Source organism: Streptomyces ureilyticus (assembly GCF_011045025.1).
Classification (GTDB): Bacteria; Actinomycetota; Actinomycetes; order Streptomycetales; family Streptomycetaceae; genus Streptomyces; species Streptomyces ureilyticus.
Window position 1 is genome coordinate 1 of record NZ_JAAKZX010000057.1, and the last position, 48,547, is coordinate 48,547.

The following is a 48,547-nucleotide window of genomic DNA, read 5'->3' on the forward strand; positions in this document are numbered from 1 at the left end:
AGCTTGCCGAACTGACGAGGGCTCAGCCCGGTGAACGGGGCTATCCAGGACGGCTCCGACGCCGTGATCACACCAGACACGACAAGATCATCTCACCCGTGACCAGCACTTACGGGACAGCCCTTAGCTTCCGGGTTCGGTATGTAACCCGGCGTTCCCCTCACGTTATGACCATCGTGCGGATGTTGAGAGTTTCATAGTGATTCATCGCTGCCATGACGAGCCTGGCAGCGGGGCAAGCGCATCGGCCGAAACGGGATCGTTCGCAATCCGCTGCGCGGGGTACGTGCCATGATGCCGCGATCATCGCGTGCCACGAATGCGATTTCAAAGGCGCCGTCACGTCATGATCGCATCGACAAGACAGGAGCAAGCATTGATCGACCAAGAAGTGCGCTTACTGGTCGTCGCGGATTGCGAAGCCGTGGAGGCGATGATCAAGGACCTTGAACGCCACGGTTTCGGGACCGAAGCGGCTGCGACGGGTGCAGAAGCAATGGTCGCCGTACACGACGTCGACGTAGTGCTCATAGATCTTGACCTCAAGGTCTTTGACGGACTCACGCTGTGCAAGAGAATCCGCGAGGCCAGTCACGTCCCGATGATCGCTTTCTCTTCCAAGGGCGAGTCCGACCGGGTGCTGGCCCTGGAAATAGGGTGTGACGACTGCATCGTGAAGCCTTATCCCAGTCGCGAGCTCATGGCGCGTCTTGAAGCGCTGCTGCGGAGGGTACGGGCCAAACCCCAACCGTTACTGGTCGCTGACCAACTGGAGATCGATCCCAATCTGCGAGAGGTCCGGGTCGGTGGCGAAATCATCGGACTGACCCGCACGGAGTTCGAGATCCTCCACCTGCTCGCGGGCGAGCCGGGGAAGATCTTCTCCCGGTCCGAGCTGCTGCGGCGCGTGTGGGCCTACGACAACACGGACCCGGAAGTGACGTCGCTGGCCAGCCGGACGATCGACACGCACCTGAGCAGCATCCGCAAGAAGCTCGGTTCCCCGCAGTGGATCGTCACGGTGCGCGGGATCGGCTTCAGGTTCGGCAATGAGACGGTATCGGGAGAGTTGAGGACGGGAGAGTTGAGGACGGGTGAGTTGGACGGGTGAGTAGAAGACCCTTTCTGCGGGCCGTGCAGTGGTCCCGGGCGGTGCCATGGCGACGGGATCAGACGGTTTCGTGCAGCGCCTCGGCGGTGGCCGTGGAAGTGATGCCGGCGACGGGCCCCTGATAGAGGATCTGCCCGCCGTGCTTTCCGGGTCCGGGGCCGAGGTCGATGATCCAGTCGGCCTGTCGGATAACGTCGAGGTTGTGCTCGATCAGCACGACGGTGTGACCGTGGTCCACCAGGCTGTCGAGGTGGCTCAGCAGGGTGTCGATGTCGCGTAGGTGCAGGCCTGTAGTGGGCTCGTCGAGGATGTAGAGGGTCGGGTCGATGGAGTCCCGGAGCTCCTTGGCGATCTTCACGCGCTGGCATTCACCTCCGGAGAGCGACGTGAGGGGCTGGCCGAGTCGGAGGTAGCCCAGGCCGACCTCGTCGAGGTGGCGCAGCGCCTTGGTGACCGTGCGATCGGAGAGCCGGTCGATGGCGTCGGTGACCGTGAGGTCGTCGATGTCGGCGATGGACAGCCCGTCGACCCGGTACTCCAGGACCTCGGGCGTGAACCGGCGCCCCTGGCAGGCCTCGCAGACCGTTTCCTGATCCTCCATGAACGCCAGGTCGGTGGCGACGGTCCCGAGGCCCTTGCATTGGGGGCAGGCGCCCTCGGAGTTGGCGCTGAACAGGCCGGCTGGGACCTGGTTGTGGCGTGCGAAAACCTTACGGATGGGGGTCGCTATCCCGGTGTAGGTGATGGGGGTCGAGCGGCGGTTGGTGCTGACCTGTTTCTGGTCGATCACGACCGCGTCGTGCTGGGCGACGAGTTCGCTCGCGAGACTGGATTTCCCGGAGCCGGCCACGCCGGTGAGCACGGTTGTCACGCCCGTCGGAATGTCCACGGTCACGTTCTTGAGGTTGTTGCGCGTGGCGTCGGCCACGGTGATGTGTCCTCGCGGCGTCCGCGGATCGTCCTTGATGGGCCGACGCTGTGACAGCGCCGCCGTCGTGGCGGTGCCGGCCGTGCCGAGGCCACGGAAGCTGCCCTGGTAGACGAGTGTTCCGCCGTGCGCGCCCGCGAGGGGCCCGACCTCGATGATCTGGTCGGCGATGGCCATGACGGCGGGGTCGTGCTCGACCACGAGGACGCTGTTGCCCTTGTCCCGGAGCTGCTTGAGCAGCTCGGTCATGGAGGAGATGTCGTGGGGGTGCAGTCCGACGGTGGGTTCGTCGAATACGTAGAGCATCTCGGTGAGGCTGCTGCCCAGGTGCTTGACGGTCTTGATCCGCTGGGACTCGCCGCCCGAGAGCGTCGTGGTGGCGCGGCCGAGGTGGAGGTAGCCGAGCCCGATGGTGATCATCGCCTGGAGTCGTTCTGTAAGCGCGGCCACCACCGGTGCCACGGTTGCGTCACTCACGCCCGTCACCAGCTCCGCGAGCTCATCGACCTCCATCCGCGCCATCTCGCCGATGGTGTGGCCGAGCACCGTGGCCGCCCGACTCGCCTTGTTGAGACGGTCCCCGCAGCAGTCCGGGCACACCTTGGAACGGGTGAACTTGGCGAGGGTTTCCTTCTTGCGGTCGTTCATGTCGTCGGAGGTGCGCAGGTAGATGCGCTCGAACCGCTCGACGACACCCTGGTAGCCCTTGGGAAGCCGGTCCGCCAGCGACCCGGCGGACCCGATGCCGTACAGCAGCGCGTCCCGCTCGGTCCGGCTCCAGTGGCGCAGCGGCTTGTCGACGTCGAAGACGCCGATGTCGGCGAAGTTCGTGTACCAGTAACCGCTGACGGCGAACCCGGGCAGCAGGACGGCGCCCTCGCGCAGCGACCTGTCCAGGTCGATGAAACGGTCGACGGCGCTGGCCATGACCTCGCCGATGCCGGAGCAGGTGGGGCACATGCCGGCCGGGTCGTTGAAGGAGAAGTGGCTGGACTCGCCGACGTGCGGTGTGCTCACCCGGGAGAACAGCAGCCTGAGATAGGTCCAGGTGTCCGTGATCGTGCCGACCGTGGAGCGGGCGTTCCCGCCCAGGCGCCGCTGGTCGATCACCACCACCGGGGAGAGCCCCCCGATCTCGCCGACCTCGGGGCGCGTCCACTTCGGCAGCCGATTGCGGAGGTAGGGCGGGAACGTCTCGTGCAGCTGGTAGCTCGCCTCCGCAGCGATTGTGTCGAACACCAGCGACGACTTGCCCGAGCCCGACACGCCGACGAAGACCACGACTTGTGAGCGGGGCACGTCCACGTCGAGGTCTTGCAGGTTGTGGGTACGGGCTCGCCTGATCCGGATCCTTCGGTTGGACATGTTCAGGACCGTACCGCCAGATGTGGACGGTAAGTGGCCGCGACTGTCTGCGACGATGCGGTCATGGCCGACGTCAGGCATCGCCTCCTCGCTCCGCTAGTCGTGCTGGAGTCGGGCAAGACGTTCACGGGTGAGGAGCCGGCGGCCCGGCTGGACGTCGCCCACGCACCCTGCGGCGCGACATCAACCGGCTCTGCGGCTAGGGATATTCGGTCAAGACGCAGCCGGGCCCGGGCGGCTACTACCGGCTCACGGCCGAACGGACCATGCCCCCGCTGCTGCTCGACGACGACGCCATCGCGACCCTGCTGGGCCTGGCCGCCTTCGGCGCGACCGGCAACGCGCGCGAGGGCAGCGTCGACGACGCGGCGATCCGCGCCTACGGCAAGGTCGATCAGTACCTGCCCAAACGGCTGCGCCCCCGCTTGACCGCGCTGCGCACTGGACTGGAGACCACGCCGACGCCGGGCATCAGCGCCCAGACGATGAGCACGCTCGCCGAAGCGATCACGCACGAGCGCGTCGTGACGTTCCACTACGTCGGCGCGAACGGGACGGCCACCTCGCGCAGGGTCGAGACCTATCGCCAGATCCACCTGCTCCTGAAGTGGTACCTGCTGGGACGGGACACCGGCAAGGAGGACTGGCGCGTGTTCCGCATCGACCGCGTCAGTGAACTCCAGGCGCAGAGCAGGATGTTCGCACCGCGCGCGCTGCCGACGGGGACCGGAGTCGACTGCCTCCGCCAGGGCGTCAACAGAAACCGGCAGCGTGTGGTGGTGACGATCGACGCCCCGATGACGCAGGTGGCGGACGCGTTCGGGCATGAGGACATCGACCTCACGGTGGCCGCCGAAGGCGGGATGCACGCCGTCCTCATGCTCGACTTCTGGCAGTGGCTCCGGCCGCGTCTGGCCTTCCTCGACGCCGACTTCTGCGTCGAGGAGTCCGCGGAGTTCCGCGAGGTGTTGCGGCGGTTCGGTGCCCACCTGGGCCGTCAGTGACCGGCCCGCCGTCCCGACGGCACGCGACATCACGAGCCCGACAGTTCGAGGAGAACCCGGACGGCGGACTCCAGCGCGTAGTTCATGGACCCTCCATTGGGCTCGTAGGAGGTGTGCTCGCCGGCGAAGTGGATCCGTCCCTCCGGGCGCCGTGCGGGTTCCATCAACGCGTGGTGGCCCAGCTCCGGGAGCACGTACGCGCCCCCTATATGCCGCTCGTTGTCCCAGGAGAAGGACGTGCCGAGCTCGAAGTTCGCGCGCGTGCCGGGCAGAAGCGGCTCGACCTCGTCGAGCGCGAAATCGACGCGCTCCTCCGGGCCCATGCTTGCCACCGCCTGAGCGGACCAACCACTGAACCAGCACTCGAGAATCTTCCGCCCCGCCGGCCGCAGCGGCATGGCGTCACGCACGGCGCGGACCGGGCCGTCGGTGGACAGCATCAGCTGCTTCTCCGGCCAGAACTGCCTGCGCATCTGGAGGAAGACGCGAGTGGCCGACGTGTACCGCATCCGGCGCATGGTCGCGTGCTTCTCCGGGGACAGCCGGGCCATCCCCAGGTTGATGTGCCGCATGCCCACGAAGGGCGCGGTGACGATGACGCGGTCCGCGGTGAGCGTCTGGAGCCGGTTGCGGTCCAGGAAGGTCACCCGCACCTCGTGGTCGTCCTGCGTGATCCGCACCACGGGCGCCCGGTAGAGGACATGATCCGCGACCTTGTCGGCCAGGGCCCGGGCCAGCATGTCCGTACCGCCCTTGATCTTGCGCCACTCGGCACCCGCCGCTGACAGGGACCACGGGCCCGACTCGTAGCGTGCCCACGCCATGGCCGACGCGGTTCCCAGCTCGTTCCCGCGCATCTCCAGGAAGTACGGCTCGATCAGGCTGATCGCGGCGGCGGAGGCGCCCCGGGCCTCAAGCACCTCGCGCACCGAGAGTTGGTCGAGCTCCAGCAGCCGCGGCGACGGGCCCCAGAGCGGCGCCAGGATCTCCGGGCCGATGTCCTTGTTCGGCTTCGTGACGTACCTGGCCACCATCTCCTCGATGGTCAGGTCCCGCTCGTCCGGGTGCAGGCCCAGGAGGTCGGCGTGGTCCGCTGTCTGGTCCGGCCGGATGCGCGTGCCCTCGCGGCAGTACGAGAAGTCCGTGCCGACGAGGTCGCTCGGTTCGGTCTCGACCCCCATCTCGCGCAGATAGTGCACGGTGTAGTCGTCGCACTGGGTCGACACCGTCAGTGCGCCGGCCTCGGCTTGGAGACCGTCGGCGAACGGGGCGCGCAGGGTCCTGGTCCGGCCACCCGGATGGCCGGACGCCTCCAGCACCGTGACGCGCGTGCCCCGCTTGGTCAGCTCGTACGCGGCGCAGAGGCCAGCCAGACCCGCACCCACGATGACGACGTGACCGATGCCGCTGTGGGGCGGCGGGAGGCCGTTGTCGAGGGCGGTCCGTGTGTCTTGCTGAGTCGGCCAGGACACTGTTCTCCCTTTCGTCGGGGTCACCGGGGCATGGGGGTGGACGGCATGCGGCTCATGGCGTCACGCGGACTTCCTGGCGTCCTTCGTGGCGAGCCCCGGTGCGCTTTCGGAAATCGGGGGTGAGGGTGAGCAGCCCGAGGAAGGCCATGACCGCGCCGCTCCACAGCGGCGCGGACAGACCGTGCCCGGCGCTGATCCCGAGGCCGCCGAGCCAGGGGCCGATGGCCACACCGACGTTGATCGCGGACCCGTTGAGGGAGTTCACCAGAGTGCCGTTGTTGGACAATGCCATGACGCGGGTGGCCATCGCCGGGTTGAGCGGCAGCCCGATCAGGCCGAGAAGGACGGTGGCGACGATCACCGGCACCTGGTGGGTGAGCGTCAGCGCGAAGCCGGCCAGCACGAGGGTCAGCGCGGTGAGCCCGCCGACGAGTATCGGCTTGGTGTAGCGGTCCGCGTACCGCCCCACGACGGCGTTGCCCACCACGGTCGCCAGGCCGTACACGGCGAACAGCACGGGAACGGTCGACCGCGAGAAGCCGCCGGCATCGGTGAAGATCGGCGACAGGTAGGTGAAGCCGGTCACGGCCGCCCCGATGACGAGGGCGTTGGTCGCATACGCGCCCCACAGCCGTCCGCTGCGCAGAGCCGGGATCTCCGTGGGCAGGTCGAGCGTCTGGGTCTCTCCGCGGGCCGGGACCTTCAGCACGACCGCGACGATGCACACGAGGGCCAGGGCGCCGACGATCCAGAAGCTCGCCCGCCACCCGAGGTGCTGCTCGATGAGCGACGCGGCGGGCAGGCTGACGACCTGGGCGATGGTGAGGCCGCCGTAGAGGACCGACATCGCCCGGCCGCGGTGCTCGGCGCCGACGAGCTGCACGCAGACCGCGGCGGCCACGCCGAAGAACGCGGACGCGGCCAGCGCCGTTACCACGCGTGCCACCGCGAGCACCCAGTAGCTCGGGGCGAGTGCGGCGATCATCTGGCCGATGACGAAGACGACGAGCAGCCAGATCAGTGACCGCTTCGGTGGAAGCTCGCGCATCGCGATGGTCAGGGACGGGCCGCCGACGACCATCCCCACGGCGAAGATCGAGATCAGGTACCCGACCGCGGCGACGGAGACGCCGAACTCGGACGCGATCCCGGGGATCAGCCCGGCCACCATGATCTCGGTGGTGTTGAGTGTGAAGATCGCGACACCCAGCACGTACACGGCAAAAGGCATGACTATGTCTCTTCCACGAACCGGCTTCACTCGGCCGACGGCAGGGCGAACGTGCTCCACCGGTTGCCGAAGGGATCGAGGAACTGTCCGACCACCACTCCGTTCGCATCCGAGACGGGACCCATCACCCGGCGTCCTCCAGCCGCCTCGGCGCGCTCCAGCACAGCCGGGACGTCGGCGACGCGCACCCCGGGGATCGCGTAGTCGGCCATGCCGTCGAGAACGCCGCCGATCTCACTGGACGCCCCGGGCGGCACAACGCCGTAGTACGCCACGCTTTCGACCGCCTTGTCGCGTTCGGTGGTCCAGCCGAACGCCTTCTTGTAGAACTCCTGCGTCGTGACGAGGTCGGTGGTCCCGATCTCGAAGAACCCCATGGCGTTCAGCACGGGGGCGGCGTCGCGAGCAGCGGCCGGATCCCGCCGCGCGGCGGGCTCGAACAGCCCGAGCCGGTTGCCCCGCACGTCGATGACCACCGCGTGGATGTCGCCCGCGGGCGTGCGCTCGGGCTGCTCGGCGAGCGCCGCGCCGAGCGGCTCCAGGCGGCGGACCTCCGCCGCCGCGTCGGAGCAGATGACGCTGATGCACAGGGTGTCCCGGCCGCCGCCGCGCAGCGCCCCCATGCTCGTTGCGGCACCGGGTGCGGTGATCGTGCGGTACGTGTCGTCGCTGCCGAACGAGTTGAAACTCCAGCCGAAGAGCTCCTGGTAGAACTGCCGGCTGCGGGACGGGTCGGTGGCGGTGATCTCGAACCAGCCCACCATGGCCGGGTGGGAGTCCGACGTGCTCATCAGCACTCCTTGCTTGTCGGATGATGCTTGCCGGATGGCGTTTCGGGCGCGGGGGGAACCCGTGGCCCGGGGGCTCAGCCCGTCAGGTCGAGGCTCACGTCGCAGGACTGAAGCCAGAAGTTGAGCCGCACGGGGGTTTCGTCCTGGAGCGCGCGCTTGGCCATCGACGACGGCGCGTCGGGCGATGCGTCGAGCGCCTCGTGCATCGCGTCCCGGTCCAACAGCGGCAGCGCCGGGGAGTTCGGTTCCGCGACGATGCTCTTCAGTTCTTGGAGTATCGCGCGGTCGTAGCCTGCGTCCAGGGTGGACGGATACGGGGCCTTGCGGCGCTCCACGATCGAGCGGGGGAGGAGATCCCTGGTCGCCGCGCGCAGCAGGCTCTTCTCGCGGCCGTCGAAGGTCTTGAGCGACCAGGGCACGTTGAAGACGTACTCGACCAGGCGGTGGTCGAGGAACGGGAGGCGCTCCTCGACGCCGTTGGCCATGCTGAGCCGGTCCTTGCGGTCCAGGCAGATGGGCATGAACCGGGTCAGGTTCAGATAGGTCGCGGTCCTCATCCGCCGCTCCATGCCAGTCTCGCCCGGCAGATGCGGAACCTCGGCGAGGGCCGTCCGGTACTGATCGGCGATGTACTCCGAAAGCCTCAGCTCCTTGACCAGATCGCGGTCGAGGAACGCGGTGGACTGCTCCTCGACCGTCTTCTCTTGGAGCCCGTGCCACGGGAAGGTGTCCGCGTGCACCGCCCGCTGGTCGTGGAACCACAACAGTCCGCCGAAGGACTCGTCGGCGCCCTCGCCGGACAGGACGACGGAGCACTCGTCGCGGATCGCCCGGAACAGCAGGTAGATCGAGGGGCCGTGGTCCCCGATGCCGTAGGGCAAGTCCAGGGCCTTCCACGTCGCGCTCAGGACGTGCGGGGCGGCGAGGTCGGGGGTGTCCAGGACGATGTCCCGGTGGTCGGTCCCGGCGTGCCGTGCCAGCTCCGCCACGAAGGGCGCGTCCGGGGCCGCGCGTTGCGGCTCCGGCTTGAAGTTCTCGACCTGGCCGACGAAGTCCACGGAGAAGCTCCGGAGGCGTTGCTTCCGGGTGGGGTCGAGGATGCTCTGTCCAAGGGCGGTCAGCGCGCTGGAGTCCAGCCCTCCGGAGAGCAGGGTGCACAGCGGGACGTCCGCCACCATCTGCCGGGCGACGATGTCTTCCAGCAGGTCACGTACCGTCCGGATGGTCGTCGGCTGGTCGTCGGTGTGCTCCCGGGACTGCAGTTCCCAGTACTTCTCCTCGGAGCGGTGTCCCTTGCGGACCCGGAGAAGATGGCCGGGCCGTACCTCGTGCATGCCCTTCAGGGGTGTCTGGGCCGGAACGCGGAGGAAGGAGAGGAGATCTCGCAGCCCGTCCAGCGACAGCACGGCCTTGCTCTCCGGGTGGGCGAGGATCGCCTTGGGCTCGGATCCGAACAGCAAGCCGTTGCCGGTCGGGTAGTAGAAGAGCGGTTTCATGCCCAGGCGGTCCCGGTACAGCAGCGCCTCGTCGGTACGAGCGTCGAAGATCGCGAAGGCGAACATTCCGTTCAGCCGCTGCACGAAGTCCGGTCCCCACTCAAGGTAGGCCCGGAGCACCACCTCGGTGTCGCACCGGGTCCGGAACGGGTGACCGAGCGCCTTGAGTTCCTCGCGGAGGTCGAGGAAGTTGAACACCTCGCCTGTGTAGCTGATCGCGGCCAGCGGCCTTCCGTCGGGTGTCGTCTCCGGCGTGACCATGGGTTGAGCGCCGTTGCCGGGATCCATCACCCCCTTGCGCCGGTGGCCCAGGGCCACGTGGGGGCTCAGCCATATGCCCTCGCCGTCCGGCCCGCGCGGGGCCAGGGTGTCCACCATCTTCTGGAGGACCTGGCCCTCGGTGGTGAGATCGCGGTAGTAGTCGATCCAGCCGGTGGTTCCGCACATCGCGTTCTCCTTTGACGTACGCGCAATGAACTCGGAGATATTCGGTCGCCGACGGACGCCCGTCGGACATCGCAGGCGTCAGGTGACGCGGATCGGCAGGCGCTCCAGGCCCCGAATGATGTTGTTCGGGGCGCGGACGGGCTCACCGGCGAGGTCGATCTTCTCGACCCGTGAGGCGAGCGCGTTGAAGAGGGCGTGCGCTTCCATCGTGGCCAGCACCCGCCCGGGGCAGTTGTGGACGCCGAAGCCGAAGGCAACGCTGTCCGAAGGGTTCCGGCTCACGCGGAAGCGGTCGGGGTCGGGGTAGTGGCGCTCGTCCCGGTTGGCCGAGCCGTAGGAGAGCACCACCCTGGACCCCGCGGGGATCGTCACGCCGTCGAGGTCCACGTTGCACGTGGTCACACGCGTGAAGGACTGTATCGGCGCCTCCATGCGCAGGCCTTCGAGAAAGGCGCCGGGGACGGTCGTGGGGTCCTGGCGGACTTTGGCCCACTCGTCCGGGTTCCGCGCCAGCAGCCACAGAGTGCTGGAGATACCCGCGATGGTCGTGTCCACCCCGGCGCATGCGTAGGCGCTCATCGTCATCAACGCCTCGTTCTCGGTGATATCGCCGCGGCCGACCGCTTCCCAGACGATCTGGCCGAAGCTGTCGGGGAGCAGTTTCTCGGGCGTCGCCTTGGTGGTGAGGTACTGCGCGAGCGCCTGTACGTCGGGCAGCGATGAGGCCTGGTGGTCGCTGTAAGGGCCCATGTAGTTGAACGCGCCGAGGGCCCAGTCGAGGATCTCCTCGCGTTGTTCGTCGCGGGGGAACCCGATGAGGTCGAGCACGATGCCCACCGGCAGCGTGCGCGCGAAGTCCGTGACACCGTCGAACTCCCCCCGCTGTACGAGGTCGTCGACGAGCTGACCGGCGAGTTGCTCAAGGCCGTCGGCGACCTTGCGCACGTACTTCGGTCGGAGGGCGTCGGTGAAGACCGTGCGGACCTCGCGCTGCCGCGGCGGGTCCATGCCCAGGAGCGACCCTTCCATGGCTTCGTTCGTGGTCGGGTTCATCGCGATGCCCTCGGCTGAGCTGAACCGCTCCCAGTCGACGAGCGCCGGGCGGACGTGTTCGTAGCGGAAGAGACCGTAGATGTCGTACTCGCTCAGATAGACGGCGGGACCGAGGCCGCGCAATGCCGCGTAGTGGGGGTAGGGGTCCATCAGCGCCGTGGTGGAGAAGAGTTCTACGTCGCTCTCGGGTATCGAGCTCGACGTCTTTGCTGTGGTCACGTCTGGATCCCTCCAGAGGGTGTGAGTGTTGATCCGGGGTCGTGCGCGCAGGGGGCAGGGCAGGACCACCGCCGCGGCCGTGTCGCCCCGTCTCGCCGACTGCCGCGGCGGTTGCGTGCGGCGTCGGCCTCAGCTCGGTGGCGCCACGAGGTCGTAGAAGCAGATCCGGGGGCCGGCGCCCGGCCGTGTGTAGACCTGGCGGCACTCAAGGCGGGACTTCTCGAAGACGTCGAACCAGGCGGACCGGTCGCGGGGGAGCCCCTGTCCGCTCAGCACGTGGATCAGGAAGAAGTCGTCGTCGTTCTCCCGGCCGTCGAAGCGCAGCTCCGGCTCCCCGACCAGGAGGATCTTCAGATGGGGGAACCTCGCCGAGATCTCGTCCAGCAGGTCCACGACGGCCTGCTCGCCGTGCCGGAAGTGCTCGTGGAGCGCGCTCATCATGCACAGGCCGTCAGCCTCGGCGCAGACGGCCGGCCAGGTCTCGGGCGCGAAGGCGTCCCCGACGACGAACTCGACCCGGTCGGCCACCCCGGACCGCCTGGCCAGGTCATTCGCCCAGGCGATGGCGTCGGGGGAGTTGTCGATGCCGATGCCGGTCAGCGACGGGTCGCGCAGGCAGGCGTCCACGATCAGTTGCCCGCCGCCGCAGCCGACGTCGAGCACGCGCCGGACCTCGCGTCCCCGCATGGCCCGCAGCACGGCCGGGGTGTGGAAGAAGGAGAACAGTGTGGCGCAGTGCGCTCCGAGCGCTGCGCCGTCGCGGACGACGTCCTTGCCGTAGATGGCCTCACCGGTGAGCAACTCTCCGATCCGGCTGGTGACTTGGCCGTAGGCCTCGACGTAGACCCCGAGCCGGGCCAGTGAGACATCGGTCGTGAGGCACTCCCCGAGCTGGGTCAGGAAGTACTCCTCACCACGGGTTTCGAGGATGCCCCGGCCAGTTAGGTAGCGCAGGAAGCCGGTTCCGATGTCCGGGTCGAGCCCGGCCAGCAGGCCGTTTCCGGGCTGCCGCGGTCCGCTGCGCAACCGCTCCAGCAGAGGGGTGGCGGACAGCGCGTGCACCGCATGGCAGACGTGCATGGCGCTGATCATCTCCGGCAGGTCGGACAGCGTGAACTTCTGCCATTCCCGCCGCTGTTCCGCGTCCTGCAGTTCGACGATCGGCGGCGTGCTGTTGGTGAGCGTCACGGGCCCTCGTCCTCTCACGGGTCGGTCGGTGTCGGTTGCTAGGTGCACACGGCGTAGGCGTGCCTGCCGCGGGGGCTGGCGGCCGCACGGACGAACTCCCCGTCCGGGGTGAACCCGGCCGTGCAGATCCGTCCGAGCGAGTAGGCCGGCACGAGTTCCACTTCGTGGCCGCGCCTGCGGAGCGCCTCGACCGTTTCCGGATCGCAGGTCTCCTCGGCGACCAGCACCCCGGGGCGGTACGCGTGCGGGGTGAACGACGCGGGGACCTGGTCGGTGTGGAAGACGGTGGTCTCGGTCGACTGCTGGAGATCGAGCCCGAATTCGACCGCGTTGAGGAAGAACTGCAGCGTCCATTGGTCCTGCCGGTCGCCACCCGGTGTGCCGAAGGCGAGGAACGGACGTCCCTCCCGGAGCACGAGGGTGGGACTGAGGGTCGTTCGCGGCCGTTTGCCGGGCTCCAGCGAATTCGGGTGACCCTCCACGAGGTACATGGACTGACCGCGGGTGCCGAGCGGGAAACCGAGACTGCCGATGGCCGGCGAGCTCTTCATCCATCCGCCGCTGGGCGTCGCCGCCACCATGTTGCCGTGCCGGTCGGCCACGGTGACCGTGCACGTGTCGGCCTTCGCGGTCGTGGCCCGGAGAATCGTCGGAAGCCCGTTGCGCAGTTGGGACATCAGCTCCGAGTCGGGCTCGGCGTCGTCCTGTGTGGGCAGGGGCGGGATGAACGGTGTGCGGCCGTCGGGGGCCCCCGGCCGGAGGGCCAGTGCGGCTGAGTCCCCGACCATGGCGCGTCGCCGCAGGGTGTAGTCCTCGCCGAGCAGGGTGTCCAGCGGTACGTCGGTGAAGGCGGGGTCGCCGTACCATGCCTCCCGATCGGACATCGCGAGCTTCGTGCACTCCACCATGGTGTGGAGGTAGTCGGCACTGCCCTGCCCCATCTCCCGCAGGTCGAATCCCTCCAGCAGCGCGAGTTGCTGGAGGAACACCGGACCCTGTGACCAGGGGCCGGGCTTGAAGACCCGGTACGGGCCGTACGCACGGCTCGGCGCGGTCGCCACGGTCGGCTCCCAGCGGGCGAGGTCCTCGCCCGTCAGCAGCCCACTGTTCCGCCGGCCGGTCGCGTCGAGCATGGGCCCGGACGCGAGGAAGTCGGAGATCTCCTGCGCCACGAAGCCCTGGTAGAAGGTGTGATGGGCGGCCTCGATCTGGGCTTCGCGGTCTGAGGAGGCGGACTCGGCGGTCTTGAGCAGGCGTTGGTAGGTCTGGGCGAGCGTGGGGTTGCGGAATCGGCTGCCGGCGGCGGGGGAGGGGCCGCTGGTCAGGTAGGTTTCGCCGGATCCGGGCCACTCGTCGCGGAACAGCGGGGCGAGTGTGGAGATGGCCAGCGCGGTCTCGGGAAGCAGGGGGAAGCCCTTCTCCGCGTAGCCGATCGCTGGTGCGAGGACGTCGGCGAGACGCATGGTCCCGAACTCGCGGAGCAGCCGCATCCATCCACCGAACGCGCCCGGCACGCAGGCGGGCAGGAGCCCGGAGCCCGGGATGCTGCTCAAGCCGAGCCGGCCGAACGCGTCGATGCTCGCGGCCTGGGGCATCGGGCCCTGGCCGCAGATCTCCTGGACGTCGTCGCGTCCGGCCCGGTGCGCCACGAGGGACACGTCCCCGCCGGGGCCGTTGAAGTGCGGTTCCACCACCTGAAGGACGAATCCGGCGGCGACAGCGGCGTCGAAGGCGTTGCCGCCGCTGGTGAGGATGCGCATGGCCGCGGAGGACGCGAGCCAATGGGTGCTGGCGACGGCACCGACGGAACCGTGGAGTTCCGGCTTGGACGGCAGCATGCGGCTACTCCCAACTGCTTCGATATTGACGTGGAGGCCGCGAAGCAACGGCCTCGGCCGGGTTCAGCTCTTTTCGGGCAAGTCCCTGGGGAAGATGCCCGGCCCTGTTCCGAGGAGGGCATCGGGGTCGTAGCGGTCCTTCGCCGCGTGGAAGGCGGGCCACGTGTCACCGAAGTGCGTGCGCCAGTCCTGCGCTGTGAACCGCACCGAGCCGATCGGGTAGAGCACCGCGCCGTAGTGGTCGCGTGCCCGGGCGAACCAACGGTCGTTGCGGTCGAGCATCTCCTCGACGAATCCCGGATCGGTCTCAGGGGAATCGGCGGTGGTGTTGACGTCGACGACGTACACCCACGGCGAGTCGTCCGGCTCCGGCCGCGGTGGGTGCGGCCTCGTCAGGTGCGAGCGCCGCTGCGGGTAGATGAGGCTGATTCCGTACGGCCCGATGTCGCGCTCGGTGAGTGTCGGGTGCACCTCGGCGACGTAGTTCTCCACAGCGTTGCCGGGCAGCCACACGTCGTACCACGGCTTGGTCAGCCGGTCCCAGCCGACGGTGTCCCGCCACTGGTCGACCATGCGGTCGATCGTGAAGACGTAGTCGAGGTAGGAGCTGTCGTCGATACTCGGCGTAGAGGTCAGCCCTGTGAGGGCCTCCTCGTCGCGGGGCGGGTCGGCGGGGTCGTAGAGGATGGTCGCGTACAGCTGGTGGGTCGGCTCGGCTCCCGGCGGCTGGAGCGTCGCGTAGACGTGGTCGATGCACGGCCGTTCGATGAGTGTGCGCATGTCGCTGAAGAACGCGGCGTTGTCGGTGTAGCCCAACAGGTAGGTCCGGGCACGCTCCTTCGCCGGCACGAGTTCGACGACGGCCTTGGTGATCACGCCGCACTGGCCGAGGCCCCCGAGGACCGCGTCGAACAGATCGGCCTTGTGGTCGGCGGAACAGCGCTCGATGTCGCCGGTCCCGGTCACGACCTCGAGCTCGCGCACGTGGTCGCCCTGGAGTCCGGTGCGCAGCGCGCCGACGAGCCCGCCGAGCCCGCCGACCGAGAGCGTGCCTCCCACGCTCAGCGAGGTGTATGCGGTGATCACCGGCGGCGTCCGTCGCGGGGTGCTCTCGAACGCGGCGTTGACCAGGTCCTTCCAGGCCACGCCCGCGTCGACCTCGGCGATGTCGGGACCGATCGAGTGGATCCGGTCCAGGGAGCGGGTGTCGATGAGCAGGCCGTCGGAGAGGGTCTGACCGAGGGTCGTGCTCGCGCGCCCCCGGACGGAGACCGTGATCCCGTGCGCACGGCAGAAGCGGATCATCGTGGCGACATCCCGTGCCGAGCGCGGCCGGAGCACCGCACAGGGTGTGCTCGTGGTGATGTTGCCCAGGTCGGTGGCGCAGGCCTGCCGGGACGCCCCGTCGGTCAAGAGCTCGCCGTCCAGCGCGGGGACGGTCTCGAACGAGGGGTCCGTCCCGCTCGTCGTGCTGTCCTGGGCGGTGCCCCAAAGCCGCTCGGCCGGGTCGTATCCCATGATTGCGGCGTTCCCGGGGGAATCCGAGCGGGTCATTGCCTCATCTCCTGACGTGCGATATCGGTTCGGTTCCTGAGCATTTCCAGTGATGAATAGGGCGTCATATCCGCCTCGGAATTATCATCAGGAACGTCAACTTCCCCGGTAACTGCCTCGGTGGAATTCGTTCCTTGTCCGCCGTAGTAGCGTAGCGTGGCTTGCCGCTGGAGATCAGAAGGAATTTCTAAAGTTGCTGTCAGAGCTTTCTTAAGTTGCATATCGGCCGCGTGTGGCGCCTCATTTCCGGTGGTCAGCGCGATCGGCCCCGGGTGCCCAGTGCCAGGGCGGCGTCGTTCAGGGGTATGGCCGGGTTGATCATGCGATGCCAAGGGAGATGAGCGGGCGGTTGGTGTCGCGGGCGTGGTGGCGGAGTCCGGCAGCGATGTTGGTGTGGTCGGCGAGTCGGAGTGCGCCGATGGCCAGGTTGCGCAGGGATGCCATGGCGCGTGGTGCGGTGCCGGTGCGCACACGGGAGGCATCCTCGGCGTATGTGGTGTCCCTGGCGTGGTGGGTCTTGTTCTCGATGCCCCAGTGGTCGCGGACGCGCTGCGCGACCTCGGTCGCGTCGGCCTGTTCCGCCGTCAGGTCGGTGACGCCGTAGACGCGTTCCAGGGTGACCTTGCCGGTCGTGATGATCCGGCGGCGGCGCACGATCTGCACGGCCTGCTCTGCGTGTGGGAACGAGATCCCGGTGACGGCGGCGGCCTTGAACCGACGGATCTCGTCGCGGCCGTGCGCGGTGGCCCGGGTCTTGTCCAGGAGCGGCACCTCCCGCCACGGCAGGGCCTTCAGCCACCGGTGCGGGGTGGGCTGGTTGCCCTTGATCAGCGCGATGTAGTGGGCGTGCTTGTCCTCGACGACGTAGCGTGCGTGCCCGGTCTGCGAGTGGAGCGCGTCGAACGTGACCACCGTGCCGTGCAGGTCGAGCGGCGCGAGCAGGGCCGGAAGACGGTGATCTCGTTGGTCTTGCCGTCCACCTCGCGCTGTGCGGTGACCAGGCCGGTCCTGGTCATCGCGGCGAGCAGGTGGACCTGGGTGCCGTCGGCGCGGCGGGCACCGCGCACGGTCTTGCCGTCCACCGCCAGGCAGTGCGGGGGCCCCTCTCCGTCTGCCGCCTCCTTGGCGGCGGTGCGCTCGCGCCGGGCGAGCCAGCTGCCGACGGCCGTATCCAGCGCGTCGCCGTCGATGCGCTGGAGGACGCGGCGCACGGTGGCCACGGCCGGGGTGACGGGGCCGCGGTCAGGTTCCCGGCACGGGCCACCGAGCCGGGCCGGGACGGCGGGCGGGGCGTCGGCGGCCCACTCCGCGATCGCGGCCAGGGACTTCGCTCCGGCCAGGACCGCGCAGGCGGCCCGGGACAGGACGAAGGCGAGCGGGTGGCGCCGGCCCTGACATCGGCGGGGGGCGGGCACCTGAGCCAGGCGGGTCAGCAGGCTGGGAAGGTCATTGGGCGCGGCCGGTGCGGCGTCGGTGTGTTGGCCCAGAGGGCCCGGGATGGGCGAGGATGAGCGGGCAGGCACGGTCTTCCGTCGTGGTGATCAGGGACTCGACACCTCATGATCACCGGGAGCCGTGCCTGCCTCCGCATCGGCCCCAGGCGACCATCCCGCAGCCCTCCCCCGACTCCTGAAGCCTCATCAACCCGGCCACACCACCTGAACGACGCCGCCCAGTGCTCAGTGCCCGTGTGCAGAACCAGTCAGCTTGCCCTGCCTCCCGGACGACGGCCGCCTGGTGGTTCCGTGCAGATCAGCAAGACATTCGCTCGAAACATCGTGGGGCAATGGTCACCCGACAGCGACTTAAAACTCTTAAGACTGTCTTGAGAATCCTCTGATTGCCCTGGCGCCGTCAGTTGTGGAGACTTTCTAGTGCTGGCTGGTCGTCCCCGTCCAATTGGGGATCGGACACACTGACTCGCTTAGTGGCGGGAGCGATACGCCGGTCGAAATCTTCGTGACGATGACGACGTCGCGTCGAGCGATGTCGCAGCCGATGCCGCCGCTGTCAGGGTGAGGGCAGCCAACCGCAGGCCACATCCCGCCTGATGCGCGCGGCCGCCTCGTTGGGGCTGTGTGAGCCCCGAGAGCGAGCGACGCTTCTCTCTCACCGGCCGAGGCCGACTGCTGCGCTCGGATGTGCCCGGCTCAATCTTGCAGGGCGAACTGTGGACCATGGGAGGGTATGAATGACTATCACGGATCAGCCGTCAACCTCGCGACTCGAGGCCGACCTCTTCCTATTGCATGCGCCCAGCGTCTACGACTTCCGCGAGCGCGACGACATGTTGTTCGCCTATCTGAGCGACAGCGACAGCGTCAATGTCACCTCGGTCTACGAGATTTACCCAATCGGCTGGTTCTCGATAAAACAGCGGCTGGCCGACTCCGGGTTCGACACGAAGATCGTGAATGTCGCCTCGTTAATGCTCATGCATCCTGAAATGGATGTCAAACAACTGATCTCCCGCTTCGAGGCACCGATCTTCGGGTTCGACCTGCATTGGATGGCGCACTGTCACGGCTCGGTCGAACTCGCGGCCCTCGTGAAAGAAGTGCACCCCGAAGCTCTCACCATCTTCGGCGGCATCTCGGCGACCTACTACGCCAAAGAACTGATCGAGTACCCGAGCGTCGACGTGGTCGTTCAGGGTTACGACACCCTCGACCCGGTCACTGAGCTGGTCACCAGGGTCCGGCAGGGCAACAGGGACTTTCGCTCCATTCCGAACCTGCTGTACAAGGTCGACGGCGAAGTCCAATCCACCGGCTTCTCGCACACGCCGGACAGCAACTACAACAACGTGCGCAACGACTGGTCTTATTACCGCGAGGCGGCCGACGGAGGGCCGTCAGCGTCCAAGCTCATCATGACCTTACCCAACACCGGCTGCGCGCACGACTGCGGCTGGTGCGGCGGGTCACGGTTCGCCTACCGCAACATCATGGGCGTTAAAAGGACTCTGGTGCAGAAGGACAACGACCTCGTCGTCGAAGAGCTCCGCACCATGCGAGAGGCGGCGAAGAACACCTCGATATACGCGCTCCAGTGTTATTCCGAGAACCGAACGCGGATGCACCAGTATCTGGACGCCGTGAAAGAACTCGGATACAAGAGCGTCCACTTCGAGCAGTTCAGCCTGACGCCACCCGATGTTCTCAAAAAGATGGGCGAGTCCACAGATTCCTATATCATGCTCTCCCCGGAGTCCCACGACCTGAAGATCAGCAAGGCGGCCGGTCGCGGGAACTACACCATGAAGCAGATGGAGGAATGGATTCCCCGCGCCCTGGATGCCGGCGTGAAAGGCATCATGATCTGGTTCTTCATCGGCATGCCATACCAGGACCGACAGTCGGTGATGGACACGATCGCGTACTCCGAGCGACTCATCCGCAAGTTCGGAGGGTGGGGCGCCCTTCCGCTCATTTGCCCGATGGTGCCGTTCCTGGACCCGGGGTCCCAGTTCTTCGAAGAACCGGAAAAGCACGGTTACCGTATCCACCACCGCACACTCGAAGAACACCGCCAGGCCATGGTCGAGCCACTGTGGCATCGGCGACTGAACTACGATACGAACTGGCTTGACAGGCGCCAGCTTCAGGACGTCTCCTACGAGGCGATCACCCGCCTGGTGGAGATCAAGGGTGAGTACGGGGTGCTCCCGTCCGGTTTCTGCAACGCCGTTCTCGGGACTATTGAGGAGACCCGGGAGCTGCTCGGGGAAATGGAACGAGCACTGCTGCTCGACAAGAAGCTGCCGGCCGAACTCCGGGACGAGATTCGTAACTACAACCGCAAGGTCCTGGCCTATACGAACGACCAGATCATGCCGGTTCCCCGGCCGCTCGGCGGCCGGTGGTTCGATGATGCCACCGTCCCGCCACAGATGATCGAGGACATTCTGACATCGTCGGCTGCCTCGTCTCCGGTCCGCGGAGCATAAATGAACTCACCGCCGCATATCCAGGGCGAATCAGCTGACCGTCTCCGGCCATTCCTTGAGCATTGGCCGGGCGGACAGCGCAGGTACGGTGATGCCGGCCAGGAGCTGAGCCGGCCGTCGTGTCCGCGCCCAGACTGTCGCCACCACACTCCGATGGCAAATCGGTGAAGCAGAGGAGGATGTCGTGTTAACCGACCGGGATGTGCAGGAGCTGGTGGCAAGGGTCCTGGAGATCGACGTTGCCGATGTCGGGATCGATAAATCATTTTATGTGGATCTCGAGATGGACTCGCTCCACAAAGCGGAATTCATCGTGGCGCTGGAGCGTGCCTGCGGCGCGGAGTTCACCCCGGCGGATGCCGCAGAGATGGACAGTGTCGGTGACGTGATGCGGCTGCTTCGCGACCAGCAGCGGGTGCCATGAAGGCCACCACCGGAATTGCGAACCCGGTCGAGTTGCTGCTACTCGGCCATGCCGGCGACCGGCGCTGCGGCGTGGACCGCCGGGTCGGTGAGGTCACCTACGCCGACATGCGGGGTGCCGTGACGCAATACGCCGGGCGCCTGCGGGCTGCGGGGGTGCGGCCGGGCTGCCGTGCGGTCGTCGTCTCCGACGACTGCATCGCAGCGATCACCTCCGTACTCGCCTTGTGGTGGCACGGGTGCGTACCCATCGTGCTGCACCCGACGCTCCGGCCTGCGGAGATCGGCTTCATCGTGCGGGACAGCGAGGCGGAGTTCGCCGAGCTGAACGTCACCCCCGAGCACGAGGCGGCCCTGCGGGCCGAGCTGGGCGAGATCGACACGGAAAGGCGGGCGGCCGGGCGCGTCGGGTTGCTCACCGAACTCGGCCCCAACAGCGTGGACCAGTCCACGCTCCCGCCGGCCGCCTTCCGCGAAACCGATGAGCTGCTGGTTCAGTACACCTCCGGCAGCACCGGCAGGCCCCGGGGCGTACGGCACTGCCTGCGGGCGGTGAACGCGATTCTGCGCGGCGTCGGCAGCATGCTGGAGCTCACTCCGGACGACGTCGTGCTGTCCACGGCAAAACTGTCGTTCGGATACGGATTCGGGAACTCGCTGCTGTACCCGTACGCCGCGGGCGCGAGCTCGGTGCTGCTCGACGGTCAGGCGGACCCCTACAACGTGGCGGCGGCGCTCGACGAATACCGGCCGACCGTGCTGTTCGCCGTGCCTCGGCTCTACGACGGCCTGCTCCATCTCTCGGAACAGGGCAAGGCGATCGAGACCGGTTCGCTGCGACTGGCTGTGGCCGCCGGGGAGCATCTGCCAGGTCAACTGGCCACCCGTATCACCGAAGCGTTCAACGTGCCCCTGATCAATGGGTTCGGCGCGACCGAGGTCCTGCACATGGTCGTGGCGGCTGCCGTGGGGCAGGGCCGGGCCCCCGGTCCCGGATCGATCGGTTTCCCGGTTCCCGAGGTGACCGCGACCATTCGCGACGACGCGGGCCGGCCGCTCGGCGACGAGATCCCCGGCCGGCTTCACATCACTACGGAGTCGGCCGCGCTCGGCTACCTCAACCGGCCCGAGGACACCGCCCGCGTGTTCGCCGATGGCGGCGTCTACACAGGTGACATCGCGTTCCGCGCGACCAGCGGCGACATCTGCCACGTCGGCCGCGCCGACGACATGCTCCTGCTCGGCGGACACAAGATCGCGCCTGCCGAGATCGAGCGCGTGGTCCGAGGAATCGCCGAGGTCGCTGATTGCGCGGTCGTGGGCAGCACGGATCCCAACGGGCTCGAACAAGCCACGGTGTATGTCGTGGCGCGGGACCCGGCCCACCCGGACAAGGTCCGTAAGGCGGTCAGATCGGCACTGCGCACCAGCCTGGCACCGTACAAGAGGCCGTCCCGGGTCGAGATCATCGACGAACTCCCTGTCACCGCCAACGGCAAGCTGGCCCGCTTCCGCCTCCGCCGCCAGCTTGGCGGCCCCGTCGACAGTCCGGAGGGCAGGACATGAGCTGGGAGATCATCGGGATGAGCGCGGTATGCGCTCTGGGGGGACACTGTCGCCGGTATCCACGGCGCATTGTGTTCCGGACAGTCCGGCCTGGTACCGATCTCGACGTTCGACGCGTCCCGGTACCGCGCGGAGGCGGCGTATGAAGTGCCGGACCGGGTGCGCCCTGGTGTGGATGAACCGCTCCGGGCCACACGCTGGCTCGTCCGCGTGGTCCGGGAGGCCCTGACCGACGCGGGCCTGCCAGAACCAGAGCCCGGGCTGCCGGTACTGGTCGGGACCACGCACCGGGAGATGCGGACCGCCGAACTCTGGTGGCAGCACGACGGCCCCCTCATTGCGCAACTTCTGATAGCCGGAACTACCAGCATCTTCGGGCTTCATCGCGCTGTGCCTCCGGTCTGCGTCGGCCAGGTGAAGTCGGAGGACGGCGGGACAGGAGGGACCACGGTGTTCCTTACGGTCTTGGGGAGTTGGCTCAAGCAGGGCAAGCGGGAGGTGCCTGGGCCAGGCGGTCGGAAGTACGGGCGGTGGGCCGCCCACGGATGGGGCGGCACCCATGGGTCATCGATCCTGGGACAGTGCGAGCAGCCGGGCGAAGGTGCCGTTGGCGGCGGCGAGGTCCTCGTAGCGGCCCTGTTCGGTGATCCGGCCCTCCTCCATCACGATGATCGAGTCGGCAACACGCGTGTTCTCCAGCCGGTGCGTCACAACGACCGTGATGCGGTCCGCGGCCATCGCCTTGAGCGTTTCGAACGCCCGGTGCTCGCCTTCCGGATCGACCTGCGAGGTGGGCTCGTCCATGATCAACAGATCCGGGAGCCGGTACAGGCCACGGGGAAGTCGTGCGCAAACAACCTTACGATTCCGCATAGGTATTCGATTCCTCCCTGGCTTCGACATAGCGGAGAACTTCTTCCGCGCTGTGAAACCGTTGCGCCCTGTGAACGGGGGTTGGGTTGTACCCGTCCTCTTTGAGGAGTGGGCGCAGTTCCACGAGTGCGTTGCCGATGGTTCGAGGGCTCACTTTTGAAGAGGTCAGCGATTACCGGCCGGGTGGTGACCTGGCGCATGGCGAGAATCGCGGCAAGAACGCGGCCCTCGTCGGTGATCTTCCTGTAGATGACTGCGCCCGGGTCCTTCTTCAGCTCTGCTCCGCGTCGGTTGTGTCGCATCTCTTGGAGCCGGGCCTGGTATCGAGTAGCCAAGCGCGTGGTGATGGCATCAAGTTCGGCATGGGTCATACCCGTGATGGCAGGATGCCGCAGTGCTTCTTGAGGATCGATTTCCTGGAGGGAGCCGGCAGAGGCGACAAAGTCCCGAACAGCTTGCGTGGTGGTAAGCCTGAGATCGATGGCGCGCACTGTGTGGTTGTGTTCTGCCAGGAGGGCTCGGGTCTCACGCATGGGTTTCTGGGGGCCGCTTCGAGTTACTCCGAGGAGGTCTTGGAGAACGGGCATCGTGCAGATCCCACGGAGATGGACGAGCGTGGCCACAATCCGGGCTGTTGGCGTGATCACTGTCATCCCGCCCGCCCCTTTCGCACGTCGTCGTTTCCCGCCTCGTCGGTTGTAGTTGCGCTGCTCGGTCTTGGCCTCCTGGGCTGGCGCCAGAAGCGCGACAAGCTCGGCCAGTTCATCCCGAGTCGTCCCGATCATCACTGGGTGGGAGAGCATCTCCAGTACCTCCGACTGGATGAACCTGGGGCCGCCAGCTCCGCACACGCCGCGGCGAACAGACCCGCCGAGACGGCGAAGGCGTCCTCACACGCCGCGAGCGCACCCTGGGCCGGCCCGACCACGCTCACCACCCCTGCTTCCTGCCGTCGACCTTGAACAGCCCGGACGAAGGCTCGGCCAGGATCCCGCGCTCCACGAGCCTCTTCAGCTTCGAGCGCATCGCCTCGACATGCCGCGGCTCGGTCCCCAGACCCAGGTGCTGGCAGACCTCTTTGCAGCGCATCGCCGCCCCCGAGGTCGCGAACAAAGCGATGATCTCCCGGTACTCCGGCGACATCACCGTCACGTCCAGCTCTGCCTCGGCCTTCACCAGCGCCACAGCGACCCCGCCGACACCCCCACCCGCGGCATCCGCGTCCGGCACCGGCGAAGACGGCGCGGCCAGCACCTCCTCCACCGCCTCGCGCGATCTGCAACCGCGCCAGCCGCTCCTCAGCCCGAGACAACTCTTCGGACAGACCAGCGATCTGCTCACGCAGCCGCTCGGCCTGGCCCAGCACCTCAGCCCGCCTGGCCTCCAACGCCTCCAACAACGGCGGCACACCACACCCACCCTCGCTCAGCACCCGCACGCCTCACGGCGGGCTCGACCCCGGCGACGGTAGAAGTCGGCAAGACCAGCTACCTCCCGAACCTCTGCGAATCACCCCAACGAGGCACCCCCAGAAGATCTGCATCCAAGCCTCATCAACCCGGCCACACCACCTGAACGACGCCGCCCTGTGCCCAGTGCTCAGTGCCCGTGTGCAGAACCAGCCAGCTTGCCTTGCCTCCCGGACGACGGCCGCCTGGTGGTTCCGTGCAGATCGGCAAGACATTCGCTCGAAACATCGTGGGGCAATGGTCACCCGACAGCGACTTAAAACTCTTAAGACTGTCTTGAGAATCCTCTGATTTCCCTGACGCCGTCAGTTGTGGAGACTTTCTAGTGCTGGCTGGTCGTCCCCGTCCAATGGGGGATCGGACACACTGACTCGCTTAGTGACGGGAGCGATACGCCGGTCGAATCTCCGTGACGAAAGGGCTCCGATGAACGCGCTTGCCATCACGCCGAGAATTCACCATGTCGCCATTCAGACCGATGATGTGGAGTCCACGACCAGGTGGTATGAGGAGTTCCTGGAGGCGACGGTGGAGTGGTCGCTCAGCACGTTTTCGCCGCTCACTCACTCGCGTCTCCCGGGGATCGAGAAGCTGGTCGAGCTGAAGGTGGGGGACCTGCGGCTGCACGTCTTCGACCGGGCTGGGCACACCCAGGACGGGCCCGACCAGCTCGGCTATCAGTTCCAGCACATCGGGATCACCGTGGACCGCCACGAGGGCCTCGTCGAGCTTCGGAAGCGCTGGTGGCAGGTCCGGGAGCGGCACGGCATCCAGTGGAGGCGGGACGAGCCGCCGTCGGACATCGTGACCGACGACGACGGGATGCAGAGTCTCTACGTCCTGGATCCCAACGGCCTTGAGCTGGAGTTCATCTACTTTTCGGGTGCAGCGACATGAACGACGAACACGGGCGGCTGATAGGACCGGGCCAGATCGACTCTCCCGCGTTGCAGTTGCGCCCCTTACTCTTGCCGGCACCAGGTCAGGAGTTCGAGCCGTCGAGCGAGGAGATCCTCGACGACGACACCGTGGAGCCGGGCATTTCGGAATACGGCATCTTCGGTGTGCACCCGGTCGACCCGGAGCGGGTCTTCTGGTACCGGTGGATCACGGGACATCAGGTCTCGTTCGCTTTATGGCGTGCGATGTACGACATCATCGGGTACCGCCGCGACAACATGCCGAGCGCTCCGGAGCTGAATACCCTGGCCGTCTGCGTGGATGCGTACAGTGCGATGCTGCTCTACTCGTCAACGGTGCCGCGAGCTCATTACCACAGCCATATCCGGCACCGTATGTCGCTGCAGCACCCGGCCTTCAGCGGCACCTGGGCGCCGGATTACCGGCCGGTCCGCCATATCTTCCGGGGCAAGTTGCCCTGGCGGGACAACCCGTTGTGCGCATCCCTCGCCGAGGCCGTGGCGAGGAACGCCGCCACCCACGACTACATCGCCGCCCATCTCGTGCCGAACGGGCGCTCACTGCTTCAGCAATCCGCGCAGACGGTGAGTGCGACCGTGTCCCGCGAGAAAGAGGAGCTGTACGACAGCTTCTTCCTCACGGTGCGTCGCCCGATCAGCCGCGCCCAGTTCATCCGTCCTCTCCGCGTGCGCGTCGCGGAGGTGGGCGCGGACCTGGCACACAACGGCCTGTACCCGAACGTCGACGGCCACCATCATCCCGTCGTCACCGGGCCGTCCGGCGGAAGCACGATGACGCTGGTTCCCCGCGTGCTCAGCACTCTCGACGAGGCGACCCGACTGGTCGCCGGACAGCAGCTCCAGGGGGTGGGCGCATGAGGCACGGCATCGTGCTGCTTCCCGAGCACGAATGGAAGGTGGCGGCCGAGCGGTGGCGGGGCGTGGAGCAGCTCGGATACGACCACGCCTGGACCTATGACCACCTGATGTGGCGCTGGCTGGCTGATCGCCGGTGGTACGGCGCGATTCCGACGCTCACCGCCGCGGCGACGGTCACCCGCTCCATCGGACTCGGCGTCTTGGTGGCCACCCCGAACTTCCGGCACCCCGTGGTGCTCGCGAAGGACCTCGTGAGCGTCGATGACGTCGGCGAGGGACGTCTGATCTGCGGGCTGGGTGCCGGCGCGCCCGGGTACGACGCGAGCATTCTCGGAAGGGCGGCACTCCGCCCGCAGGAGAGCGCCGACCGGTTCGACGCGTTCATCCGCATGCTCGACTCCCTGCTGGTCCGCGGCACTGCGCACGAGGCAGCGGCCTGGTACACGGCGTCCGGGGCGAACTTCCGCCCACGGGCCGAGGACGGGCGGCGGCTGCCCTTCGCGGTGGCGGCGACCGGGCCGAGGGGCATCGCGCTGGCCGCGCGCTTCGGGCAGTACTGGGTCACCTCAGGCCCGCCCTCCGACTTCAGCATGAGGCCGCTGCGTGAGGTCATGCCGGTCCTGCGGGAGCAGATGAGCGGCGTCGACGCGGCGTGCGAGCGTGAGGGACGAGACCCCGCCACGCTGAGCCGGTTGTTCGTGGCCGACGCGTCAGTGGGCGGTATCACCGGGTCCGTGGCCGCCTACGAGGACGCCGCCGGCGAGTTGGAGGAGGCCGGCTTCACCGACCTCGTCGTGCACTGGCCCCGCCCCGAACCGCCGTACCAGGGCGACGAGCAGGTCATCGTCGATTTCGCCGCCAAGCAGTCACTGGGTGAACGATGCACGTGACAAGGGTGGACATGTTCGGCACGGCCTCCGGTCGCGGCAGCGCGCTCGACGTGCTCGTCCCGGACGGACCGTGTGACGCCGACGCGGTCGCGCACGCCGCCGCGCACGCGCGCACGACCGACGACTCGTGCGAGAGCGCGCTGGTCAGCGCGTGCTCCCGGACGGAGCGGACCTTCGCGACGCGCATTTTCAACACCGGTGGGGAGACGCCGTTCGGCACGCACTCGCTGGCCGGTGTGGCCGTCCTCCTGGTCAGCAGGGGGTATCTCGACCCGGGTGAGGTCGGCCGGACCGACGAGGCCGGGTGCCAGTGGCTGAGGACCGACGGCCGAGAGGTCGAAGTGCCGTTCACCGGGCCGGTCGTGGACCACGAAATCCCGGCCGATCCCACCGTGTTCCGCGCCTACGAGGGCACGCCGCGCGCCAGCGGGGTCGGCAGGGGGTTCACCCTGCTGCGCGTCTCCGACGATCCGCGGGCGCTGCCCGCTCCGGACACCGCGCGGATGGCGGACCTGGGCCTCACCGATCTCACGCTCTTCCGATGGGACCCGGACCGCAGGGAGGTGCTGGCACGCGTCTTCGCCCCTGGGTTCGGCCTCCCCGAGGACCCCGGTTGCCTCCCGGCGGCCTCCGCTCTGGGCCTCACGGCGCTGCGCCTGGACTCCGGCGACCGTGGTGCACCGGTGACGGTCCGCCAAGTGACGCGGCACGGTACCGAGGCGGTTCTGCGCTGCACCAGCTCGGTGCGCAACGGCGTGGCGCAGGTGCGGGTCACGGCGCGGGTCCGGGTCGACGGCGAGCGGAAAGCGGGTGTGGCATGACGGCACATGCCGAGCCCGGGACGGCCATGCCGCTTGCGCGCGGGTGCCTCCAGCGGGACGCGGCGTACCTCGATGCCCTCGGAGTCCCTGTGACCGCGCGGTCGATGGCCGACCGGGACCACTTCGACCTGCCGCTGAACCTGGCTGACCCGGCGACGCCGTTCGGCCGCGTCAGCCTGGTCCACCTGGGTCTGCAGGAATCCCCCGAGAATCGGAAGGGTGACTTCACGCGATGACACACCCAGTGAGTGCCACGCCGCTCCGAACCGCGGCGACGGTCGCCGCCGGCACGGTCGAGGCCACCACCGAGACGATCATCGACGCCTTCGAACGGACAGCGCGGGAGCACGCCGCGCGCGAGGCGATCTCCGACCGCGGTACGACACTGACGTACGCCGAACTGGACACCCACAGCAATCGGATAGCGCGCGTGCTGCGCGACCACGGTCTCTCCCCGGGCGAGCGGGTCGGGGTGCACTTCGACCGCAGCCTTGCGACATTCCAGGTCTTCCTCGGTGTCCTCAAGGCCGGCCTCGTGGTGCTCCCGTTCAACCCCCGCCACCCCGCCGACCACAAGGCACGGATGTGCCGCATCGCCGAGCCGTCCCTGACCGTGACGGGGTCCGAGGCGGCCGACGGCATCCGCGGGGCCTGCATCCCGATCGACGACCTGCTCTCCTCGGCCAAGGCGGCGTCCGGCGAACCCGTGCGGTGCGGGGTGAACGCGGACGCGCCCGCGTTCGTCCTGTTCTCCTCGGGCTCGACCGGCGAGCCCGAGGGCGTCGTCATCGCCCATCGGGGCATCGCACGGCTCTCCCGACACCTCGCCGGCTTCACGCCGGGACCGGAGGACCGGTTCCTGCAGCTCGCGCAGCCGACCTTCGCCGCCTCGACCACCGACATCTGGATCTGCCTGCTGCGAGGCGGCCGGCTCACCGTCACCCCGCAGGACGTGCCCCATCTCGGCGCTCTCGCGCGGCTGGTGGAACGCGAACGGATCTCGGTGCTCAACCTCTCCATGGATCTGCTCAACCTGCTCGTCGAGCACCATCCGGAGGTCGTCGCCCGGGTCCGATCGGTGATCGTCAGCGGTGACTTCCCCTGCACGCGATACGTCGAGCGTGCGCTCGGCGTCATGGCCGGTGACCTGTTCAACGCCTACGGGTGCACGGAGAGCTCCGCTATCGCCACGCTGCACCGGGTCACTCCGGAGGATCTCTCCACCGCCGAGATCCCGATCGGGCGCCCCCTGCCCGCCGTCGAGATATCGGTGCGGACGGAGTCGCTCGAGGAATGCCCGCCCGGCGAGATAGGCGAGCTGTGCATCGCGGGCGACGGCCTCGCGCTGGGATATCTCGGTGACCCCGAGTCCACGGAGCGCAAGTTCGTCCGCCACGAGGGCCGACGGCTGCTGCGCACCGGTGACCTGGCCAACCTGACCGGGGACGGCGAGCTGGTGCTGGCCGGCCGCACGGACCAGATGGTGAAGGTCCGTGGGTTCCGCGTCGAGCCGCGGCACGTGGAGTTGGCCGCCGAGACGGTGCGCGGCGTCGAGCGGGCGGTGGCGCAGGCCATGCCCAGCGACGGGGCGGCGGACCGGCTCGCGCTGTGGTGCGTGCCCGAGCCCGACCATGACCTGGTGGAGCGGGACCTGCTGAAGGACCTGCGGGGGCGCCTGCCCGACTACATGGTCCCGTCGGAGGTGCTCGTCCTCGACGCCCTCCCCCTCAACGCGAACGGCAAGATCGACCGCAAAGAGCTCGCGTCGTGGCTCGCGGCCCGCGCCACCGGCCGGTCCCGGGGCGAGGAGACGCAGGACCGGCTCGCCGCCGTCGTGGCCTCCACACTGCGCGACGTCCGCGACCGCGAGGAGATCGGCTTGGACGTCGGCCTGCTCGAAAGCGGGGTCACATCGCTGCATCTGATCGACCTCGGCGCCCGGCTCAAGGACGTGGTGGGAGTCGCCCTGGCACCCGACGAGATCGTCGAGGCCGGCACCGTGCGCGGGGTCGCCGACCTGATCCGCACCAAGCGAGGCCGGGACTGACATGACCGCTCCGACCAAGCAGCCGGCGACCGGGGCAGGGCGCTTCCCCGCCTCGCCCGCCCAGCCCGGCATGTGGTTCGCGAGCGTCCACGGCGCGGATCCCACGGCGTACAACCAGCCCCTGCTGCTGCGCCTGCAGACGTCGTTGGACCATGCCCTGCTCATCGAGGCGCTACGAGCCGTGCACCGGGCCCACTCCGCGCTGCGCACCACATTCGAGATGAACGCCGACGGTGATCTGAGCCAGATCGTGCACGAGGCGCTCGAACCGCTCGTCGACGTGCGCGACCACGCCGGTCCCGCCCCCGACGACTGGGTGGCCGAGCAGGTGGCGGAGGTCGCCGGGACCACCTTCGACCTGTCCGCCGGGCCTCTCGCCCGGGTGCGGCACCTCCGCCTCGCCGCCCAGGGCCGCAGTGTGCTGGTGTTCAACATCCACCACACTGTTTTCGACGGCATGTCCTTCAAGCCCTACCTCCGCCAGCTCGAAGCCGCCTACACCGCGCTGGCAGGGGGGCACGAGCCGGTCGTGCCGGCGAGGCGCCAGGCCGTCGAGTCCTACGCACGCTGGTCCGAGCGGTTGACGAACGAGGGGATGGACTACTGGCGGAACAAGTTGGCGAACGCGCCGGCCCCGCCGCCGATCGGCCTGCCGGGTGAGGGCCCTCCGCGCCACGTGACCCGGCAGCTCGTCCTCGATGAAGAGCTGTCGGCGCGGGTGGGCGAATTTTGCCGCGCCGAGTCCCTCACCACCACCATGTTCTTCGTCGCCCTCGTCTTCATGCTGCTGCACCGGCAGACTAGCCAGGACGACGTCCTCCTCGGTGTCCCGTTCACCTTGCGGGACAGCGAAGAAGCCGAGGTCCTCGGGCACATCACCAACACCTTGGTGCTCCGGCACCGGCTGAGTGCCGGCATGACCGCGCGCGAGGTGCTCTGCGACGTGAACAAGGAGATCCTCTACGCCCTCCGCCACCGGCACACCCCACTGGAGGCGGTGGTGGGCGGCCTGCGTGCGTCCGGCGCCGATTTGGGCGGTACCGGTGACCCCTTCAGCGCCATGATCACCGTGATGCCGTCCGGGTCCCGCAGGCTGGACCTGCGCGAGTGGGGCGCGGATACCTGGGAGCACGTGCCAGGAGGAGCGAAATACGATCTGGCGATCTGGGTGGACGAGACGCCGGACCACTACACGCTGAACGTCGAGCACACGACGGCCGCGGACGACGGCGAGCGCTTCACCGAGTATCTGGCCCAGCGTCTGGGGACGCTGGTCGAGAGCGTGCTGAACGACGCGGATACGCGGGTCCACGACCTGCGCTGGACCGGTGAGGAGGAGGAACGGGCGATCGCCCGGTTCTGCGCCCGTCGGGCCGACGCGCCGGAGCTGGGCACCGAGCTGACGGCGGAGCTGTTCACCGCGAGCGCCGAGGCGACACCGGATGATCCGGCGGTCGTGACGGACGGCGTGGAGACGGACTACGCCGAGCTGGCACGGCGGGCCGAGGCGGTGGCGGCGGGACTCACGGACCGGGGAGTGCGCGACGGTGCCCCCGTCGCGGTGCTGATGCGTCCGGGTGCCGACCTCGTGGTGTCGATCCTCGGCATCCTCCGTGCCGGCGGCAGCTACGTCGTGCTCGACGCCGACCATCCGCCGGAGCGGCTGAGGTTCGCCCTGCGCGACTGCGGCGCGAAGATCCTGGTGCGTGCGGCCGGGACCGACATGGCGGGTGTGGAGCTGCCTGAGGGCCTTGAGGTCGTCGAGATGTCCGGGGCTGGACGGGACAAAACGGTTCCCGGTGGCCGGCGCAAGACGCCGGAGGACGCGGCGTACATCGTCTACACCTCCGGGTCGACGGGACGCCCCAAGGGCGTCACGCTGCCGGAGATCACGCTGGCCAATCTGGTCCGCAACCAGGAGATCCTCTCCTCGGGCCGCCGGATGAGGACCCTGCAGTACATGCCGCCGGCGTTCGACGTGTTCACTCTGGAGGTCTTCGGGACCCTGTGCACCGGAGGCACACTCGTCATCCCACCGGCCGGTGCGCGCACCGACTTCGAGCAACTGGCCGCGTTCATGGCCGGGCAGCGCGTCGAGCGGGCGTATTTCCCTTACGTCGCTCTCCGCGAGCTCGCCGCCGTCTTGAGGTCGTCCGCGAGGCGCCTGCCGGACCTGCGCGAGGTGTACGTCACCGGCGAGCGGCTGGTGGTCACCGACGACCTGCGCGAGATGTTCCGGCGGAACCCGCAGGCCCGGTTGATCAACGCGTACGGCCCGTCCGAGGCGCACCTGTGCAGCGAGGACCGCCTCCCGGCGGACCCCGGCACGTGGCCCACTCTCCCGTCGGTCGGCCGGGTGGTCGCGGGTGTCGACGCGTACGTACTCAGCGACGCCGACGCGGCCCAGCGTGCCCCTTTCGGAGCCGAGGGGGAACTGTGCGTGGCGGGACCGGTCGTCTCGCCCGGCTACATCGGCCTGCCCGAGAAGACGAGCCGGGCCATGGTCCCCGATCCGTTCGTCCCAGGGCAGAGGATGTACCGCACCGGGGACGTTGTCGTGCTGGCGGCGGACGGGCGTCTGCACTTCCATGGGCGGGCGGACGATCAGGTCAAGATCCGCGGGTACCGCGTCGAGCCGGGTGAGGTCGAGGCCGCGCTGGAGCGGGAACTGGACGTGAACGCGGCGGCGGTGATCGTCGTTCCCGCGGGTGGTGACCGTGTCCTGCACGCGTTCGCGCAGAGCGACGCGCCGCTCCAGCCGGACTGGCGGGAGCGCCTCGGTGCCGTCCTGCCCGGCTACATGATCCCCCGGACGGTCACACGCATCGAAGCCTTCCCGCTGACGCCGAACGGGAAGACCGACCGTCGGGCGCTGGAGGCGTTGCTGAAGGCCGACGCTCCGCCGGATTCCCGCGACGAGGGTGCGGTGGGGCCGGGTGCGGTCCTCAGCGATGCCGAGGAAGCGATGACCGAGCTGTGGGCCCAAGTGCTCGGGCACCGGCCCGCCGCACCGGACCTCGACTTCTTCGAGCAGGGCGGGCACTCCTTGCTCGCCGCTCGGCTGCACCGGCTGACCAAGGAGCGTTTCGGCACCGACGTCGCGCTCTCGGTGCTCCTGAGTACGCCGACGGTGCGCGGCATGGTGCGGAGCCTCGGCGACGGCCGGTCCAATGACCTTCCGGACCTGCGCGACGAGGCCCGCCTGCGGGACCTCGTCGTGGGGGAGCGGCACCGGCCGGTGGACGGCACGGTGCTGCTCACCGGGGCGACCGGGTTCCTCGGCAGCCATCTCCTCGATGAGCTGCAGCGCACTGGCCACCGCGTTGCCTGTCTGATCCGCGCTCCCAGCGAGGAGGAGGGGCGCGAGCGTCTCCGCGCAACGTTCCGGAAGTTTGCGCTCGACACCTCCAGGATCGACGAGGTGGACATCTGTCCCGGCGATCTGTCCCGGCCCCGGTTCGGCCTCGGGGAGGAGTACGAGGCATGGGCGCGCAGGGTGAGCGAGGTCTATCACGCGGCCGCCCACATCAACTTCGTCGTCCCGTACCGCACCGTGAAACACACGAACGTCGACGGCATGCGACGGCTGCTCGAATTCTGCGGGGTCAACCGCACGCCCCTGCGAGTGGTCTCGACGCTCGGTGTCTTCCCGCCGGACTCCACGGCGGGCCTGGTCGAGGAGCATGCGGTGCCGGGCGACCCCGCATCGCTGGGGATCGGATACTCGCAGAGCAAGTGGGTCGCCGAGCATCTGGCGCTGCGGGCACGGGAGTTCGGCCTGCCGGTCACGGTGCACCGCGTCGGTCGCGTCGGCGGGCACAGCCGTACCGGAGCCTGCCGGCACGACGACTTCTTCTGGCTCCAGATGCGGGGATTCGCGGTCCTCGGCTGCTACCCGGAGGACATTGCCGGGATGCCGGCCGTCGACCTGCTCCCCGTGGACCACGTGGCGAGGGCGGTCGTCCGGTTGTCCGAGGACAAGGCGGACAACGAGAACTGGCATCTGTTCCACCCGCACGGGCTCGCCTGGGCGGAGATCCTTCGGGCGATCCGCGCGGAGGGGTACATGATGCGCCCGGTCCCGCACGCCGAGTGGATGGCCGCACTGGAGCGGCGGGTCGAGGCCGACGGCCAGGAACGGGGGCTCGGGCCGCTGGTGCCCCTTATGCGGGAGGGCGTGATGCGCCTCGGCGACATCTCGTTCGACAACCAGAAGTCCCGTCGCGCTCTCGCTGACGTCGGATGCCCGCTCCCACCGGCGGATACGAAATGGGTTCAGCGCATGTTCGAGTACTTCCGTGCGGCCGGCGTGGTTCCGTCGGCGAGCCGGGCACCGTTGGAGGAGCAGGATGCCTGAGTGGGACGGGCGCGCGGTGGCGATTGCCGGCTCGGGCCCGGTCGGTCGCACACTGGCCAAGCCGCTGCGGAAGCAGGGCGTGGAAGTGGATGTCTTCGAGCGCGAGGAGGCGTTGGACGAGCGAGCAGCAGTCGCGGCCCGCGACGAGAGCGCCGCCGTGGTGGAGGACGTCGTCGAGGAGTACAGCGGATCGCGGGTCCCGGCGGGTCACGTGCTGACGGAACTGTCCCTGCGCAATCTGGAGGAGCTCTCTGCGCATGTGGCCGACTCGTCGTTCCTCGAACGCCGCGCGCCGGAGAGGCGGCTGCACGAGCCGTACCCGGAGCTGTACAAGCCCCTCTGCCGGCGGGCGGCGTTCACCGGCATGCCGTACGACGCCGCCCAGCGGACCTGTCATGAGCTGAGCTCGGCGCTCGACTCGCTGCGCGAGAGCCGGGACCTGCGCAGGGACCAGGACGACTCTCCAAGTTCGTCGAGAAGTTCGGTGACGCACTCCATCGTGACCTCCGCGCGGGATCCGACCGCGTCGGCGAGCGAGGAAATCCGTTCCGGAGCCGCGATTCAGGGCGGCCGGCTGTTGTGGAGCTTCATGACGCTGCCGTTGCGGCCGAACGGCGACAAGACCGTTCCATCTGTGGATGAAGGGGAGAACTGTCATGCAGATTGGCGTCACCACGCCGACCGGCAAGGTGGGATCACGCGTCACCGAGCTGCTGATCCAGGCAGGAGTCCGGCCCACGCTGTTGCTCCGGGACCCCTCGAGGCTGAGCCCCGAAGTCTCCGGGAAGGTCCACGCCGTGCGATGCGACCAGCGCGACACCGACGCGGTCGTCGAGGCCACCAAGGGCGTCGACGCGCTGTTCTGGGTCGCCCCTCCCATCCCCGGCCCGGACCCGGTCGCCGCGTATGCCTCGATGGGGGGCAACGCCGTGCGCGCCATCCAGCACAACGGCATCGGCCGGACGGTCTTCTTGAGCAGTGTGGGCGCCGAGAAGCGCCACGGCGTCGGCGAGATCGACGGACTCGCCCGGACCGAGGAGCAGCTCGACAGGCTGGACGTCGCAGTCACTCACTTGCGTTGCGGGTACTTCTTCTCGAATCTCCTGCTGAGCCTGGACCAGCTCAAACAGGGCGTCCTGGCCACGACGTTCCCGCTCGACTACTCGATGCCCTGGGTCGACCCGCGCGATATCGGAGACGTCGCCGCCGCCAGGTTGCTCCATGAGGGGTGGTCAGGCCGGCAGGTACAGGCTGTCCACGGGCCGTGCGACCTCACGTTCGCGCAGGTGGCGGAGATCGTCTCGCAGTCCACCGGCAGGTCGGTCAAGGCTGTGGAGATCAGCGATGACGACCTTCGCAAGACGCTCCTGGAGGGAGGGCTCGGCGCCAAGCAGGTCGAGGGGTTCGTGGGTATGCCCGCCGGTCTGAGGGAGGATTTCACCCCCGAGGACGAGCGCTCCCTCCTGACGACGACCCCCACCGGGCTCGGCGCCTGGGCACACACCGTGCTGCGCCCACTTCTCGCATGAAGCCGTCGCGCGACCGGAGACGACCGCCGCCGAGGGACGCGGCGTCCCTGATCCGCGGATCGCCCGACCACAACCCACGTACACCCCCCCCTCGAACGGAGAAGGGCAATGACCTCTCGGCGGATACTCCTGTTCGCCTTCGATTTCCAGGGCCCGGCTCACTTGTCCGCAGGACTGTGGCGCCATGAGAGCGACCGGGGCTACCGCTACACGGACCAGCGGTACTGGAACGACTACGCCAAGCTGCTGGAAGAAGCCCGGTTCGACGGCGTCTTCTTCGCCGACGACGCCGGCTACCACGACGTGTATCAGAGCAGTGTCGCCGAAGCGCTCGCGGACGCGGCGCAGCTTCCGGCCAACCACCCGCTGCTCCTGATCTCGACGATGGCCGGCGTCACCGACAACCTGGGCTTCGGCGTGACCGCGTCGACCTCCTACGAGCACCCCTACGCACTGGCCTGCCGCTTCACCACCCTTGATCACCTGACGGACGGCCGGGGGGTGGGCCGGAATGTGGTGACCTCCTACTCCGACAGCGCGGCCCGCAACTTGGGCGTCGACCGGGCTCAAACGGCAGGTCGACGCGATAACGAGGGTTCGCCGCCGAAGCCGGGCGTAACCCCAAGAGCGTGAAGGTGCTGGAAATGCTCAGTGTGATCTGCGCTCCCACTGACGAGGCCGCCCAGGCCAAGTACGAGTCCCATCGCCGAACTGGTCAGCGACACCGGCGCGATGGCCCGCTACAGCGGCTGGAGCGGGCTGGACCTGTCCCAGCTGTACCCCGACGTGCCGATCAGGTACGCCAAGACCGACGCCGGACGGACCATGATCGGCATAATCTCCAAGCTGGACCCCGACAAGAAATGGACGTCCCGCGACATTGCCGAGTTCATCGGCATCGGCGGCTTCGGCCCCACCATCGTCGGCTCGCCTGGCACGGCCGCCGACGAACTCATCCGCTGGATGGAGGTGACCGGCGTCGACGGGTTCAACGTCGGTCACGCGGTGAAGTACCAGGACATCGCCGACTTCATCGAGCTCGTAGTCCCCGAACTCCAGCGCCGCGGCGTGATGTGGAGCGAGTACGAAGGGTCCACGCTGCGCGAGAAGCTGTACGGGCCCGGTGTCGTCCGGCTCCGCGACGACCACCCCGGACACCGCCTCGCCCGTCGGCCCACCCGGCCGCACACACCGAAAGTCCCGGAGGCCCGGCCGGCCGCACAGGGCGCGAGCCTGTGACGCGCGCTGCACAACCCGGCGTGACCAAAGAACGCTCACTCATCGCCCTCGGTTCGCCCGCTGTCATGGACACCCGCTGCACGGAATCGATCATCTAGGAGTCAACGTGAGTACGGATCTCGAAGAATTCGTCGACCGGCAGGGGCGGAGCGAGGAGGTCGAACGGGTCCGAAGGCTGATCGACGAGCACAACGTCAAGTACATATACTTCCAGTTCGTCTCGGTCACAGGACGTGTGCTGGGCAAAGGCGCTCCCGCGCATTGCTGGGGGAAGTTCGCCGACACGGGCTTCCAACTCGTCTATGGCGCGACCGCCAACTTGTTCACCGACCGTTCCGGGGAGTACATCGGGTACGGCGCCGAGGCCCGGGAGCTTGTGGGCATTCCCGAACCCGAGACGTTCCGGATCCTCCCCTGGGATCCGAGCACCGCGCGCGTGTTCTGCACGTTGTTCCGAGGCCGCGAGGAAGAAGACGATCCGGGTGCCTTCCTGACCTCCGACTGCCGCGGCAACCTGAGGCGGATCCACGAAGACTTCCGACGTGAGACTGGCCTGCGGCTGCGTATGGGCACCGAGCCCGAGATGATGTGGCTGAAACTCAATCCGGACGGTACCCCGTCCGTCGAAGGCAAGACGCAGCCCTACTGCTATCACATCGATCAGTTCGCCGAGCTGCAGCCTGTGATTCATCGAGTCATCGAGTACGGCGAGGCGATGGGGCTGACGATGATCCAAGGCGATCATGAGGACGCCCCGGGCCAGTTGGAGCTGAACTTCGCATTCGACGACGCCGGTGTGACCGCGGACAATCTCACCGTCTACCGGCAGATATGCCGCCAGGTAGGCCGGGAGATGAACCTGTATCCGTGCTTCATGCCGAAGCCGTTCATGGGTTCGTCCGCGAATGGGTGTCACCACAACATTTCCCTGTGGCAAGGAGACGAGAACGTCTTCCTCCCCGAAGGAGACGACCCTCGGCTGCCGAGCAAGACCGGGTTGCATGCCATCGGCGGAGTTCTGGAGCACCTGGAAGCCCTGACGTGTATCACCGCTCCGACGGTCAACTCCTACCGCAGGTTCTGGGATGCGGGGTTCTGGGCCCCGCTGTTCGCCGACTGGGGGTTCCAGAACCGGACCACCGCGCTGCGGGTCAGCGCCCCCGGGAGGTTCGAATACCGCTCCGTCGACTCGGCGGTCAACCCCTACCTGTCCTTCGCGGCGCTGCTGAAAGCGATGCAGGACGGGATCCAGCGCAATCTCGACCCGGGGCCGCCCGAAGAGCGCAACATCTATGACGCGATAGCGAGCGGCAAGAAGGTCAAGAAGATCCCCCTGAACCTAGGCGACGCGCTTCGCGCTCTGGAGACCGACACAGTCGTCCGAGAGGCCTTGCCCGGCGACATGTACCGCGTGTTCCACCACTACAAGAACGACGAGTGGGAGCGATTCTGTGCCGCGGTGACCGAATGGGACGTCAAGGAGTACCTCGATGTCCTTCCGTGAGTCGGCATCAGAGAGGGGAGCGCGTGATGCGCGGCATTGCCGGGATCATTCATCGTCACAGCCCGGGACACTCGGCATGACTCCTCCGCTGCCCACAATGCCGTCCTGATAGCCCCCCATGAAGGGGGTTACGCCGCCACCATGACGAAGATCTCTTTTCCCCTCTCAGCGTGTCGATCCGTTGGATCACGTCTACTCAGGAAAGCGATATGACCACCTATCTCGACGAAGACGTCAATCGGAAAGTGGCGCTGGAAAGCGCCACTGTACCGGATCGTGCTACTGCCACCGCCCTGGCCTTGGACCACGAAGTGGTGCCTCTTTACCAGGAGTTCCTGAGTGACGAGATGAGCCCCATAACCGCCTTCTCGGTGCTGTGCGACCCCGACGAGCCGGGCTTCCTGTTGGAGAGTGTGCCTGTCTCTGGGGGGGTCGCCCGCTACTCATACGTCGGCCACCGTCCCGTACGGTTCTCGCTGCCCCAAGGCGATCCGCTGGCCACAGTCGAACCGTGGCTTGCCCGCTCGGCGGCGTTTGTGCCGGGGCTGCCGCCGTTTCATGGCGGCGTCGTCGGGTACCTGGGCTTTGAGGCCGCACGGCACTTTGAGCAACTCCCTGTCGCAGAGGGCACCCCGACGGGTCTGCCGGAATCGGGCTTTCTGGCCGTTGACGAATTGGTCGTTTTCGACCACGCCACCCGACGTGTCCTGCTCATCACTCTGTATCGCCCCGCAGCGGAGGACTATGACACTGCGGTGGCCCGCATCGTGCGGCTCGGTGACCGGCTGCGCAGTGCTGGCCCAGCCGGCGGGTTTGCCGGCCGCCCGATGTACCGCACCGATGCTGACGACCGTGATCCTCTGATCGGGTGGTCATTCAATCTCACCGAAGACGAGTTCACTGACCGGGTTTCCCGCGCCCGGGACTACATCGCTGCTGGCGATGCCTACCAGATCGTGCTTTCCCGGCGAATGAGCCGCCCTCTGCGCACCCGGCCCTTGGACCTGTACCGGCACCTGCGGGCAACCAACCCGTCGCCGTACATGTACCACCTAAGCCTCGGAGAGGGGCGGCACATCATCGGCGCCTCGCCCGAAGTGCTTGTCAAGGCAGAGGGCGGCCGGGTGGTGACGCGCCCTTTGGCTGGTACCCGGCCCCGCCATCCCGACCCGCAGACAGACCGCGAGCTGGAGGGCGAACTACTCGCCGACGACAAGGAACGAGCCGAGCACCTCATGCTCGTCGACCTTGGTCGTAACGATCTGGGGCGGGTCACTGAGCCCGGCACGGTTCAGGTGGAGCGACTGATGGAGGTGGAGCGCTTTTCGCACGTGATGCACCTGTCATCTACAGTCTCCGGCCAACTGGCTTACGGCTGCACGGCAGTGGACGCACTGCGCGCCGCCTTTCCGGCCGGCACGCTCTCCGGTGCTCCCAAGATCAGGGCCATGGAGATCATCGCTGAACTGGAACCCCAGCAGCGCGGTGTCTACGGCGGGGCCCTGGGCTTCGCCGGCTTCAACGGCCACCTCGACTTCGCTATCGCCCTGCGCACCATGGTCGTCGCTGACGATCATGTACATGTCCAGGCTGGCGCGGGTATCGTTGCTGACTCCGATCCTGCCTCCGAGTATCGCGAGACCCTGCACAAGTCCCGCGCGATGATCACGGCTGTCGGGCATGCGGAGGCAGAGGCGTCATGGTGACCGACGCAGGTCCCAAGTCCGTAGTCCGCCCGCGCGTCGCGGTGATCGACAACTACGACTCGTTCACTTACAACCTCGTGCACTATCTCGCCGAGCTGGGCGCTGCTCCCTCGGTGTTCCGCAACGACGCCACCACCATTGCCGAACTCGCCTCGTACAGGATGGTGGTGATATCCCCTGGCCCGTGCACCCCGGCCGAGGCGGGCATCTCCGTCGAGGCGGTCCGTGCCCTCAGTGGGCGGCTCCCGATTCTTGGTGTCTGTCTCGGTCACCAGTGTATCGCCGACGCTTTTGGCGGATCCGTGGTGCGCGGTGAGCCGGTGCATGGCAAGACAGCGTTGGTGCGTCACGAAGGCAGCGGTGTGTTCGCCGGACTGCCCGACCCGATCACCGCCACTCGCTACCACTCGCTAGTGGTCGGACCGGACGACCTGCCGCCCGGGCTGAGCATCGTCGCCCGCACCCCAGAAGGCATCGTCATGGGCTTACGTCAGCGCGACCACCCGACGTACGGCGTTCAGTTCCACCCCGAGTCGATACTCACCCCCCACGGTAAACAGTTGATCGCAAACTTCTTGGAGTTCGGCGATGATTGGCCTGCTGCGAATACTCGCCCGGCGCAGACTGACGAAGCTGGAGTCTGCCGAGGCGTTGCGCGCAATCATGCGCGGAGAGGCCACAACAGCTACAGCTCAGATAGCCGGATTCGCGCTGTCCATTACGGTCCATGGTGAGTCTGCCGACGAGCCGACTGGAATGGCCCATGCAGCTCGCGAGTTCGCAACTCCGGTGAAATCAGAGGGCAACGTACCCGACACCTGCGGTACCGGTGGGGACGCCCCGGGCACCTTCAACGTTTCCACCGCCTCGGCGCTGGTGGCGGCTGCTTGCGGGGTACGCGTCGCCGACCGAGGCAATCGCAGTGCGTCCTCGGCATGTGGCAGCGCGGACGTGGAGGAACTCGGCGTTCGTATTGATCTTGATGCCCCGCTACGCACCTCGGCGTACCGAGCCCGCACCTTGTCGAACCGATGGCGGAGGCCCTCGACCGACTGGGTATCGCGCGCGCTCTCCCGGCCCGGGTCATGGAGCTGCGCGACGGCAGCGACTGATCACGGACTGCGTCCGGGCCGCGATCTTGGCAACTCTGGGACTACCGGGAGGCGGTGTGACACGCAAATCGAGCGATGGCCACGGTGAAGCGGATGTGCAGGGTGACCGTACGGCTCGGCAAGGCGGAAGCGGCACTGTGAGTGACGTGCTGACAGAGCTTGTGGCCCAGGCCGTGGAACAAACTGCGCGCCGTCGGAAGCCGCGCGGCGACGCCGAGTTGTCGGTGCTGGCCAGTGCGGCGCCGGAGCCCCGTGATTTCGTCGCGGCGCTGTGCGCCCAGGGGTTGTCAGTCATTGCGGAAGTGAAGCCGCGCAGCACGTCCCAGGGCTCGCTTACCCATGACTACCGGCCCATCGAACTTGCCCGGGCCTATGAGATCGGCGGCGCCTCCTCCATCCCCACCCATGAGGTTGGCTTCGGCGGCAGCCCCGAACACCTACTCGCCACTCGGGACACTGTCGACATTCCCATCCTCCACGAGGATGTCATCGTCGACGAGTATCAGGTCTTAGAAGCACGTGCTTTCGACGCCGACGCCCTGCTGCCGATCGTCGCGGCCCTGCCCACCGACCGCCTCGCAGAACTCCTCACCCAGACTCGTGAGCTGGGCATGGAGGCACTGGTCGAGGTGCACGACGCCGACGAGGTGGACACCGCGCTTTCGGTCGGCGCCCAGATCATCGGCGTCAACCACCGCGCCCTGCGCGACTTCACGATCGACCGGGCTTCGTCCGCTCGCCTGCGGGACCGCATCGGCAGTCGGCAGGTGATCGTCGGCGAGAGCGGCATCCGCCATGCCGAGGACGCCCGGCGCCTGGCGGAGGCCGGCGTGGATGCCGTCCTCGCCGGGGAACTGCTCATGCGGGCCAAAGACCCCGCAACGGTGATTAAGGAACTGGCCCCATGACAGTCAGCGGTATGCACCCGTCGCTCACGGCTCCCCTCTCGGCTGCGGCGGACACGGCGAGTCAGCCACGTCCAGCCAGTTGGAGCCCGTCCTCCTGGCGCTCCTATCCCGCGAAGCAGCAGCCGGAGTGGCCCGACGCACAGCTCCTGCGGCGGGTGTCGGACACGCTGTCGATGCAGCCTCCGCTCGTCCTACCGGACGAGATCGCCGACCTGCGGCAGGCGCTCGCCCAGGTCGCTGCTGGGGAGGGCTTTTTGCTCCAAGCCGGCGACTGCGCGGAGCGCTTCAGCTCGTGTACGGAGGAGGGCGTACGCAGCAAGCTGAGCATGATCCTGCAGGTTGCTCTCCTCCTCACCTACGGTTCCGGACTGCCGGTGGTGAAGGTCGGCCGGATCGCGGGCCAGTTCGGCAAGCCACGCAGCCGACCCACAGAGGTGGTGGGCGGAGTGGAACTGCCCGCCTTCCGCGGCGACATCGTCAATGACCCGGAGTTCACCGCAGAGGCCCGCCGCCCCGACGCGGACCGCCTACTGCGCGCCTACTACCACTCCCTGGCGGCGTTGAACGTCCTGCGTGCTCTCACCCGCGGTGGCTGCGCTGACCTCGGGCAAGCTCACGCCTGGAACCAGGAGTTCGTTCGGCGCAGCCCGGCTGGTCGGCGCTATGAGAACGCGGCCGACGACATCACTTGGGCACTGCGCTTCATGTCCGCATGCGGGGTGGACACCCGCTTGCAGGCGGAGCTGCACCGGATCCAGCTCTACACCTCGCACGAGGCCTTGCTGCTTCCTTACGAACAAGCGCTGATCAGGTATGACGAGAGCCGGGGGGCCTGGTTTGACACCAGCGCGCACATGCTGTGGGTCGGTGAACGAACGCGCCAGCTCGACGGTGCGCATGTCGAGTTGCTGTCCGGCATTGACAACCCAATCGGTGTCAAAGTGGGCCCGTCCACCACCCCTGATCAACTGCGTGCCCTGTGCGAACGCTTGGACCCCGAGCGTACGGCTGGGCGACTGACGCTGATCAGCCGCCTCGGGGCCGGCCGAGCGGACAAGGTACTGGCACCGCTGATGCGTGCCGTACGGAACGCCGGTCACACCCCGGTGTGGGCGTGCGACCCGATGCACGGCAACACATTCATATCCAAAAGCGGCTACAAGACGCGCCGCCTGGCAGATATTGTCACCGAGATTGCAGAATTCTTCTCTGTGCACAATGAAGAAGGAACACATCCGGGCGGGATCCACCTTGAACTCACCGGGGACGATGTCACGGAATGCCTGGGCGGCGATCTGGAGGAAATTCTCGATGATCACCTTGGCACTCGGTACGAGACGGCTTGCGATCCGCGCCTGAACACGGCCCAGTCGATTGAACTCGGATTTCTAGTAGCCGAGTTCCTGCGGGAGAGCCGTCCTGGGTAGCGAACCCCGTCGCGACTCACGGGACCGTAGCCGTCACGTTCCGGCCTGTGAGGTCACCATCACCCTGACGCCCACTTCCCCCAAGGTGCCTGGGCCGGCGTCTCACTCGCCGTCACCGTCGAGGGCACCCGACTCACTCGCCAGAGGGTGGATCAGACACACCCGTCGTCCGCAACTGGCTGTACCGCACAGCCATGACGCGTTGCCGTGAGGTTTCGCCGTGCCCGGAAAGGTGCCCAGATGACTGAAAGGGCCGTGGAAAAGCGGCAGTTACTGAAGGTCCTGCGTTGGTGGGACGGCTTCGCCATCGCCCTGTGCAATCCGGGTTTCCTTGTCGCGGCGCTGGGCTTCTCGATAGGCGCACTGGGGACGTGGAGCGCGGTGGCGCTGTGGGCAGCGTCGGCGGGCATCGGGCTGTTGCAGAGCTGGATCTACGCCGAGATGGCGTGCATGTTCCCGGACAAGCCCGGGGGCATATCGCTGTACGCGCACGAAGGCTGGCGCGCCAGGTTCTCACTGATCGGCCCACTGGCCGCGTTCGGCTACTGGATCGGCTGGTCGGTGGTGCTGTCGGTCTTCGGCAAGGTCATCGGCGACCTGGTTCAGGCCCGGTGGTTCCCTCACACCACCTGGACGGTGTTCGACGGGGTGGTCCACGTGGGCCTGTCCCACATCATCGCGATCGGCTGCATCGTGCTGGTGTGGCTGGTGAACGTCTTCGGTATCCGCCCCGCGGTCTGGATCTCCTACGTCACCGGCGGGGGCCTGATGGTTCCACTCGCCGCGATCATGATCGCTCCCTACTTCACCGGGGACTGGCACCTTTCGAACATGGCGTGGGGTCTGCACGGCTTCGCCGGGATCAAGCTGGCGATGGTCTACCTGTTTCTGTGCGCCTGGTCGGCTTACACCTCGGAGGTGTGCGCGACATTCGCCCCCGAATACCTCGACACCCGACGGGACACCTCCAAAGCGATGCGCAGCTCGGCAGCCTTCACACTGGGGGTTTTCCTGCTCTTCCCGCTGGGACTGGGCGGAGCGACCGGCGTGCCGGATGCCGGCAGTGCCGAGGGGCAGTTCTACATCCCCGCGCTCACCAAGATCGCCGGCAGCGGCATGGCCGACGTGATGCTCGTCCTGCTGATCGGCAGCCTGTTGCTGTCGATGATCTCCTCCACCGCGGACGCCTCCCGCGCGCTGTACGGGATCGCCCGCGACGACATGACCATCAGGCAGCTGTTCCATCTGAACAAACACCACGTCCCGTCACGCGCCATGACGGTGGACATGGTGGTCAACGTGCTCCTGGTGCTGTTCGTCTCCAGCAACCTGGCCATCCTCTACTTGAGCAATATCGGCTACGTGTTGTCTCACGTCTTCGCACTCAGCGGCTTCTTGCTGCTGCGCCGGGACCGGCCTGGCTGGCCGCGGCCGATCAAGGTCGGCACGGCATGGGTCGTGATCGCCGCCGTGCTCATGGTGTTCAACGCGGTACTGGTCGGCTTCGGCGTCGCGTACCCGTCGCTGACCGGGTACGGCACCTGGACGGACCTGATCATCGGTGTCGGCGTCCTACTTGGATCTGTGCTGCTGTTCGCCTACCGCCGCATCGTTCAGGACGGGGCCCGGATCACCCTCCGTGAGCCGGTCGCCCTCCTGCCGTCCCCCGAGCAGATGGCGCCACTGGGCGCAGGCGGAGGAAGCGGTGATGCCAACGAGCCGTACACACGCTGACCGGCACCCTGACGTGCGGCAGCGCCGACGAAACCACGCCGCAACCGAACGTGCTCGCCAAGCGGCGCGGAGACGACGTCCAGGGCCTCGCCCACGGCTTTCGAGCGGTCGCCGTCTCGCTCAACGACCACCATCCACTCCACTCAACAACCACCAGCCAACAGCCACAAGGGCATACCGCCATAGGGAAGGATCAGAGGGACATCGTGGAGAACAACACAATGATCGGAACCGACCGGCAGCCGCGGCCGGCCACGAAGGCCGCCGCACGTCCGAGCGCCACCATCTGGAACTACCTGTACCGCGAACCGCAGCTCTACGAAGAGGTCTTCCACGGCCCCGACCGCTCGTATCTCGACTGCTGCCGCCAGATGCTGGGCCTCGGACGCGCTCCGGCCCGGATCCTCGACATCGGCTGCGGCACTGGTCGGGACCTCGCGATGCTCGCTGCCGACGGGCACCAGTGCACCGGCATCGACCTCCAGCCCGCGATGATCGATTACGCGTCGGCAACGTACCCCGGACCCACATTCGTGGCAGCCGACATGCGCACCTTCGACCTCGGCACCACCTTCGACCTCATCATCAGCTTCGGCTTTCCCCTGTCGAACCTGCACTCCCACAGTGACATAGTCGGAGCACTGAAGCGTCTGGCGGCGCACTGCGCCCCAGGCGCTCGCCTCCTGCTGGAGACCGTGAACGGCTACGCCTGGGACACCCTGCGCCGCCACTTCACGATCGACACCGCGGGCGTGCAGGCGACCGGCCACGCCGACTACGACCTCGACCGCAGCTCCCAGCTCCTCACCCGCCGCCGACACTGGACGTTCGCCGACGGCTCCGAGGAGGACGACTACGTGCGACTGCGGCAGTTCTTCCCCGCAGAACTGACGGCCCTGCTCACCGACGCAGGCTTCACAGTCACCGGCGTCTACGACAACGTCACATTGCGCCCGTCCGATCTCACCGGCCCCGAGCTGATCGCGGCCGCGACCTTCGCCCGGTGACCGGAACACACAACGCGGCAGCGCACCGGCTGCTGCCCCAGCGGGGACGCCCCTGGGGCAGCGAGCCCGCGCTGACCGTCGCCTACGCACAGGTCAAGAAGGCGGCCGCACTCGCCAACGCCGACACCGGTGTACTTTCAGCAGAGCTCGCTGCCGCGATCACGACAGCTGCCGACGAGGTGATCGCCGGGCGTCACACATCGCTGCTCACCGCCGACCTCCTCACAGGCGGGGGCGGCATCGGCCTCAACATGGAACTGAACGAGCTGCTGGCCAGGCGGGCGGCCGAACTGCTCGGCAGGCCTGTGCATCCACTCGACGACGTGAACGCCTGCCAGTCGACGAACGACACCCTGCCGACCGCACTCAATCTGGCCCTGCACACCGAGCTGACCGCCGCCGCACAAGCCGTGGACACTCTCGCCGAGAGCCTCCACTCCTGGGCCGCCGCCCACGGGGGAATGGTACGAACGGCCCGCACGTGCCTGCGCGACGCGCTGCCCGTGACGTTCGGTCAGACCTTCCGCGGATACGCGCAGACCGTCACCCGCTGCGGCAGCGACCTGCACGACAGCGCCGCCGAATGCCTCTCGATGCCCCTCGGCGCCACGGCCGTAGGCACCGGCGTCGGCGCCGCACCCGGATTCAACGAAGCCGTACACCGACACCTCGGGGAGGTGACCGGGCTACCGGTACGCGCCCACTCCGCCCCCTTGGCCCAGTTGCAGCACGGTGACCACCTGAGCGTGGCCGCGACGATCAGGAACGCCGCCGTCCAGCTCGCGAAGATCGCTCAGGACTTCCGGCTGCTGGCCTCGGGCCCGCGCGGCGGCTTCGGCGAGTTGGTCCTACCCGCACTCCAAGACGGCTCCTCGATCATGCCCGGCAAGGTCAACCCTGTCGTCCCGGAGACCGTGATCCAGATCGGCTTCCAGGTCCGCGGCAACGACCAAGCGGTCACGGCCGCCATGGCCGCCGCTGATCCGGACCTCAACGTCTGGGAGACCGTCATCGCTGCCAACCTGCTGGACTCCTGCGGCCTGCTCACCGCGGCCGCCCGCCTGCTCACCGACCGCTGCGTGCACGGCATGCGCCCTGACCACCTCATGGAACCAGAACGCTCCCTGGGCCTGTCCGCAATCGTCGCCGCCTTCTACGGCCACGAAGCCGGCGCCCGGGTCGCCCACCTCGCAGCAGCCACCGGCCGCACGATCGAGGAGGCAGCGGTCGAACTCAACATCGCCGACCAAGCGACCGCGCACATCCTGTTCGATCCCGCACTCCTCACAAGCCCCGTCCCGGACCGGACACTCCTCGACCGTGCGCTCGACCAGCTGACCGAGCGCATCAGACAGCACGCCCAGGGTGCCGAGCAGGAAATTGCCGCGATGCTCCACGACACCCCTGCCGACGGTACCGCCTTCGCCCTGCTGCACGATCTGTTCGGCGCGGCTCCCGGGCCCCGCCGCACCGCCCTGGCATACGCCTGCGTCATCTGGGCCCACAGCTTCGAGGGCATGCCAGCCCCGACTCCTAACGGCAGGAGGGAGGAGACCGGGCTCGACATCCTCGCCGAAGTCGCCCGCGTCCGGCTCCGCCCTCACTGGATCAAGGACCGCTATCCGACCCTGCTCGCCGCACAAGAACTCGCAGCCCTCCTCGCCAACTTCGACCTCTCGGTTTGGCGTGGGTCTGACACAAGAATGACGTGAGGTTCCCGGCTCAAGCCGCGGCGATGGGTTCGAATCGGACGGTCAGGCCGAGACGGTGGCCTCCTCGAGAACGCAGCGCATGGCGGGTTCGGGATCGCAGCGAGTGACATGGCCGGCGCCGGAAAGCCGCCGTCAGGCGGGCGAGACCAGGGCCGTTGCCCAGGCGCGGGCCCGGGGCAGCCACGTTCCAGTATCGCGCCAGGCGAGATGACGGCGAGGCCCGGCCACGGGCTGCAACGGAGCAGGTTATGTGTTCTCCACGGCGGATCGGGGCGGCCTCGCTGTCCGCGGCCCGGGGCCCCGGAACGTGTTCACGTGGACCAGGGCGGATTGCGGGTTACGCAGGCACAGGACGAACATCTCCTGTTCGTCGCGCCGGTTCGAGGCGATCTCTCCGCCCTTGCCGTAGGCGATCACACTGTTGGCGCCGTTGGATGACTCCGTGACGTCCAGGCCCTCCTCGATCTTCCGCTGGAGGTCCCGCAACCGCGAGTAGAGGGCCACGAAGATGGTCTTCTGCGCCCGGCCGCCCTCCAACATCGCCGCGTAGGTGGGGCGGGAGGCGTTGCGGGTGGAGCGGCGCAGGATCGCCTCGGTGGACGCGGTCCGCGTACGGACCGCTGTCGCTTAATTGATCATATGGTCGCACTGCTAGTAGGACTCCGTTAGGTTGCTCTGGCTCTTGGGTTCTGGCTGGTGGTGGACGTTCTGGGCAGGGGGCGGTGGCAGGTGGTGCAGGTGCCGGTCCAGCAGTTCAGCAGGTCTTGGATGGCGTCGA

General features: G+C 67.7%; 35 protein-coding genes and 4 pseudogenes. 24 read left to right on the top strand and 15 right to left on the bottom strand.

Annotated elements, in window-relative coordinates:
* Nucleotides 1–80 (bottom strand): annotated as a pseudogene (locus G6048_RS19460) (IS5/IS1182 family transposase); the annotation flags it as partial.
* Between the two features lie 266 nt (nt 81–346).
* On the opposite strand from G6048_RS19460, the gene G6048_RS19465 reads away from it, so the two are divergent.
* On the top strand, nt 347–1,111 hold the full coding sequence (locus G6048_RS19465; RefSeq protein WP_165340836.1) for a response regulator transcription factor: 765 nt from the start codon (nt 347–349) through the stop codon (nt 1,109–1,111).
* 58 nt (nt 1,112–1,169) lie between these two features.
* Here G6048_RS19465 and G6048_RS19470 read toward each other — a convergent pair whose 3' ends face one another.
* Nucleotides 1,170–3,404, bottom strand: a complete 2,235-nt coding sequence (locus G6048_RS19470) for an ATP-binding cassette domain-containing protein (protein ID WP_165340837.1) — start codon at nt 3,402–3,404, stop codon at nt 1,170–1,172.
* Nucleotides 3,405–3,670: 266 nt separating this feature from the next.
* On the opposite strand from G6048_RS19470, the gene G6048_RS19475 reads away from it, so the two are divergent.
* A complete protein-coding gene (locus tag G6048_RS19475) occupies nt 3,671–4,408 on the top strand; it encodes a helix-turn-helix transcriptional regulator (RefSeq protein WP_206341798.1) in 738 nt (245 codons plus the stop codon).
* A 29-nt stretch (nt 4,409–4,437) separates the two neighbouring features.
* Here the strand turns inward: G6048_RS19475 and G6048_RS19480 are convergent, their stop codons facing one another.
* The 10 genes from G6048_RS19480 to G6048_RS49655 form a co-directional block, all read right to left on the bottom strand.
* A complete protein-coding gene (locus G6048_RS19480; protein WP_165340838.1) occupies nt 4,438–5,880 on the bottom strand; it encodes a flavin monoamine oxidase family protein in 1,443 nt (480 codons plus the stop codon).
* Between the two features lie 52 nt (nt 5,881–5,932).
* Nucleotides 5,933–7,111: an MFS transporter gene (locus G6048_RS19485; RefSeq protein ID WP_165340839.1), complete on the bottom strand. Its 1,179-nt coding sequence runs from the start codon at nt 7,109–7,111 to the stop codon at nt 5,933–5,935.
* 26 nt (nt 7,112–7,137) lie between these two features.
* Entirely contained in the window at nt 7,138–7,902 is a 765-nt protein-coding gene (locus G6048_RS19490) for a VOC family protein (protein ID WP_165340840.1), read from the bottom strand.
* A gap of 74 nt (nt 7,903–7,976) precedes the next feature.
* The gene (asnB, locus tag G6048_RS19495; RefSeq protein ID WP_165340841.1) at nt 7,977–9,845 is read right to left on the bottom strand and encodes an asparagine synthase (glutamine-hydrolyzing); all 1,869 of its coding nucleotides are present in this window, start codon (nt 9,843–9,845) and stop codon (nt 7,977–7,979) included.
* A gap of 78 nt (nt 9,846–9,923) precedes the next feature.
* A complete protein-coding gene (locus tag G6048_RS19500) occupies nt 9,924–11,117 on the bottom strand; it encodes a cytochrome P450 (protein ID WP_328826393.1) in 1,194 nt (397 codons plus the stop codon).
* A 129-nt stretch (nt 11,118–11,246) separates the two neighbouring features.
* Nucleotides 11,247–12,305, bottom strand: coding sequence for a class I SAM-dependent methyltransferase (locus tag G6048_RS19505; RefSeq protein WP_328826395.1), 1,059 nt, complete (start codon nt 12,303–12,305; stop codon nt 11,247–11,249).
* A gap of 38 nt (nt 12,306–12,343) precedes the next feature.
* Nucleotides 12,344–14,143: a gamma-glutamyltransferase family protein gene (locus tag G6048_RS19510; RefSeq protein ID WP_165340842.1), complete on the bottom strand. Its 1,800-nt coding sequence runs from the start codon at nt 14,141–14,143 to the stop codon at nt 12,344–12,346.
* A 63-nt stretch (nt 14,144–14,206) separates the two neighbouring features.
* Complete coding sequence (locus tag G6048_RS19515) at nt 14,207–15,697, bottom strand: FAD-binding protein (RefSeq protein ID WP_165340843.1); 1,491 nt, start codon at nt 15,695–15,697, stop codon at nt 14,207–14,209.
* Between the two features lie 318 nt (nt 15,698–16,015).
* A complete protein-coding gene (locus G6048_RS49650; RefSeq protein ID WP_328826398.1) occupies nt 16,016–16,609 on the bottom strand; it encodes an ISAs1 family transposase in 594 nt (197 codons plus the stop codon).
* Nucleotides 16,525–17,112: a transposase family protein gene (locus G6048_RS49655; protein WP_328826400.1), complete on the bottom strand. Its 588-nt coding sequence runs from the start codon at nt 17,110–17,112 to the stop codon at nt 16,525–16,527. The genes G6048_RS49650 and G6048_RS49655 overlap by 85 nt, the downstream gene beginning before the upstream one ends.
* Before the next feature lie 776 nt (nt 17,113–17,888).
* On the opposite strand from G6048_RS49655, the gene G6048_RS19525 reads away from it, so the two are divergent.
* The 3 genes from G6048_RS19525 to G6048_RS19535 all read left to right on the top strand — a co-directional run bounded on the left by G6048_RS19525 (nt 17,889) and on the right by G6048_RS19535 (nt 21,635).
* The gene (locus G6048_RS19525) at nt 17,889–19,646 is read left to right on the top strand and encodes a B12-binding domain-containing radical SAM protein (RefSeq protein WP_235990043.1); all 1,758 of its coding nucleotides are present in this window, start codon (nt 17,889–17,891) and stop codon (nt 19,644–19,646) included.
* A 184-nt stretch (nt 19,647–19,830) separates the two neighbouring features.
* Nucleotides 19,831–20,070, top strand: coding sequence for an acyl carrier protein (locus tag G6048_RS19530; protein ID WP_165340844.1), 240 nt, complete (start codon nt 19,831–19,833; stop codon nt 20,068–20,070).
* Complete coding sequence (locus G6048_RS19535; protein WP_165340845.1) at nt 20,067–21,635, top strand: class I adenylate-forming enzyme family protein; 1,569 nt, start codon at nt 20,067–20,069, stop codon at nt 21,633–21,635. The genes G6048_RS19530 and G6048_RS19535 overlap by 4 nt, the downstream gene beginning before the upstream one ends.
* A 564-nt stretch (nt 21,636–22,199) precedes the next feature.
* Here G6048_RS19535 and G6048_RS19540 read toward each other — a convergent pair.
* Nucleotides 22,200–22,472: pseudogene (locus tag G6048_RS19540) on the bottom strand (ABC transporter ATP-binding protein); the annotation flags it as partial.
* Nucleotides 22,473–23,438: 966 nt separating this feature from the next.
* Nucleotides 23,439–23,762: a hypothetical protein gene (locus G6048_RS19545; RefSeq protein ID WP_165340846.1), complete on the bottom strand. Its 324-nt coding sequence runs from the start codon at nt 23,760–23,762 to the stop codon at nt 23,439–23,441.
* 641 nt (nt 23,763–24,403) lie between these two features.
* On the opposite strand from G6048_RS19545, the gene G6048_RS19550 reads away from it, so the two are divergent.
* The 19 genes and pseudogenes from G6048_RS19550 (at nt 24,404) to G6048_RS19635 (ending at nt 47,769) form a co-directional block, all read left to right on the top strand.
* A complete protein-coding gene (locus G6048_RS19550; RefSeq protein ID WP_165340847.1) occupies nt 24,404–24,874 on the top strand; it encodes a VOC family protein in 471 nt (156 codons plus the stop codon).
* Nucleotides 24,871–25,776 (top strand): L-tyrosine 3-hydroxylase, encoded by a 906-nt coding sequence (locus G6048_RS19555; RefSeq protein WP_165340848.1) that lies wholly within the window; start codon nt 24,871–24,873, stop codon nt 25,774–25,776. Before G6048_RS19550 ends, G6048_RS19555 begins: the two co-directional genes overlap by 4 nt.
* Nucleotides 25,773–26,666 (top strand): LLM class flavin-dependent oxidoreductase, encoded by an 894-nt coding sequence (locus G6048_RS19560; protein WP_165340849.1) that lies wholly within the window; start codon nt 25,773–25,775, stop codon nt 26,664–26,666. Before G6048_RS19555 ends, G6048_RS19560 begins: the two co-directional genes overlap by 4 nt.
* The gene (locus G6048_RS19565; protein WP_165340850.1) at nt 26,663–27,487 is read left to right on the top strand and encodes a phenazine biosynthesis protein PhzF; all 825 of its coding nucleotides are present in this window, start codon (nt 26,663–26,665) and stop codon (nt 27,485–27,487) included. The genes G6048_RS19560 and G6048_RS19565 overlap by 4 nt, the downstream gene beginning before the upstream one ends.
* Complete coding sequence (locus G6048_RS19570) at nt 27,484–27,723, top strand: hypothetical protein (RefSeq protein ID WP_165340851.1); 240 nt, start codon at nt 27,484–27,486, stop codon at nt 27,721–27,723. The genes G6048_RS19565 and G6048_RS19570 overlap by 4 nt, the downstream gene beginning before the upstream one ends.
* On the top strand, nt 27,720–29,534 hold the full coding sequence (locus tag G6048_RS19575; RefSeq protein WP_165340852.1) for a non-ribosomal peptide synthetase: 1,815 nt from the start codon (nt 27,720–27,722) through the stop codon (nt 29,532–29,534). The genes G6048_RS19570 and G6048_RS19575 overlap by 4 nt, the downstream gene beginning before the upstream one ends.
* A gap of 1 nt (nt 29,535) precedes the next feature.
* The gene (locus G6048_RS19580) at nt 29,536–33,891 is read left to right on the top strand and encodes a non-ribosomal peptide synthetase family protein (protein ID WP_165340853.1); all 4,356 of its coding nucleotides are present in this window, start codon (nt 29,536–29,538) and stop codon (nt 33,889–33,891) included.
* A gap of 656 nt (nt 33,892–34,547) precedes the next feature.
* Nucleotides 34,548–35,420 (top strand): NmrA family NAD(P)-binding protein, encoded by an 873-nt coding sequence (locus G6048_RS19585; RefSeq protein ID WP_165340854.1) that lies wholly within the window; start codon nt 34,548–34,550, stop codon nt 35,418–35,420.
* 108 nt (nt 35,421–35,528) lie between these two features.
* Nucleotides 35,529–36,053 (top strand): LLM class flavin-dependent oxidoreductase, encoded by a 525-nt coding sequence (locus G6048_RS48725; RefSeq protein ID WP_206341799.1) that lies wholly within the window; start codon nt 35,529–35,531, stop codon nt 36,051–36,053.
* A 99-nt stretch (nt 36,054–36,152) separates the two neighbouring features.
* A complete protein-coding gene (locus G6048_RS48730; protein ID WP_235990045.1) occupies nt 36,153–36,659 on the top strand; it encodes an LLM class oxidoreductase in 507 nt (168 codons plus the stop codon).
* A gap of 106 nt (nt 36,660–36,765) precedes the next feature.
* Complete coding sequence (locus G6048_RS19595; protein WP_165340855.1) at nt 36,766–38,163, top strand: glutamine synthetase family protein; 1,398 nt, start codon at nt 36,766–36,768, stop codon at nt 38,161–38,163.
* Nucleotides 38,164–38,372: 209 nt separating this feature from the next.
* The gene (locus G6048_RS19600; RefSeq protein ID WP_165340856.1) at nt 38,373–39,869 is read left to right on the top strand and encodes an anthranilate synthase component I family protein; all 1,497 of its coding nucleotides are present in this window, start codon (nt 38,373–38,375) and stop codon (nt 39,867–39,869) included.
* Nucleotides 39,863–40,603: an anthranilate synthase component II gene (locus G6048_RS19605; protein WP_165340857.1), complete on the top strand. Its 741-nt coding sequence runs from the start codon at nt 39,863–39,865 to the stop codon at nt 40,601–40,603. Before G6048_RS19600 ends, G6048_RS19605 begins: the two co-directional genes overlap by 7 nt.
* Nucleotides 40,533–40,972 (top strand): annotated as a pseudogene (locus tag G6048_RS19610) (anthranilate phosphoribosyltransferase); the annotation flags it as partial. The gene G6048_RS19605 and the pseudogene G6048_RS19610, both read left to right, overlap by 71 nt.
* 65 nt (nt 40,973–41,037) lie before the next feature.
* Nucleotides 41,038–41,889, top strand: coding sequence for an indole-3-glycerol phosphate synthase TrpC (locus G6048_RS19615; protein ID WP_206341802.1), 852 nt, complete (start codon nt 41,038–41,040; stop codon nt 41,887–41,889).
* Nucleotides 41,886–43,316 (top strand): class II 3-deoxy-7-phosphoheptulonate synthase, encoded by a 1,431-nt coding sequence (locus G6048_RS19620; RefSeq protein WP_165340858.1) that lies wholly within the window; start codon nt 41,886–41,888, stop codon nt 43,314–43,316. Before G6048_RS19615 ends, G6048_RS19620 begins: the two co-directional genes overlap by 4 nt.
* Before the next feature lie 240 nt (nt 43,317–43,556).
* Nucleotides 43,557–45,050: an APC family permease gene (locus G6048_RS19625; protein ID WP_165340859.1), complete on the top strand. Its 1,494-nt coding sequence runs from the start codon at nt 43,557–43,559 to the stop codon at nt 45,048–45,050.
* A 206-nt stretch (nt 45,051–45,256) separates the two neighbouring features.
* Nucleotides 45,257–46,057, top strand: a complete 801-nt coding sequence (locus G6048_RS19630) for a class I SAM-dependent methyltransferase (protein WP_165340860.1) — start codon at nt 45,257–45,259, stop codon at nt 46,055–46,057.
* Nucleotides 46,054–47,769, top strand: a complete 1,716-nt coding sequence (locus G6048_RS19635; RefSeq protein ID WP_165340861.1) for a lyase family protein — start codon at nt 46,054–46,056, stop codon at nt 47,767–47,769. Before G6048_RS19630 ends, G6048_RS19635 begins: the two co-directional genes overlap by 4 nt.
* Before the next feature lie 246 nt (nt 47,770–48,015).
* Here G6048_RS19635 and G6048_RS19640 read toward each other — a convergent pair.
* Nucleotides 48,016–48,384 (bottom strand): annotated as a pseudogene (locus tag G6048_RS19640) (Tn3 family transposase); the annotation flags it as partial.
* Between the last annotated feature and the right edge of the window lie 163 nt (nt 48,385–48,547).

What these genes read in the sequence shown, in the direction of transcription:
- G6048_RS48725 (WP_206341799.1), top strand. Translation starts at nt 35,529, where the DNA reads ATGACCTCTCGGCGGATACTCCTGTTCGCCTTCGATTTCCAGGGCCCG.
- G6048_RS19515 (WP_165340843.1), bottom strand. Translation starts at nt 15,697, where the DNA reads ATGACCCGCTCGGATTCCCCCGGGAACGCCGCAATCATGGGATACGAC.
- asnB (WP_165340841.1), bottom strand. Translation starts at nt 9,845, where the DNA reads ATGTGCGGAACCACCGGCTGGATCGACTACTACCGCGATCTCACCACC.
- G6048_RS19525 (WP_235990043.1), top strand. Translation starts at nt 17,889, where the DNA reads ATGACTATCACGGATCAGCCGTCAACCTCGCGACTCGAGGCCGACCTC.
- G6048_RS19485 (WP_165340839.1), bottom strand. Translation starts at nt 7,111, where the DNA reads ATGCCTTTTGCCGTGTACGTGCTGGGTGTCGCGATCTTCACACTCAAC.
- G6048_RS19490 (WP_165340840.1), bottom strand. Translation starts at nt 7,902, where the DNA reads ATGAGCACGTCGGACTCCCACCCGGCCATGGTGGGCTGGTTCGAGATC.
- G6048_RS19470 (WP_165340837.1), bottom strand. Translation starts at nt 3,404, where the DNA reads ATGTCCAACCGAAGGATCCGGATCAGGCGAGCCCGTACCCACAACCTG.
- G6048_RS19560 (WP_165340849.1), top strand. Translation starts at nt 25,773, where the DNA reads ATGAGGCACGGCATCGTGCTGCTTCCCGAGCACGAATGGAAGGTGGCG.
- G6048_RS19550 (WP_165340847.1), top strand. Translation starts at nt 24,404, where the DNA reads ATGAACGCGCTTGCCATCACGCCGAGAATTCACCATGTCGCCATTCAG.
- G6048_RS19510 (WP_165340842.1), bottom strand. Translation starts at nt 14,143, where the DNA reads ATGCTGCCGTCCAAGCCGGAACTCCACGGTTCCGTCGGTGCCGTCGCC.
- G6048_RS19465 (WP_165340836.1), top strand. Translation starts at nt 347, where the DNA reads ATGATCGCATCGACAAGACAGGAGCAAGCATTGATCGACCAAGAAGTG.
- G6048_RS19600 (WP_165340856.1), top strand. Translation starts at nt 38,373, where the DNA reads ATGACCACCTATCTCGACGAAGACGTCAATCGGAAAGTGGCGCTGGAA.
- G6048_RS19620 (WP_165340858.1), top strand. Translation starts at nt 41,886, where the DNA reads ATGACAGTCAGCGGTATGCACCCGTCGCTCACGGCTCCCCTCTCGGCT.
- G6048_RS19605 (WP_165340857.1), top strand. Translation starts at nt 39,863, where the DNA reads ATGGTGACCGACGCAGGTCCCAAGTCCGTAGTCCGCCCGCGCGTCGCG.
- G6048_RS19570 (WP_165340851.1), top strand. Translation starts at nt 27,484, where the DNA reads ATGACGGCACATGCCGAGCCCGGGACGGCCATGCCGCTTGCGCGCGGG.
- G6048_RS19475 (WP_206341798.1), top strand. Translation starts at nt 3,671, where the DNA reads ATGCCCCCGCTGCTGCTCGACGACGACGCCATCGCGACCCTGCTGGGC.
- G6048_RS19580 (WP_165340853.1), top strand. Translation starts at nt 29,536, where the DNA reads ATGACCGCTCCGACCAAGCAGCCGGCGACCGGGGCAGGGCGCTTCCCC.
- G6048_RS19555 (WP_165340848.1), top strand. Translation starts at nt 24,871, where the DNA reads ATGAACGACGAACACGGGCGGCTGATAGGACCGGGCCAGATCGACTCT.
- G6048_RS48730 (WP_235990045.1), top strand. Translation starts at nt 36,153, where the DNA reads ATGGCCCGCTACAGCGGCTGGAGCGGGCTGGACCTGTCCCAGCTGTAC.
- G6048_RS19585 (WP_165340854.1), top strand. Translation starts at nt 34,548, where the DNA reads ATGCAGATTGGCGTCACCACGCCGACCGGCAAGGTGGGATCACGCGTC.
- G6048_RS19625 (WP_165340859.1), top strand. Translation starts at nt 43,557, where the DNA reads ATGACTGAAAGGGCCGTGGAAAAGCGGCAGTTACTGAAGGTCCTGCGT.
- G6048_RS19535 (WP_165340845.1), top strand. Translation starts at nt 20,067, where the DNA reads ATGAAGGCCACCACCGGAATTGCGAACCCGGTCGAGTTGCTGCTACTC.
- G6048_RS19575 (WP_165340852.1), top strand. Translation starts at nt 27,720, where the DNA reads ATGACACACCCAGTGAGTGCCACGCCGCTCCGAACCGCGGCGACGGTC.